The organism is Streptomyces sp. NPDC051561 (assembly GCF_044454195.1).
GTDB lineage: Bacteria > Actinomycetota > Actinomycetes > Streptomycetales > Streptomycetaceae > Streptomyces.
On sequence record NZ_JBITDM010000004.1, the window covers coordinates 1 to 56,890 of the forward strand.

A 56,890-nucleotide genomic window follows, 5' to 3' on the forward strand; every position below is an offset into this window, starting at 1 on the left:
GGCTCGCGCTGGAGGAACGCGGCTGGTCGTATGTCATGGCCGTCGACCCCAAGGAGATCGCACGGCCGGCCCACACGGTGCCGTATCAACCCGCTTATGGCGGGCTGGGGCCGCCGACGCTGCCTCGATACCGCGACCGGCCCCGCTCGCTGCCCGGCCTCCTCGACGACGCCGTGTTTGAGGAGGTCACCTGGAGACAGGGCAGCAAAGGCACAATGACCTCCTGCTTCGCTGTGGTCCAGGTGCGGCCGTCGGGCAAGGAAGCCTGCCGGGCAGCGCAGGAACACGCCGGAGGACGCAACCGGTGGAACGGCGTGCTCCCCTTGCGGACCCTGCTGGTCGAACAGCCCGAAGCAGCCGACGAGCCGACCGGCTACTGGATGACCAACCTGCCCGCCACCACCCCGACCGCCGACCTGGTGCGGTGGGCGAAGATGCGCTGGCGGATCGAGCACGACTACCGCGAACTCAAGCACGGCCTGGGCCTGGACCACTTCGAAGGCCGCACCTGGCGCGGCTGGCACCACCACGTCACCCTCGTCACCGCCGCCCAGGCCTTCCTCACCCTGCGGCGGCTCGACCCAAAAGCCCGGACGCCGGCCTGACCCTCTACCAGGTCCTCGACGCACTCCAGGACCTGCTGAGGTGCTGGACCGGCACCTGCACCACTTGCAACCGCCCCCTGCCAACCAGAAGAAGAACTTAACGAAGCACTACTAGTCGGTTGCGGTGCGCTGACGTTCGGTTCGAACTGCCATAAGGACAGCGTGCGCGGCGCGATTCAGCCCGACACTAGCGCGGTCTATGTGGTGAGTGACGACGTGGACGCGGTGCACAGGCGGGCGTGTGCACCGTGCAGGACCCGGAGGGCAACCTGCGGACCTTCGGCAGCTACCGGGGCCCCTCACTCTTGTAGAGCACCGGAAGAGGTCGAGGACCCCGGCGGCGGTGCCGGGGCCCTCGGCGGTGAGAATGCGGGCGGGTCAGTGGCTGGTGAGCTCGCCGGTGAGTTTGCCGTGCAGGAGGGCACTGGGGTCGTTCAGTCCGATGATCTCGACCTTCTTCCCGCGCTGGGCGTATTTGGTCTCGATGGCGTCCAGTGCGGCGACGGAGGAGACGTCCCAGATGTGGGCGGCGGACAGGTCGATGACGACCCTGTCGGGGTCGGTGGCGTAGTTGAACTGGCTGTAGAGGTCGTTGGAGGAGGCGAAGAACAGCTCCCCGGTCACGGTGTAGAGGACGCTCTTGCCGTCGGGCGCGACGTACGGGGTGACTTCGGCGAGGTGGGCGACGCGCTTGGCGAAGATGACCATCGCAGTGATCGAGCCGACGACGACGCCGATCGCGAGGTTGTCGGTGGCGACCACGCAGATGACGGTGATGACCATGACGGCGATCTCCCCGACGGGCATGCGCTTCAGAGTCTTGGGTGCGATGGAGTGCCAGTCGAAGGTCGCGAAGGACACCATCACCATCACCGCGACCAGGGCAGCCATCGGGATGTCGGAGACGACCGGGCCGAAGACGATGCACAGCACCATCAGGAATCCCCCGGCGAGGAAAGTGGACAGGCGGGTGCGGGCGCCGGACACCTTCACGTTGATCATGGTCTGGCCGATCATGGCGCAGCCGCCCATGCCGCCGAAGAACCCGGTAACGATGTTCGCGATGCCCTGCCCGATGGACTCGCGGGTCTTGGAGGAGTGGGTGTCGGTGATGTCGTCGACGAGCTTGGCTGTCATCAGTGATTCCATCAGTCCGACCAGTGCCATCGCGAAGGCGTAGGGGGCGATGGTGGTCAGGGTGTCCATGGTGAACGGCACGTCGGGCAGGCCGGGCACCGGCAGGGAGGAGGGGAGTTCTCCCTTGTCGCCGACGGTGGGTACGGCGATGCCGGCCGCGACCGTGATGACGGTGAGGATGACGATCGAGACGAGCGGGGCCGGGATCACCTTGGTGATCTTCGGGAAGAGCACCATTAGGGCCAGGCCGCCGATGATCAGCGGGTACACCGCCCAGGGCACGTCGTGCATTTCGGGGACCTGGGCCATGAAGATGAGGATGGCGAGGGCGTTGACGAAGCCGACCATCACCGAGCGCGGCACGAACCGCATCAGCTTGGCCACTCCCAGCGCGCCGAGCGCGATCTGGATGACGCCGGCCAGGATGACCGCAGCGATCAGGTAGCCGAGGCCGTACTCGTGGTTCAGGGGGGCGATGACGAGGGCGATGGCGCCGGTGGCGGCGGAGATCATCGCGCGGCGTCCGCCGACGATCGAGATGACCACGGCCATGGTGAAGGAGGCGAACAGGCCGATCGCGGGATCGACCCCGGCGATGATCGAGAACGAGATCGCTTCTGGGATCAGGGCGAGGGCGACGACCAGTCCGGCCAGGATTTCGGTGCGCCAGACCTTGGGGTTGTTCAGCCAGTCGGGGCGCAGGCCACGCAGCCGTGCGGCGGGGGTCACTACGGAAGAAGACACAGGAAGTTGCGTACCTGTCGTGCTCGGGCGCACCCCTTTGGCAGGCCGGGGCGTGCGGGAGAACGCGGAGGAGCCGGGTCGGCTTCCCGCGGTCGGCCCGCGAGGGCGGGCCGGAAGTCGAAGCGAGGGAGCCAGTGCCTGTACCCAGGCGGAGGCCTCACCTCGGGGGGCGAAGCGTCACGGCGGGCAGGAGGCGGCGGTCGGCGTCATGGGCTCGCGCACGCTCTCTCCTGCAAGAATCGGATCGTCACCCGGGGGCAGCATCGGCCCCGGAACGGCAGTCACGAGGGCAGCAAGGCAACCCCGTCAGAAACTCTACCCTAACGTTAGAGTAGGAACAGGTGGGGTTGCGCGGGACGCGGCCCGCCGCAACGAGAAGGGCCAGGACCACAGGCGTGGACGACAAGCACATGCAGATCGGCGAAGTCGCCGCGCGGACGGAGCTGTCCCTGCGCACCATCCGGCACTACGAGGAGACCGGCCTGGTCATTCCCTCCGCCCGTTCGCAGGGCGGTTTCCGCCTCTACACCGAGACCGACATCGCCCGGCTCATGGTCATCCGCCGTATGAAGCCGCTCGGCTTCACCCTGGACGAGATGCGCGACCTGCTGGAGGCCACCGACCGCCTCGATGCCGCACCGCCGGCCGGCGGTGACGAGAGGGAGGTACTCCAGCAGCGGGTCGCGGCCTACGAACAGGCCGCCGTCCAGAAGATCGAGGACCTGCGCGTCCAGCTGGCCCGTGCCGAAGAATTCGCCGGAGCCCTCCGGGCCCGGCTCACAGGTACTCGCAGCGAGGCGACGACTCCTCGCGGCCCGGACTCGCGCGCATGAGCGCCAGCCGCGCCAGCCTCCTCCTGCCTTTCCTCAGTCGCACGGCGGTCCGGCGTCGTGGTGCGCGGCGGCAGTGCGCGACTGGTAGCCCCGGAGGAAGGCGTGCACCCCGGCGGTGACGAGGGCGGTACGGGCCGCGGAGGACAGTGCGGTGGCGCCTCCGTGAGTGCGCTCGGACACCGCACCGGAGGTCAGCAGCAGGAAGTGGTCGGCCGCCAGCGCCGGGTCGCTCACCTCCAGGACGCCGACGCCGGCCAGGCGCTGTAGCTGGTGGGCGAGTTCACGCTGGGTGCGCCGCGGCCCCGCCTGGTCCCATGCCTGGAGCATGCCGGGCGGCAGGTTTGCGGTCTCTGCTCTCATCCGGCGCACCACCGCGAGGTGGACGGCGAACTCGGCACGCGGCCTGTTCCACGCGGTAGCCAGAGCGAGTAGGGCCGCCTCGACCCGGCGGGCGTCACTCACGGGCCCCAGGTGACGCTCGGTGAGATCGACGAGGACGTCGGCGACCCGAGTGGAGCTGTCCTCCGATGACCGCGCGGAACAGTTCTTCCTTGCCCGCGAAGTGGTGTCCCTTCCGTGATCGACGACGATCGTCTCCGGGACCAGCGTGGGCCGCCGCTGTCCTGCGCCCCTTCGCCGCGTTTACCGTCGGTACTTCGACCACCCGGAAGCGTGGAATCTCGCGCAACAACGGAAGAGACCCACAACTGGGCGGGTGGCGTCACCTGCGGGTGGCCTTCCGCTATGACCGAACCAGGCTCTTGCGGATCGTGAGTCCGCTCGTGCTGAGAGCTTCTGCCAGCCCGTCATGCAGTTTGGTGGGCAGGCTCCCCGTGCCGAGCGCACACGCAGTGATGAGGTCGCGGCAGTCTTGTTGCTGGTGATGAGTTGCGAGGCGCGAGAACAAGGGGTGGGCGAGGCTCTCGCGTGCTGCGTATCCGTCTCGGAGGGTGACCGTTCGCTGGTGCAGTTCGTCGACGATTTGGTGTGCGATGTGGACCTCGGCCGGTCCGGCGACATCGAGGATCACGAGTCCGAGGCGTGCGCCGAAGACGGTCATCCCACTTCCCGGTTGCAGGTTGGCGTGTATGCCCGCGAGGGCCTCCAAGGCCGGTCCGGTGGGCTCGCCGGCCGTACGTTGTAACAGTGCGGCGAGGCAGGCGGTGATGGCCTGTTCCCATGGGTCGCCGGGCGCTGTGCTCTCCAGAAGGTCCGCCGCACGGGATGAGTCGTTTGAGACGAGGGCCGCGATGACGGCGACCTGACGGCCGTCGAGCATGCGCTTGCCGACGCCGTGATGTGCCTCGATGTGGGCGAGGGCTTCGTTCCAGCGTCCCTCGGTGGTGAGGGTGCGGGTGCCGTCGGCGAGGAGAACGCGCCACAGCCAGGCCCGTACTTCTTGGCGGTCTTCCGGAGTCGCGGCGAGGTCGGCAGGCACGGTGATGCCGTCCAGGCACACGGACGTTCCTGTGCTGACCGCGTGGAACAGGGCCAGCAGGTGGGTTCGGCCGTCGTCGCCGTGGCCGGCGCGGATCTGGAGCCGGGCGAGGTTGACGAGGGGCTCCAGTCCGCGGATGGCGCTCATGGCGGGCAGGGGACAGGCGTGGAGGTAGACGTCCGCGTGTTGGTGACACATTTCGCGGGCGAGGTCGGAGAGGCCGAGGTCGGAGGCGATGAGGGCGGATTGGTTGAAGACGGCCGAGGCAAGCCCTTGATCGGCTTGGTGTGCTGCCGTGTCGGCGAGAGTGATCAGGGTCTGTACCCGCTCGGGCAGTGGCAGGCAGGCGGGGCGGAAGCGTGCGACGAGAGGAAAACGCTGGGCTATTGGTCCGTGCGGGTCCATGTGATCCCCCGGCGGTGGGTGGTGGGGCGAAGGCGCGGTGGGTGTCCGCCGGAGGAGGTTCCGGCGGACACCTCAGAGATCACTGCCAGTCGACGACGATGCGGTTCAGCGGGGTGTCGAGGGCGAAGAGGCCGGGACGCTCCTCGATCGCGGGGGCGTCGGTCCGCTGGATCTCGAACGTAGCTTCCCGGCCGCGGAAGTCGCGGTCCCAGGTGCGGATGAGATCGGCGACCTTCCCCGCTAGTTCGTCGCTACCGGGGCCGTGGCCGATGACGCCGAATTCCCAGAGCTTGCCGCCCTCGGGGGTCTTCTCCTTCAACAGACGGCGGGCGAGGTAGGTGACGGCACCCTTGTCGACGGCCGCGGTGGAGGAGGGGTAGGGGTCCTCAGTGAGCAGGGTCCCCTTGGCGTCCTTCGGGAACAGCATCCGGATCAGCCCGCTGGGCAGGGAGCAGGAGACAAACAGCTCCATCCAGTCCGGGGACTCCATGGCCCGGACGGTCATGCCGGTCCACTCCTCGGTCCGCGGCTGGTCCAGGACTCCTGCGAGAGCGGAGCCGTCGATGCTCTGGGACGCGGGGGCCTGGAGCCGTACGGTGCCGTCGGAGCTGAGGGGGATGACGCGGCGGTCGTCGTCCGCGATACCGCGCCTCAGCGGCATGAAGGTGTTCATCCTGCTGCTGACGCTCGTCCACCTGCCGTCGTGCTGCTCGTACGCGATGGAGCGGGACACGCTCCCCTTCAGGCGTTGGGGCACCAAGAGCCGCCCGCCCGGCGCGAGTTGTTCCGTCCAGGCGTGCGGGATGCCGTGCGCTCCCACTGTGGCGACGATCCGGTCGTACGGGGCGCCTTCGGCGTGTCCGAGGGCCCCGTCCCGGGTCAGTGCCTCGACGTTGGCGAAGCCGGTTTCGGCGAGGTGCGTACGTGCGCCCTCCACCAGGTCGTCGTCGACGTCGATGGTGGTGACGTGGCCGCCCTGGCCGACCAGGTGTGCGAGAAGTGCGGCGTTGTAGCCGGTGCCCGCGCCGAGTTCGAGGACGCGTTCCCCGGGCTGGACTTCCAGTTGGTCGAGCATGAGGGCGACAACGCCGGGCTGAGAGGCGCAGGAGATCGAGGTTCCGTCGGTGTCGTACTTGATGTTGACCGGCGCGTTGGCATACGCCGTTTCAAGGGGTGCGTCGGGCACGAACCGGTGGCGTTCCACGCTACGGAGCGCGTTCTCGACGGCGGGGGTCCGTGCGTATCCGTCCTTGCGGATCTGGTCGACCAGTTCATTCCGGAGCTGGGTCGGGTCGGCCTCTTGGGTGGAGAGCGAGGTGGTGTTCACCGCGTCGACGCTAGTGGTCTGGGCCGTGGAGTTTGTGGGCCACGCGGTGTTGTCACTCGATCCCATGACTGCCTCTCGTGCGATGTTGGAAAGGGCATGCTGGTCGTCGCGTTGGAGGGCGGCGCGGTTGGCGTGAAAGATGGTGTGATGTGCGATGACGGCACGAAGTCCGCGTTCCAGTGCGCCAGTTGAGGACAGCCGTGCGAGCGTGGTCCCGGCTCGCTCGAAGGCGGTTACCCACGCGGTGTGTCCGTCGAGCGGGCCATTCGGATGGCAGAGGCTGTGAGCGTCTGTCGTCATCAGCTTGTGCACGGCTGGGGTCAGCGCGGTGACCTTCTCTGGGGTGCGGGTGACGGCTTTGGCGGGGCGGAGGTCGGCGACCTTGGCCCAGACGTCGCCCTGTTCGAAATAGTCGAGGCCTGCCGCGCGCATCATGGCGCTCAGGAGCAGAACCGCGGTTTCTGCCCGTCCCAGTCGTCCGGGGCCCGGTTCGTACGTGAGCAGGTGGCGGCTGTCCTCGTGGAACAGATCGTGCGCGGTGTCCATTGCCTGGGCGCCGCCGAAGGCGGCGGTCTCGGGTTCGTAGATGGTCGGCGTCCAGGAGCGGACTGAACCGTCGTAGACGAGGGTGCGGAGCACGGACTCGATGTGCGGAGACGGGTGGTCGGCCTGGTAGCGCAGTGGCCAGGGGGACTTGTTCATGAACCACCAGGTGCTGATTTCCCCAGCGTCCTCGGCTTCGCGCAGAGCAGGCCCGAGCCAACCGGAGAGCAGGTGCCGGCCGGTCTCGCGGTCGGCGAAGGTGATGTTGTGCTGGTGCCAGCGGTCGGCGGTCACGGTGAACGTCCTTCGGTCGAGGGTGTTCAGGCGGTCAGCAGGCAGGAGTCCCATGCGGAGCGCGGCGCTTCGGCAGCGGACATGAGCCCCAGCGCGATACCAGCGGCACCATTGAGGAATCCGGGCCCGGATTCCTCGTCCTGGACGAGAGCACGGGCGGTTTCCGCCGGGGCGGCGTCCGGAAGGCACACCGATTCCAGGAGCGGCGGAATCGCCGCGCGAAGGCGTTCGGCGGTCGAGGGGTGGGCATCGTGTGACGTCCGGGCCGCGAGGTGGGCAAGCCCGGCGAAGCCGTGGCAGAGGCCGATGCCTGCGGTGGCCTTCATCTGCGCAGGATCTTGGAGCGCGCAGATAAAGGCCTCTTCCGCCGTGGTCTGTCTGCCGGTGTCGCCCAGGACGTGTGCGGCGAGCTGCTGGGCGCGGGCGAGCCCGGCCGTGCCGTAGCACCACGATGGCCGCCGAGGAGAGGACGGTATGAGAAGGTCGTTGCGCAGTTCGGCGCGGGTGACCCAGTACGGCCACATGGGGACCTGCCCTGCTGGCTCTTGCCAGCGGTCCAGCCACGCGAGAACAGTGCGCAAGGCATCGTGGTGGCCGTCGACGACGGTCCCGTTGCGGGCGGAGAGCGCGAGGAAGGCGAGCACGCCGCCGATGCCGTGAGCTACCCCTGTGTTGCCGTGCCCGAGGGGGAAGCCCGGGTCCGGGCGCCCGGAGGGGCCGTGTGCTGTCCACCAACCTGGCAGGGTCTCCCCTTGGTCGGTGAGCGGTTCGGTGAGGCGCACGCAGTAGTCGAGGACGGCCCGCACGGTGGCGCTGCCGGGATCGCGGCGCAGAAGGTGAGGGCCGTATCCGGCCAGTCCGCGAATGCAGTCGAACTCAGATAACGCTGGCAGGAGTTGGGCGTCGATGCGACGGTGCGCGGCATCGAGGCGGCGCGTGACATCTGCGGTCAACTGGGTGTCGAGCTTGTCGAGGGCGCGCTGGTAGGGGCCCGGTAGGTGGTTGGCCGCGCAGGCGACCGTGTGGGCGAGGGCAGGGGCTCCGTAGAAGGCGTGGCTGTCCGGCCCGCTCGTGACCGGTCGGGCCGTCGCTGTGGCCATCCAGTCGTGCACCCGTTGCCAGGAACCCCGGCCGGACGCGGCCCGCTCGATGTGCAGGAGCGCGATACCCAGCGGCCCGTACGCGAGCTGCTGCCGGTGCCCCGTCGTCGTATCCCGGGGCACCGGGGCTGTGTCCGGGGTGGCGAGGAGGTCGGCGACGGCATCGCTCACGGCAAGGTGGTCGATCACGTTGTCCTCCGGGTCCAGGCCAGCGCGGCGGCGCGGGCAAGGTAGAGGCAGATGGCTTCCTCTTCGAAGTCGATGCCGACGTGCCGTACGAAGTGCACGTGCAGCAGGGACGAGAGAACGTCGTCCAGCGCGATCCCTTGGGTGTCCGGACCCGGGAGGTGCGGCCGGTACGCCGCGAGCGCCGTGGTGCGTTGGGCCCACCCCGCTACGACTGTCTGTCCGCCGGGGGCCGTCTGTAGAGCTGTCCAGTTCTCCGATGGGTTGGCCAGCCGTACGACCTCGGTGAACTCGGTGCGTGGGACAGCAGCCGGGGCGGTGCGCGGGATGTGCTTGATCAGCCAGCGCATGCCCGCGGCGGTGCTGCCGAGGAACTCGGTTGCGATGGCGATGGTGTGGGCGACGGTCAGCGTCCGCCGCTGAGGGCGCCGGGCTTCGGAGAGCTGGGCGACGACGGCCTTGGAGTCTGCGCGGAACACGTTCTCTGCCGCGCTCCAGGCCGCACCGGAACCCCACCGGCCCATCTCCCGGTACGAGGTGGGAAACCGCAGGTCAGACAGCAACCCCGCGCCGCGCAGCTTGCCGGCCCACGCGCTCACCACCCCCGCAGTCTCCGCAAAGGCGTCCGGGCTGGGGAGCGCGATGCGCACGCGGAGGTGGTGCTCGGGATCGCGGAAGCGTACGAACCACCATGGTGGGTTGCCGAGTTGGGCCAGGAGTGCGGGAAGGTGCGTGGCCAGGAGGTCATCCTGCCGACGAGCGTCTCCGTACAGCGTCGCCAGCAGTAAAGACGCAGTCCCCGGGCTCTGGATCTGCGCCGGGGAGAAGAGCCGGGCGGGCGAGGGTGCGGGCAGCGTCGGCCAAGGGGCGGGCTGCGTCGCTTTGAGCGGAACGACCACTTCGTGCGCCCGCCCCTCGCACCACCCGTGGTCGTCTTGTGCGGGAGCTTCCACGAGCACGGCGACGGGTGAGCCGACGAGGTGCTGTCGCAACAAGGCTCGGTGAGCGGCCCGGTCAAGGTCGAGAAGAAGACGCCGGTCACCTTCCGTGAGGAAGAACTGCTGCGGCAGACGCCGCCTTGCCCGCCACTGGTCGAGCACGGCGTCCCACTCGGCCCGGGGCCGGTTGGTCCCAGGCAGCTCGCTCTCCTTCAGCCGCCATCGCGCGGGAGCGAGCACCACCCGCCCGTACCGCAACCGGGGTAGGAAGGGCATCGCGTTCGCGGCCCCCCAGTCGAACAGGGTGACCTGCGCGCACTGGGCACGGGAAAGCTCAGTGAGGAAGCGGACCAACGGCGGGGTGTGCTTCCTAAGGTTCAACGCGTGCATCCCCACGGCCTCGACCCGGTGGCCCCGGCCAGGCGCCGCCAGGTACATGCGCCGGCCGTCGCACGCCACTGCGAGATCGTTGGGCGTCAGTACCTCGCTTCCGGGGGCGCGGTGTTCCTGCACGCTGACCACCAGGGGGAGAACCTGCGGTGCACGGGTGACGTGTCCGCTCGACGGCAGGAGCGGCGGGAACGAAAGCTGCGCTGCCACCGTTCCGGAGTCGGCTGTGGGCAACTCGGCTATCTGACCGGTGAGGGCCTCGCGCTCGGGGTTGCCCAGCACGCTCAGAAATCGGCCGGTGGAGACCCCGATGCCCCGGGACACGCTCACTACTTCCAGCCGGAAGCGACCTCGATGGAGTTCCTCCGTACTGGCGGCGAGCACTCGGACCCCGACCTCCAGGTGCGGCGGCACCCGGGGATGCTCGGGACCGATGTCCAGCGAAGCGATCAACTCGTCCGTCAGGACTACTTCGTCGCAGCCATCGAGTGCGGCAGCCTGCGCAAGGCCCACCAAGACGTCGTCCCGCTCGGAAAGACGGCGCCGACGCCTGTCCGGCGGGGTGCCGGGATAGCCGTCGGGGAAGCCGGTTCCGCTGTCCGCGACGACCTCCTTGAGCGGCACCATCGTGCCGATGCCGTACCGCTCGTAGAACCTCCGCTGGTAGGCCTTCCACGCCTCCGTTCCGTATGGCATCGCGCTGAGACGGGTCAGGGCCTGGGCGGCCCGCTCGACGTCGCGGGCGACGGCTTCGGGCAGTTCGATATCAGCGTCAAGGCGGAGGTCCAGGGCTAGGGGATGGCGGCGGAGCCCCGGGACGAGAGCGCACATTCGCCCGGCGACACGGTCCCGGCTCTCCCGGTCGCTACACGTGCGGAGCCCGGTTCGCACCGCGTCCAGCTCCCGCACCAGCAGCGCGGCCGGTGCCGGGATGCTGGAGCCCATGGCGTCGAGCTGTCGCATCACGTGCGCGAACGCGTCCGTCTCCGTACTCGGCGCCCGAAGATTCGTCAGCAGCACCCGGTGGTGGATCAAGCCCAGCACCAGGCGCCGCACCGCCTCCGGGGCGGCGTGGGGGAACTCTGCTGCGGTCTTGTCGAGGAGCGTTCCGACTTGAATCGGCGTGTGCGCTGCGTGCATCACCGTACGTACGGGCTTGGTCAGGCCGATGGAGGCTTCGACCGCACGCTCGTCGTCACCGTGACAGTCAGACTGGTACGGCACGATGAGGCGGCCATCACGAGGTGCGACGACGGTGTTGACGACGACCGCCAGGAGGTCCAGGACTTCGGGAATCGACTCCAGCCGGTCCGCCACAGCCGCCGTCCATTCCGCCCCCGCGCGGCTGACGACGGTGTGCTCCGTGCCGCATTGCACGCGGGTATGCCGACCGAAGGATGCCGTGGCCACGCCGGCGAAGAAACCGAAGGGCGTCGGCCTGTGTTCGGCACGGATGACGTACCGGGCGACGGTGGACACCGCACGTCGTACGTCACGTATCGATGGGGCGTCGGCGGCACACAGGGCCCTGACTTGGGAGGCGAGCCCGGAGCTAGCGTGTTCGAGTGCCTCGGCCACGCGCTTCTCTGCCCAGACCTGCCGCAGCCAGGCGAGCCGTTCCTCGTGCCCGAGCACAGAGCAGTCATCGAGGTCTGGGAAGGAAGGCAGAGAAAGCGTCGGCCGGGAGACCGCACGGAAGAGCGCAGTCGCACAGGCGCGGTAGGTGGTGCTCGGGGCCATCACAACCTCCAGGCCGGTCGGGGAGCCGGTGCCTCTCAGGCGCAGAGGCACCGGCTGATATGACATGTGGCTGTGGATCAGGCCACGTTGGTGGTGCAGGCGCCACAGGTCTCGCCGCAGCCGTCGTCGGTGAGGTTCGTCAGGCTGGCGACGTCACCCACCTCCAGCAGCGCCACGTCCAGCTCGAAGCCGTCCGGGCTCGAAGCCTGCTGTGCCTGCGTGGTTCCCGGTTCAGAACGACCGTTCATGTCGATCTCCTGTCTTTTGGGGGATGTAGTGAGGGCCCGGGGCCCCCGCACCCGGCTGCCATGCGTGCTCGTGCAGTCGGATGCCGGGGTACCGGGCCTGCCTCTGGCCGGAGGTCCCCGATCCTGCGTAGGCAGGGGCACCGTCGGTCGCAGGCTGCTGCGTATCTCAGAGTCAACGGCTGCGCCCCCGTTCACCATGAAGCGGCAAAGCAACTAGCCTGCAGTCAGGGCGCGTTGACCTTGCGCACCCCCAACCGAAGACGTGGAGGCCGCGATGGACGTCGTCGATGTCTGGACCGCCCGGCTCGCCTGCACACTCCAGGCCGCACTCCGCGCCACCAACGAACACTTCGCCGATCGGTTGGGCATCTCCCCGCGCACCGTCGCCACCTGGCACGCCGACCCGGAGGTCGTACCCCGTACCGAAATGCAGCAACTCCTGGATGCCCTCTACGAATCCGCCCCGGAAGCAACCCGTAAACGCTTCGTCCTGATGGCAGCGCCGACCGAGACGTCGCACGCCCAGACACCCGACCCGCAGGCCCAGGCCCTGCGCGTGGCCATCGCCATCGTCGTACGCGACCACGATGTGCTGCTGGTGTGCCGCCGCGACAACGACACCTCCGGCATCGCCTGGCAGTTCCCCGCGGGCGTCATCAAGCCCGGCGCACGGCCCGAGACCGCGAGCATCCGCGAGACTCTGGACGAGACCGGCGTGCACTGCGCGGTCCGCCGCAAACTCGGCGAACGACTCCACCCGGTGACTGGCGTGCACTGCCTCTACTTTCTGTGCGAGTACCTCGCGGGCGACGCCAAGAACAGCGACGCTGTGGAGAACGTGGACGTGGCATGGGTACCGAAGAGCGAAGTCACCCGCTTCATCCCGACCGAGACGATCTATCCGCCGATCCTGCAAGCACTGGAGGCAGACGCATGACGGAGCAGACGGACACCGAACGGCCCGGCATCGCGGCGGCGATCGTCGTACAGGACCAGCGGGTCCTGATGGTGCGGCGGCGGGTATCCGAGGGCCAGCTCTCCTGGCAGTTCCCCGCCGGCGCCGTCGAGCCCGGGGAATCCCCGGAAGAAGCGGCCGTCCGCGAAACCCTCGAAGAGACCGGCCTGACCGTGACCGCCCTCAAGCCCCTCGGTGCCCGTGCGCACCCCAAGACCGGAAGGAACATGTCGTACACCGCCTGCACCGCAGCAGCAGGAACCGCCCACGTCGCCGATGCCGAAGAACTCGCCGAGGTGCGCTGGGTGACCCTCGCCGAGATCCCCACGCTCGTCCCGTACGGCCTCTTCGAGCCGGTGCAGGCGTATCTGAACGAGGCCCTCAGCCAGTAAGTAGTGCATCAAACCCCAGCCGACAGGCTCGCAGGTTCGGCGGAAGGCCGTCATGCCGAGGCACCCGTCTCCGGGCAAGCGGTGCACTCATCGGCCATAGGGGTCGGGCTGCCGACGCAGCCGACGTCGCTGGGCGGGGAGTCGATGGGGAGAAGACGCCACGCATAGAGCAGATGCACCCCGTGCGCCCGGTCGGTCGCGCCCAAATCCTGGAGCGTCCCCCATACGTATCCGGAGGCGGTCGAGGAGGTGATCCCCAGTGCGCTGGCCGCGTCCCGGATCTTTCGGCCTTCGGCCCGGACGCTCATGGCGAATAGCGTCCGGGCGGGCACTGCCGGCCGCTGCCCGTCCGGCAATGATGGCAGCGGAAGTAGTCCTCGCCGGTACGAGACGCCGACCATCGCCTCGCGGGGACTGACACCGATGCGGGACCGGATACGGCGCAGGTGAGTTTTCACCGTGTGGATGCTCAGGACGAGCTCCCGGCCGACCCTGTGGTCGGTATGGCCCAGAGCAACCAGGCTCAGGATTTCCGCCTGCCGAGAGGTCAGTACAGGGGCGGCGGCGGGAGCCCCGTCGCCGAAAAGCTGACTCATGCCGCGCTCCCGACCAATTGCCCTGGGAACAACGGCTTTGCGCTATCCGGCGGACCGTTCTCGTCCGAGGCGCCATCCGGAGCGGACGCGTACCGGCGGCGCAGTGCGTCGTACGCGACGGCAGCGGGCGGAAGCCCGACGCTGGCCCGGCGCGCGTCCAGGTGCGCAGGCTCGCTCACCGGCATCCGCACAACCCGCCCGTGGGCGTCGAGCCGATGCTGCGTCCCGTACTCCTGCTGGTGACCGGCACCCACAGCGCACCGGTCGTGGAGGTGTGCCCAGTGCCGGATCGGAGCATCGCCGCGCTGGACGGCCTCGGTCAGCATCCGTAAGCAGAGCCGTTGGAGACCTGGATCATGGTCGGCGTGCAGGGCAAGGTGCAAGGCGGCTTCCGCTGCCTCTTCGCCGACCAGTGAGCGTCCGGGCCACCCGTGCTTGCTCAGCAGGCGTTTCAGCATTCCGCTGTCCGCGCGCTCCTGGTGAATGCCCCACTGCTGTGCCGTCGCGGAGAGAACACCGCGGGCAAGCTGTCGGCGGGCCTCGCGGGACGCGGTGGCGCTCTCCAGGAGATCGCGGGCGATGTCCGGGCGTCGCGGTTCCTGAGTCATCGCCGGCCTGCCACGGTGAGGGCCTTCGCGAGCTTGCCCGCTACCGGAGCAGGAGCTGAGCTCCAGCACTCAGCACTGTTACCGGGGGGCCCGGCCTCGGCCGGGGGCTGGAGTTCGTGGAGCGCAGTCATGTGGGAGTCTCCGGAAGATCGTGGGCAGGAGAAGAGCGAGGAAGTCACCGTCGTCGCGTGAGGGCGTCCTTGCCCGGCAGAGCCGGCTCGGCCGGGAGTTCGAGGCACGTTGCGGTATGGGGAGCATGGAAACCAGGTGCGCGGTCCAGGCGTACGTACCGGCAGGGGCGTGGAGGGCGTACGAGTACGGGCGTCCTTGCCGTAGTTCCCTTACCGCGTCGGCAGCCCCGTGGTGGTCACCGAGCCAGGCCCAGGCGCGGCCGAATGCGTCGCGGTCGAGGATCGGGAAGGTCTCGCGTGCCGAGTCCCGCATCCATTCGAGGACCTGCCCCGGGGCTTCGGTGATTCCGTCTTGGGGTCGTGCAGCGAAGGGTGTGCCAGCTGGGTGGGCTACGTGACACCAGTAGGCGCGCGGAAGGTTCATCGGCCGGCCCCCTTGTGGATCGGCACCACTGGGCAGGGCGCACGGTCCTGATAGGGCTGAGGAAAGAAGATCGGGCGGACAGAGAACTCGTAGTAGGCGTCTCCGTCGCTGACGAGGTGCACGTACATCTGCTGGGCGGCAAGGGAGGCGATGATCTGCCGCATCTCCCAGCCGTTGCGGAGCCACGTGAAGGCGGAGGACTGTGCGGCAAGACCCTCCATCCGCCAAGCCACCCGGCGCGCTCGCAGCCGGAGTTGGGCGACCGCGCGCGCCGCCGTGGGACTTGCGTACGTACCGAGCTGGTAGCCCCTCAACCCGGCGCCCGTCTCCGCGCGATATCCGTTGACCTCCACCCAATACCCGGCCAGCGAGTGGGGGACCAGGCGGGGCAACTCCATGGTGTCGTTCACGTGGCACCCCGCCCTTCGGATGCATGGAACTCGATCCATACGTCCTTGCCTGAGTCCTTGGGGTCGGCGCCCCAGGCGTCGGCTGTCTTGCTGAGCAAGAACATCCCGCGCCCGCTCTCGCTGTCCCAGTCCGGGTCGCTGACCACGGGCAGCTCCGGGCTGCTGTCGCTGAGCACGATCCGGATGGACGACGACGTGGACTGGAGCGTGAGTACGCAATCCCCGGACTCCACGTGCTGGTGCACGTTCGACAGCATTTCCGCGACGCACATCGTGGCCTTGTCCGCCACCTCGCCCCATCCCCAGTTCCGTACGAGGCCGGCCACAGTTCGGCGCATCAGGGAGAGGCTCCGCGGTCCGACTACGAGCGGTTCTCGGTGCTCGTGGATCACTTCACTGATCGATGTTCTTGAGATGGACACTCTCGGCTCCTTAGCGGGCGAGCTGGTCCAACTAGCGTGTTGCATGGGAGAGTTGATCTGCAAGGCGTCATGCAATTTTCACGCAGAATGACATATGCAGTCGCTCCGGCTCTCGCCTGTGCAAGGGAGACTCGGGGTGGCAAACTCGGAACCTGGGCTTCGTTGAACCTGACTTGGGGCTTGCCCGGCCAAGCTCAGGGACTCGTACGCCGAACCCCAGGAGGGATGGAGAGGACTCGGACTGTGGCAGCACCCAAGGGACCGACGAGCCGGCGCGTGCACCTCGGCAAGGTGCTGGAGAAGATGCGCGTCGACAAAGGGATGGCCAGGGAGGAGGTGGCGACAGCGCTCGGATTCTCCACGGAGAAGCTCTGGCGTCTGGAGAAGGGCCGAACCAGCCTGCCGAACCACAGCGACCTCAAGGCCCTCCTGGACCACTACAACGTCACCGACGATGAGACCGTCGAGGAACTCCTGAAGATTCACCGTGAATCACTCACTCAAGGGTGGTGGGTCCCCTACAACCCGCACCTTCAGAAGGGGATGCGCGACTACGTAGGTCTGGAGGCCGACGCGCTCTCCATCAGCTCCTGGCAGCCCAACCTCATCTTCGGCTTGCTCCAGACACCGAACTACGCTCGGGCACTGCTCGAAAGCGCCAAGGCAGTGGACGAGATCACCACCGAGTTCATCGACGCCAACGTCGAGCTGCGGATGAGCCGCAAGAAGCTCATCACGGAAGACGAACCGCGGCCGCTCTGGGTCATCCTGTCCGAGGACGCGATCCGCAGCACGATCGGCGGGCCGGACGTCATGATTGAGCAATACGACGAGATCGGCAGGCTCGCCTCCCTCGACCACATCACGCTTCAGATACTCCCGGCCGCGAGCGCTGGCTACCGTGCCAGCCTGAACTTCGCCCTGCTCGAACTGCCCGAGCCTCTCCCGAAGATGGTCCAGGCCGACCATGTCAACGGTCAGGCGTGGGTCACGGACAAGAAGCCCGAAGTCGGCAAGTTCTCCCGCAGGTTCGAAGCGCTGCGGGCGGCAGCTCTGGCGCCTCATGAGACGCCAAGAGTTCTCAAGGACGTCAGCAAGGAACAGGAAGAACGGAAGTCATAGCCATTAACACCAACCCGAATACTACTGAGATGGCTCCTGAAGCTGCCTGGTTCAAGTCCTCGTACAGCAGCGGAGCCGAAGGGAACTGCGTCGAAGTCGCATTCCTGAGGGGACAGGTCGGCGTCCGAGACACGAAGAGTGTGGAGGGGCCGACGCTCATCTTTCGTGGGAGCGCGTTTTCCAACTTCGTGGCATCGCTCAGTGTCAGGTCCTTGACCGACTGACCCAGGTTTACGTCACGGCCCGCCGACGATTTCGGCGGGCCGGCCGGGGTTAATATTCCAGCCCTACTTCTCCATTAGTGCTGTTCAGCGGCTTGAGTGTGGGGAGTGTAGCGGGATGGGTTGGGGTGCGGGGCGGTCTGGGCGGACCGTCCCGCGAAGTTGTGACCACGCCGCATGTGGTGAGAGCACCGGGCGCGTGCTTGGTGGCGGCGTAGTCAGCGTGATCACCTCACTGTGGAATCGCGCGGCCGGTATGGCGGGGTTCAACTGCCAGCAGGCGGCGGATTTCGGCCGGTACCAGGTCCACGAGGTCGGGAGTGTCGGCCGGGTCACCCCCTTTCGCGTTCCTGGACGACCCGCACGATTCCTTCCCACGTACCGTCCGCCGACCACCTGCGATGAAGGTCGTGAACCGTCTTCCAGCTACCGAAGCAGGGAGGTAGGTCCCGCCAGGGGAGATCCAGTCCGCTGCCGGAACAAGATCCCGTGGATTACACAGCGGTGGGATTACCAGCTCCCACCACGCCCGCGATTCGCCGGCAAGTGCGGATCCAGACGAGCCCACTCTTCATCCGAGAGATCTCCCCGCCCCATGTCCCACGGAACGACTTCCCAACGGGAGCGTTCACGCGCCCCATCGGATACGACCTAAGCAAATCGCCAATCTCGATAATCGGACTCCGCAGTAGGTCGCAGATAGCGACCAAGCGGATCTCCACTTTCTAGGGCTTCGGCCGTGAAGTGGAGCAGGGCAGACAGTGATCCCCACATCGGATGAGCAGTGATGCCCGGAGATCCGCCTTCCTTGTCGCGCTGGTGAATCCTATGACCCGCGCGCTCTTGTGCATCCAGGTAAAGAACTGACCCCATCCCATCTGCGGCAAACGGCAGATAGTGCGGCAAGAAAGGAGCGTGGTCACTTGGCGAAGAGGTCCTAGACACCCAGTTTAGCCGGATCTCCTCCAAAGCGAGCACTCGGAACATCGGGGGGAGCTCGAATATGTCACTGCCATTGTGGCACAGGAGCGATTCAACCAGTTCTGCCGGAAAATCAGCGCCTATGAACTCTTCAGTGAGCGCGATCTCCTGGCGCGAGGCAGGTGGCGGAAGTTCTTGAACCACCTCATGGTCCAATAGCCATGCATTGATGCGCCACCAAGACTGACTAATGGGGGGTATCGACATTGCAATTCACCTCCATGTTGCTGAGTTCAACAGGGCGGGGCCTCTCATTCAGGCAAAGCCATTTGAAATTGTGGGCTGGAACGAGTAGTGCCGCTAGGAACTAGACGGAAAGAAACAAATCGAGGTCTGTAAATGCTTGGATCACGGAAGTTCGCCCCTGCATCAGACCAGCGATTATCGAACGTGTTGACGTTGTACGAAAGAGTCCAATGGTCACCAGCTTGCAGAACTGGGTGGGCGTGGGCGTTGTAAGTGAATATGTTTTCATCGCCGTAGCTCCCGAATATTCCGGTCTCTGGCGTTCTGTATATAACATCATGGCCCACCCAGGACCCGAAGGTGCCGAAGGGATCACACCCCGATCATATGCGAATCTTGTTACTGAAAGCTTCCGTACTGTCCTGGCTTATTACTACAAATTGTTTGTTCCATGGCGTAACACTGTACTCATTTGATATGCCGGAAAGATATGTAGTCCCTTGTTTCTCATTCTTCATCCAGTTGTTCGCCCCGGTAGGTTGAAGATTCAGGAACTGCCAATCCTGGACTGCCGTGAGGTCTTGGCCCTTGACCCGCGCGATGTGCATCTTTTTGTTTACTTTGTCATTGCTGACCCCATAGATGTATGTGTGACCGTCGGGGCTGCGGTAGGAGGGGAGGAGGGCTGATCCCCACGCGACCCCGGTTTCGGAAGGCAAGGGATCGATCCAGATGGGCTTCCTGAGGTCACTCAACTCGAAGGTCGCCACCGCGCTTCGTACGTATGCGAATGGCATTGCGGTGCCATCATTTGTTCCTCGATATTCCTGGACAACTATCTGCAGATGGTCGACTCCGTCGATCTTTGACACCATGCCGTCACCGAGCCAATACCAACGGTTATCCATGGTCGGCGGCAACATCCCTTTCGGATTTGCCTTCGTCCCTGCATGAATCGTACTCAGACTGCCGCCAGCATCCACAAGGAAGGAGTTATTGATAAACTTCGAAGTAGTTGGACGTGTGCCATTCGCGTTCAGCGGCCCCAGGAAGGTATCCGAAAAAAGATACAGTGTACGGCCATCAGGCAGCTTGAATGAGTACGTGGAGTCGCCTCCAGTCCAACCATCTGGTGTGGTATTGGCGTAGTTGTTAAAACGTCCTTCTGGCGCAGCCTTGGCTGCGACCTCCTTTACCTCGGGCAGCGATTTTGTTTGGCACTGCCCGTATACCACTGGTTCCGCAACTCCACTGGGCTCAATCGGACCTCGGTAATTACTCCCATCAGGGTTCACAACCTTGACGTAGAAGTGGTCTCTCTCTCGTAGAATCCTTTGCTTTTCAAAAAATTGCCCCAAGTCATTTCCGGCGTTTCTGTTATGTTGGCCATTGATTGGCTTAACGGCAAAATGAGCAAAACCCTCCCCGCCGTCCTTGGCACCTTTACTGGTGGAGGCTTGTGGATACTCATCGCATTCCCGCGCGCCGCGGGTATATCTCTCACCGAAGAAGAGTCGGCATTGGCTCCTTGACTTGCTTCTGTTCGGTTCTATATTTTCGGCGTTCGTTCGCGTCAAGGTGCGGCCGCTCCCCACGGCGCCCGGAATACTCTTTTGGTTTTCGGTCAGGGGGAATGTTTTGTTCGGTTGATTCTGTGCGGCCCAGATCAAATCTGCGGATTCCTTCGTACGATCATCCGCAGTGAGGTTGAATACCTCTTCAACTAGAGGAAATACGCATCCGTAATTATTGCTCATATAGGAAGCCGAGTCGCAGCGGAATGTGTCACCGGCATAGGTGGCGGAGCCGGCGTTTCCTCCGATCTTGAAGCCAAAAGTGTAGGTCCCTATTTTATCGTTCCCTTTTCCTCCATCAGGGGAAAGGAAGTTGAAGAAGGCAATGCCGTTTGCCTGCCATTCCGCTAGTGTTCGGCGAGCGCCGCCGAGGGTTTCACAGTCAGGAGATTCTTCTGAGGCTACGTCGCAGCTTGCGGTGAGTTCGAAAACATCTGTCATCCGAGGGGCCGCTCGCACTTGAGGCTGATCCAGTCGTACAGTTGTTACTATATTTCGATTATCGGTCCCATTGCCTTGGTCGGCTTCACCGAGGATGGTCATGCGAAAGTCGACCCTGCCCGTCTCTACGCAGGTGGGGTTGCAAAGTCTAGAAATAAGCGACACGTTGGGAATGATTTTGCACCAGGTGAGATGGTCTATCGCTTTAGCGACTCCTGTGTTGCCGAGGAAGTCCTCGCAAGTTTGGAGCGTCGCGTTTATTCCATTCTCTCCCTCTTGGGCGCGCAGCTTCGAGAGATAGTCTGTGCGGAACTTCGCCTCCTCCTTGGTCTCTTTGGAAATAGGTCCTCAGGGGCTAAGCCCCTGAGGCTCATTAATGGCGGGCTGACGTTGAGGTTGACGCTTCTCCATTCCCTTTCCTCCAACTGGCTTTCTGTCTTTCTTGTTTGCATCCAATGCACCTTTTGTTCTGTCGATTGAGTGATGGGCGGATACTTGGGCGCTACTTGCTACGGATGGAAGAAGTAATAGGGAGAGTGCAGTCACGAGTGTCCAAATTATCCTAAACTTCCTCATATTTTTCCTTAGATGCTTGGTGGAGATAAGGTTCGTGAGGGTGGTGTGCTCTAAATGAAAATACATGCCCATGTCATGTGTGTATCGTGAATCCGTCATTTAACGTAAGGGTGGGAATGTCGGAAGTTTCTTAGCTTGAACCGTTGGGGCGGACTTGCCCGGTGTACTCGCGTCTCAGTGGCTGGCGGCGCTGCGGGCAGCTGGCGCCCGCAGCGAGGCCGTCAACTGACGGTGTCGTTCGCGGCCGGTGCAGGGCGCTGGTGGTGGTAGATGAGAGCCGTCCTCACCCTGGAGCAGCACCGCTGGCAATGCTCACGACGGCGGCGCCTGGGCCTTCCCTCCAGCCGTTTGCGGCACTGAAGGAAGCCCGCGGTTCAGTGCGGCTGCGTGTCCACAGCACGCACCCGAACCGGTCCTCTGGCGAGATCGGGCTGCGGGTTCACGGGTTGCCCGCGTCACCGTTGGAGCGCGACCCCTGTGCGGCAGCACACCGTTACCAGGCGTTGAGCTGGAACCGGGAGGGGCGCGGTTCGTGCCGCCCCGTTCTGCACTGTTCAGCACTCTTGCCGAGTGACTTGTCCATCCTCGCGGCGAAACGCTCGTACTGCTCGTGCCAGAGCACGGCCGTGCCCGCGTTCAGGTACGCATCACCGCGCGCGAAGGTCAACGCCGCTATCTCGTAACCGAGTTGTTGGTGTTCGCGCCAGCACGGCGGGATCACGTGGTTCGGCTGCCAGGCGTACGTCCAGTTCAGCCAGCGACAGACGTCGTCGAGCCACTGCAATACGGTGCCCGCGAGCGCATCCGGGAGCGTCCCGATGTCCCACGGGGGCGGAGCACCTTCAAGTTCCTCGTCCGTGGCCCTTTCGGCGAGGTAGGTGGCGATCGTTGCCGGGACTTCGGGGAATGGGCCGAAGGCGGTACGGAGCTGGGTGGTCATGCAGCAGCTCCTTGTTGTGTGCTCCACTGGGCCGCGTAATCCGCCGCTCGCTTCTTCTGTGCGGCAGCGGTGCGTACGCGTTCCGCTTCGTTTGCCTGTCGCAGTGCCGTGATCTCTTCCTCGATCTTCGGCCAGGAGTCCCACGTCCACATACCGTCGAGCTGAGTGATTACGGGGGGAAGGTTGTCCGCGAGGACGAGCGCCTGGCCCTCCTTCAGCCCCTTGACCTGATCGGGCCGGAGTACGGATTCGAGCGCCATGTGTGTGGCAGTCGAAGTGCCGCCGCGCTCACCGCTGTTGGTTGTCCTGGTCGCACGACGGCGTTCAACCTGGCCGCAGAGTTCGGCCATGTCGCGGAGGAAGGCAGGGTCCTTCGAACCGCCGAAGACGACGAGGTTGTTGGTGAAGCTCGCCAGTTCCTTCGCGGTATCCGGGCCGAACCGCGCTTCGGCGGACGCCCATCCCTGCAAGCCGTAGACGACGGTGATGCCGCGTCCGCGACCGTCGGCGACGCGTTGGCGTAGGCTCGGGATGGGGGCGATGTTCGGGGCCTCGTCCAAGGCGCCCAACATGGCGGGGTCGAGGCGGCCGGCCCGGGACTCGATCGCCACTTCTTCCGCGATGTCGAACAGGTCTTCCGTGACTGCCGTGGTCAGCGGGGCGACGGAGTTGACCGCGGAGTCCTTCCCCAGCAGGTAGACCGTCCCACCGGCGGCCAGCACCGAGCGGAAGTCGGTGCTCTCGCCGCCTTTGCCCACCAGAGCGTTCACGACAGCTTCGTGCGCCAGCGGCTCCAGCGCGGCATCCAACGTGATCGCAGTGTTCCCCACCGTGCGGTCGTCACCGCTTGTCGAGGTGAGGAGCATGTCCGCCCACCCGGGACCGGCGCCGGGGTGGGCGTTGAGGATGCTGACCGGGGTCGGGTCGGTGATCTTGCGCGCCCACCTGAGTAGTTGTGGGAGGTCGGCACCGTCAAGAGCGGCGGCGTGCAGCAGACAGGCCAGGACTTTGCTCGCCTGTCCCTTGTAGAACGCCGAACCCTCGGAGGACTGGGACACCGCCCCGGGCGTACGGGAACCGGCGACGAACGCCTTGGCCCGCGACATCGCGGACAGTGTCGACTCAGCGCCCGCCATGGGCGACCAGCGGAACCGAGGAACGGACGGAACTAGGTTCTGTGGGTCGAAGGCCAGAGTTGGACGGTCCCCGGCCTGCCGCGCGTCGAGTGTCAGCTCCACCAGGTCCGGCTTCGTGGATGTGGCGATGACCGGGCCTTGCCATTCACGGATCAGCGGGGCGAAGAAGCGCAGGGTCTTCCCGGACCCCATGGGCCCGATCACGCGGCACGCCTTGTCGGCGCGCGACCACAGATCCAGGCCCTTCGGCCTGATGGACGTGCCGAGCGAGTATCCGAAGTCGTATGGAGAGTGGTACATGGGAGGTACTCCGGGGAGGTCAAAAGAGGTGAATTACTTACGGCCCGCACGGCGTCGGCGCAGCGGCCGGGGCGCCTTGGAGAGGCTGACGCGGGGCGCGGGCGGGGCGAGCAGTCCTGGGCGTATTTCTGTCGCCCGGAGAACGGCCTTGGCCGACAGGTGTCGCCGGAGCGCTGCCTTGGAGGCGAATCCCGCATTGCGGCGGGCGCGAGCCGAGGCCCCCCAGGCGGTGATGAGCCCGACCCCGCCCAGCGCCACGACGCCGTACAGCAGGAGTGCGAACCCCTGTGGCATCAGCTCCATCAGATGCTCTTGCGCGCGGCCCGCGCAGCGAGGTAGCGCATCCGACGGGTACAGAGCCGGGCGAGCGGAGCGGCCGGACCGGCCTGGCGGGGTGGTGCGGAGTGGTACGCGTGGTGGAGCTCCTCCGCTGCCCGCCAGAGGTGTCCCACCGCCGCTCGCGCGTGCCCGCCGGCCGCGAACGAGTCGTCGCCTTCGAGATCGACCGCGAGCTGTGACGTGCGGTGCGCGGCTCGGAGGAACTCGGCGTGCAGCGCGTCGACGTCACCTCGTACGGTCCGGGGCGGGACGTCCGGCGGAGCGGCAGATTCAGTCGGTCCGAGACTGCGGACGAGGGACAGGGCGGGCATGCGAAACCTCCGAGGTGATGCGGGAAGGGCGGGCCGGGTGTTCCTGCCGATCAGGCCGTGTCCGGGTCGGTGGCCGTGAGGTCGGTCATGGAGCCGGAGGAGAAGCAGAGGTGCTGTTCGGCTTCGGTCAGCAGGTGCTGCACGCCGGGGTAGATCACCTCGCCCACTTTCCAGAGCGCGACTCCGCGCCTCAGCCGCATGATGTGCTCGGGCGTCCACCCCGGCAGACCGAGGCGTTTCGCTGTGTCCTCCGCTTCGGCCATCTTCATGCTGTAGACGACGATGGTGTCCGCCATCTTCAGCGCGGCCTGCGTCTCCGGGCTGTCGTCGACATCGCTCAGGTGGTGGACGATGAAGATGCAGGAGAGCCCGTAACCACGCGCGAACTTGAGGAACTTCTCCAGCAGGCTGGCGAGTTGAGGCGTTCCGAGGATGTGCCAAGCCTCCTCGCAGACCAGGATGCGCTTGCGTTGGGTGTAACGGCGGCAACCTGTATCGGAGTTGGCGCCAAGCTCCCACGCGCCGGACGCCGCGTCGATGACCGTCCGGTTGTGGTGCTCGGGCCCCTGTCCGCACTCGCAGACGGCGCGCAGCCACACCTCCTCCAGGAAGACGCTGACGACCGCGACGAGGATCGTCATCGCGATGCCGCCGGACGGAACCTTGGTGAGGTCGAAGACGACCATGTCCGCATCGAGGTCAATGTCCAGACTGGTCGGACCGTCGAGCATCCCCGTCAGGTCGCCCGTCGTGTCGCCGTCACTGCCGCACAGCCGGTCCAGGACGTACGACGCTTCGAGACCGTCGCCCAGCAGCTCGTCTCGGGTGCGCTGCTTGGCCAGCGCGTCCGCCTCCTCCGGGGCCCGCAGTGCTGCCGCAACATCGGTCAGCACGGGAGTGCGGCCCGCTTCGGCCGCCAGGCGGTGCGCGTGCCGGATCGCGATGCGCAGAGCGGAACCCGCGAACTCGTTCAGCTTCTTGCCCAGACCGAGTTCCACGATCGTGCGGACGAGTTCGACCTGACGCTTGCCCGCGATGGCCGGGTCCATCGGGTTCACGCAGGAGGCACCGCCGCCCGGCGCGAACTTCACCGGGGCACGGCCGGTGAGCGACCGGCCGAGGGCCGCCCACTCACCTTCCTGCCGTTCCTTCTGCTCTTTCGTGTCGAGGACGACGATCTGTCGGCCCAGGCGGATCTGCCGCGCCGCGTACGTCTTGACGAGGGCACTCTTCCCGCGGCCGGTGTCCCCCATCACGATCATGTTGCCGCCCGGCAGGCCGTCGCCGAAGGCGCAGAACGGGCAGTAGACGAACGCCTTCCCGGAGTACAGCTCACGGCCGATCACCGCACCCGCCGAGCCCAGCGACGGCGGGGCGATGGGCAGGTAGAGGGCCTGGCTGCTGGTGGTCGCTGTGTAGAGCGGGCGCCGTACGGTCGCGTGCTGCGGCTTGAGCGGGACGAGGTCGAGAAGGTCAGTCACTGGATGCCTCCGGCGAAGGGCAGGGTCGTGGCGAAGGCACGAGCGTGTTCGAGGTCGAGCCACTCGATGCGCAGGTTGGCATTGCGGGCGCGTGAGGCGGTGGTGCGCTTCGTACGCTCCAGCTCCTGGGCACTGCGCGCGGAGACGGTCACGTACCCGACGACGGCCGCGCCGGCCGCGCCGGACTGGGCGAGGTCCATTCCGCGCGAGCCGGTCGCCGCTGCGGCGATCAGGTCGCGGGGGTCGATGTTCTTGCCGCGCTGGGAGTTGCGGAGCATCTCGCCCTGGTTGTTGGTGTCCTCGTCGAGCATCCGTTCCACGGCCTTGCCGTTGGGCTCCAGGTCCTGCGTGATGGCGATGGAGCGGATCACGTCGGGCATACCGATGAGCAGTGGCGAGAGGAAGTCGGGGCCCACAGGGGTCACCGGCCAGTCCGTCACGGCGGCGGTCGCGTGGTACCAGCAGTCCGTCGAACCGGCGGCGCGGGTGGCGACGTACGCCCCGTTCCGCACGTCGACGTTGCGCGGGAAAGCATGCGTCTGCGGGAGGTCGGTGTCCCAGATCGCGTGATCGGGGTCGTACGAGTTGCGGATGAGCGCGGCGAGACCACGTTCGTCCAGCGGCGCGACCACCGAGAGATCGGCATCCTCGCAGCGTGACCACAGCTCTTCCACGTACGAGGCCATGGCCTCGGCGATGCCGTCGTCTCCCGTGCCGCGGGCCGAGGCGTCGGCCGCGAAGTCGCGGTTGAAGCGGGCGCGCGCGATCACGTAGTAGCGGTGCTCTTCAGCGGACGTCGAGACCGCCTCAGACAGGGCGTCGTACGAGTCCTTGAGCCACTGCGGGGAGTTGGCGGTTGCCGACGACTGATCCCGCTGCGCAATGAACCGCTGGTGGGCGTGCGGGTCGCTCTTGAGCTGGCGGGCGATGACCTGGATGCGCTTGACAGGGTGTTCCTCGGTGTTGCCGAAGGCGTCGAGGAGTTCGCCCCACCGTTCGAGGGCTACGACCTGCTCGCTGGACTCCTTGCCGCCCAGGCCGGGCGAGGTGACTTCGAGGGTCGCGGTGACGCAGCGGGATTCCGGCTGAAGGACGACGACGGCCTGCTGCCCGCGTACGGTCACCGGCAGCCAGGTCATTCCGGCGATGCCTTCCGGCTCGGCGAGCGCGGCGTCGGGCGGGGTGCCGTCCTTGCGGACGCCCGCTTCCACAGCAGGGGACACCCAGACGCCGCCGGTACGGCCCAGGGCCTTGCGGTGGTAGCGGGAGATCCGCCACCACTTGTAGATCGTCCGCCGCTGGGTGGTGCCCTTGGGCCGGTACGGGGCGTAGACGACGACCAGCGCGGACACGATCGGCGCGACGGCACCGATCGCCGCGAGCAGGGTTACGCCGGAGAAGACGGAGCCGAACAGGAGGCCCAGCCCGCAGCCGCCGCCGAGCACCATCTGTTCGCCGAGGTCACTGCGGCCGAACAGGCCGGTGGGGCGGTGCTTGCCGAATTGATACGTACGAGACATCTGAGATCACGAGTCCTTGCCGGTGGCGGGCTTGTGCGGCGCCGTCGACCCGCCGGGCGGTCGCACCGGGGGCATGGGGAGGGTGGAAGGGCCGGAGCCGGGTGTGGAGCGCGGAGCGGGGCCAGGCGCTGCGGGCCTGGCGGGCGGCGCGGCGTACGGGGCCGAGCGCCGGGGGTGCGGGGAGGGCGCAGGCACGGGGCCAGTAGGTCCTGCCGGGGTCGAGGGGCCGGACGGGGCGCCCGTCGGCCTGTTACCGGGAGGCTGCCGGGGTGAGCGCGGAGCGTCCTTGACCGGCACGGCGCTGGGACCGCCGCCGCTGCCGCCGGGCCGTGTCGTCGCGGGAGCACTCGAACCGCCGTTGCCGCCCTGCGGAGGCGTACCGGCGTTCTCGGAACCGGCGTCGGCGCCCTGAATACCGGGCGAGGCTTCCGCCTTGGCCTTGACCATGCCCGCGCCCACCTTCGCCGCCCCGAGGGCCAGAGCAGCAGGAGCCGCAGCGGTACCGAGCGCACCCTTGCCGCCCGCCTTCGCGGCGGTCGACGCCCCGGCCTTCGCGGCTCCGCTCTTCTTGCCGCCGCCGACCAGTGCGTCCTGTATCCGCGAGCCCATCGCCCGGTTGGCGTGCGACATGGGCCCGTCCACGGCCGCCGCCGGTCCGGCGGACGCCGCCGTCTTGCGGTCCTGGCTGAGTTGGGCCATTTCGTCGCCGAAGGCTGGCACCCACTTGTATAGCGTCGCCGAGGCGAAGACGGCGAGCAGGAGGATCAGCCCGCCGATCAGGATGCGGGACGTGGTGTCCGTCATGCTGCCGGTGGAGTCGCTCATGATCGCGCCGCCCAGTCCGAGGAGCGCGAACAGCACCGGTTTGCTCAGGCCCAGCGCGACTAGCGCGCCGACCCACTTCTTGCTCTTGCCCCACAGGTCGCGGTCGACCAGGCCGCTGTTGACGAGCGGACCCAGCGCCACCCCGACGTACACGGCCGCACCGCGGATCAGCAGCTCGATCCACATGAGGAGGGCGCCGCACATCATCAGCAGGTTCACGACCAAGAGCTGAAATACGGCCTGGTTCGGCTGCGCTGCCATGACCTTCAGCATGTTCTCCAGGAACGGCTTGAAGTTCTCCGTGGCGTACGGCGCGAAGATCGCGGTGACCTCGTCCACCGCCTTGAGGAACAGGCCGATCACCGCCGGGGTCAGGGCGTTCACCACGAACTGGAGGACCAGGAACCCGACCGCTTCCGACGCGGCCTTCATCAGTGGGACCCCCCGCACTGCCCGCTTCGCCACGGCGATGAGCCACAGGGCCGCCGTGATCAGCGAGGACGCCGCGAAAATCAGGGCGTACTGCTTCAGGAACCCAGCGCTGGTCAGGTCGATCTTGCTGGTGTTCTCCATCAGCTCCAGCATCTTGCGCAGGAACCAGATGTTCGCTTCGGCGATCTGCTGGAGCATGAAGCCGAGCGGGTCTTGGACGAAGTCGATGGCCTTCTTGGCTTCGCAGACCAGCGGGATGTAGCAGAACGGGTTGGCCGTCGCCGCCGGTACGAAGATGAAGCCGAGTACGACGTTCACCCAGGCCACGGCATACAGCCGACGCCTGAACGAAGACCGTGGGCGTGAGCGCTCGATGGTCAGCAGACCGGGAACGTCCTCACGAAAGCGCAGCCGCATCAGCCACACCTCCCACGTCCGCGAACTGCGGTGCCGCAGTTGCCTGCTCGGTCGGAAGCTGAGAGGGAACGAGCGGCTCGGAGGGGGAGACCGACGTTGCCTTCCAGGTTCCGCCGTCCCAGACGAGATTCACGTTCATCCGCAGGTACGCCACCTGCGGGCGCTGTGTCTCGTCGTCACCGGCGACTCCGCCCACCGACGCCGTCCACAGTTCGACGCTCGCCGCCTTCGGTGAGAAGGACAGCATCCGCGTGGCCAGAACACCGGTCCGCGTGACCAGCGTCCCGCCATCGGCTGTCCTGCCGTCGTGCCCCACCTGTCGGTTCTCCACGACGAGGTCCGCCGACGCGTCCGCCTCGCGCTTCACGCCCGGCAGCGCGCTGGGCGCCGTTGTCGCGCGCAGCACGTCGTGACGCCACGCCTTGTCCGCGAAGAATCGCGGGTCACCGTGCAGCGACACGGAATTGACCGCCGCCGAGCGTGCACCCTGTTCGTCGTGCTTGTACGGGAGGGGCAGCCCGGACTCGGTCAGAGCGCCGCTGAGGACCGGGTCGTCCGCTTCAGACGCGGCGTACGCGGAGAAGTCAGACGCGGGGTTGGTGGCCTGGTCAGAGGAGATCGGCGCGACGTGGCCCTTACCTGTGGAGAACGCCGAGACCTTCCAGTCCCCGCCCTCCCAGGCGAGATTTACCGTGGCGGAGCTGAAGCCCGCCTCGGGAGACTGCCCTCCGGCAGATGCCCCCCGCACCGAGGTTGTCCACAGACGAATCACTGCGCTGTGGATATCGAACGACATTACTTTCTCCGTCAGGACCGCCGTCCGAGCAACGGTGGCCTTGGTGTTCAGCCGTGCGGAATCGCCACGAAGCTGTGCGGACGCCGCTGCCGCTGCGTCGTTTGCGACCCCGAGCAGGCCGGGGGCCGCCGGGGTGGACGCCATCGCTTCGATGGCACGCTTCCGAGCCGAAGCATCGGTCAGCAGGCGAGAGCTTCCCTGCGCCACGGCGAAGTTGGCCGCTGCCGCCTTCGCGCCGGCCTGCGTTCGCGGGTACCGGGTCGCGACCCCGTCAGCCACCGTGAGGCGCGGGGCAGCGCCGGGAACGGAACCGGCGCTGGCGTGAGGAGAGGCCGCAGTGCGGGTCTCCGGCGGGCCGGAGGCCAGGCTCACGACCACTCCGGCCGCGGAGATCACGGCGACGGCTCCGGCCGCGATTCCCCAGCCGCGTGCCCGTGTGGGGTGTCGAGTCGGTGTGCTGGTCACGTCACACACCCATGCCGTACGTGATCGTGAAGAGAGTGCCGAACGACGCGACGAGGAAGACGACGAGCAGGCCGCCGACCATCATTCCCTTGCCGCGTGAGGAGTCCATGGTCGAGTGCCCGTCGCCCACCCACCCCTTGCTCTTAGCGAGGCCGGAGAAGAAGGCACCCGCACCGGCCACGAGCACGAGTGCGGCGAGCACGCCCAGGAGCACCTTCGCCGTGCCGCCTAGTTCACCGAACGGGCCCCAGTCGGGCTTGACGCCCGAGACGACGTCAATGCCCGCCGCCAGGGTGGAGAACTGGTTGTGAACGGACGGGTCGGAGGCGACGGAGAGGAGGTTGTGCATAGTGGATTCCCTTGTTGGTGAGGGTTGTTGCGAGTGGAGAAGGAACGTTTCCGCTAAGCGATATGGCGCATAGCGAGGACCTGGTCGGCCCAGTACGAAAGAGGCTTGATGCGGACCTGAGCGCCCGTGTGCGGGGCGTCGATCACCTGGGAGTTGCCGATGTACATCCCGACGTGTTCGGGGTGATCGGCGGAGCCGACGGAGAAGAGGAGGTCTCCGGGCTTGAGCTGGACGAGGCTCTTGACGGCCGTGCCCATGTTGACCTGGTCGTACGTCACCCTCGGGAGGTTCACGCCGCCTGCGGCCCACGCCATCTTGGTGAGCGAGGAGCAGTCGCAGCCGCCGGCCCCGGTGTACGGCGCGACGCAGTCGCCGCCCCACTGGTACCAGGTGCCCAAGGCCCGCTTGGACGCCGCGATCGCGCGTGCCGCTCCCTTCCCCGCAGGCAACGGCGCCGGGCCCGCGGTCGCCGCCCACTTCTCGGCGTACGCCCGGATCTTCTTCACGTAGTCGCGGGTCTCCGGGAACGGCGGGACACCGCCGAACTTCTTCACGGCCCCGCCGCCCGCGTTGTACGCGGCGAGCATGTTGTCCGTGCTGTCGCCGGGGACGCCCTTGACCTCGTCCGCCAGGACACAGTCATAGGCGGCTTGCGCCGCGATGGCGTCCGCAGGCTCGAAGACGTCCTTCTTACCGTCCCCGTTGCCGTCCACGCCGTAGGCCGCCCAGGTTCCGGGCATGAACTGGGCGATGCCCAGCGCGCCGACGTTGGACTTGGCGGCCTTGTCGAAGTTCGACTCGCTGAAGAGCTGGGCGGCCAGCAAGGATTCGGTGACCTGGGGGCACTTGCCCGCGTTCTTCTTGATCAGCGGGCGGACCCAGGCGGGAACCGGCGAGCCTGCCGTCAGCCCCGCGCCTGCTCCGGCCTCGGTCGCCTTCGCGCTGTCGGCCCCTCCGAGGAGCATCAGGAACCCGATGACCGTGCTGCCGCCGGCCAGGACGAGGGCGGCCGGAGCCGCCAGTGCCTTGTTCATCCCGTGGCCCGTCAGGCCCACGGCAGGTCGGAGACCTGCCAGCCGTTCGCCGTACGGGCCAGCCGAACAGCGAACTGACCGCCAGCACGCTGTGCTTCGCCTGACCGGGGTGTGGTGGTCAGGACGTACGAGACGCGAGCGAGCGCCGAGGAGGCGTCTGGTGCGGGTGCGCCGTCCGGCACGGACACGGAGGGCACCTTGGTTGTCACCAGGGCCTGTTCACGACGCAGCGCTGACCAAGGGGCTTCCTGCCCAGGGCGCTTCTGGGAGAGCACTGCCCCGAGGTCCGCCGTGGCGTACCGCGCGGCGCGTTCTCCGGCCGAGGAGTACGAGGTGTCGTGACCGTCCCGTGCGTCGTGCTGGAGATAGGCGACTGCGAACGCCTGGGCCGTCTCCTGGGCGTCCCTCGGCAACATCGGAGTGGGCTTTCCGGCGCTGGGGTTGGGGGTACTCAGTGAGCTGGAATCCGTCGAGCGAGGAGCGTGAACAGGTCCGCCTGGTGCGGCGCTCGACGAAGAGTCGGAGGAGCTGATAGCGAAAGCAAGAGCCGCCGATGCAATGCCGACACCCACGGCACCGGCCACGGCTATGGAACGGTTGGAAAAGGGCATAGGAAGGCCACAACCTCGTGCTAAATGGAGGAGAGGCTGAGGATTGGGGATTCGACCATAGGTGGTGCAGGGAAACCCCGTATCTCAGCGACCCCTTGCGCGGTGCGCTCTGGGGCAACTCGATTGTGGCGCGGGAGGTGGGGACGTTTCTTCGGAAGAAACTTCACTGAATCTGGGCGCCTGAGCAGCGAGGGAACGGGAAGAGGCGGCCCGCCACGTGGAGTGGCAGACCGCCTCTTTATTTCCCCAATAGAATCGGGTCGTACTTATCTGTGGAGGCTAGATTTCTGTCCGTCGGCACAACTGAGTAGTGCAACTGCCAGCCAAGGAATCGCCTGTCCTGTGAGGAGGACCGGTTCACAGGTTTGGTAGGTGAGCATCATATGGTCACTTCCCGGCAGGAATTCGACGCCAGTCAGAAGTGCATGGTCGAACGGAAGCCACTCGGCATTGCTGCGTTCCCATATACGAAGTCCGACAGAGGTCAGCGCTACGCGTGCCTCGGAGTGGCCTCGCCACCGTTCCTGAGCCGCTATCTCGGCCTCGTAGTCGCGACGGGCAGCCAGCCGCGGATTGTCGACCCAGCGGCGGCCGAAGGTGGGGTGGTCCTCGTAGTAGCCCGCCCGTCCGCGCGGATAGTCCACCTCTGTGGCGTACCACCGGGCCACCCCGCATCTCACGTCTGCGTACGGCATCTCGCCGTTCTTCAGAGGCAGCCCCGGCACCGGAGCCGGCTGGAGGTTGCCGCCGGCCTCTAGGTACTGGGCGAGCGAGGCCGCCGCTTCCTGCCCCTGGCCGAGCGTGAGTTCGCGTGAGCGGCGGCGCTTCCGCTTCATCGAGGGAACTCTCCTTCTGCTGTGCCGTTGGCCGTGGCGCCGTTGTGCGACACCACGGCCACGGTTGAACGGTATGCGCGAGACCAGGTCCGCTGGCTGTTATCAGAGCGCCCGTGAGCTGGAGGCCGGTTCTTGCGCCTGGAACTCTGCTTCCTCGCGCAGGATCGCGAGGAGATCACTGACTCGGTCGTTGCTGATGCGGTACTGAGCTCGGACCGCCGCCGCCACCTCGTCTCGTGTGATGCGGCCGTGCGCCGTTACTGCCGCACGGGCCAGGGGAAGCATCCGACGAAGTTCGTCGCTAGCGATGTGAGGGGCCTTACGTCCGGCGGCTGACACGGGAGTTACATCAGCTTCTGGGGTCTGCTGCTGCGTCGCATCGTCAGGGTTGGTGCCGCTGTCTTCGCGGACGGACGAAGGCTCCTTGATGCCGTCCGGGACGGACTGGTCCTCCTCCGTCCCGTTGCCATTCCCGTCATTCGAGGTGGGGACGAATTCGTGACCGGCGCCGCCGGGCAGGCCGGATTCGCGGTCGGCGGGGTGCTCGGCGACAGCCTCCGAGGAAGACTCGGAACCGCGTCCCGGACCGGCAAAGGAGTCCCCGACAGCGCTCCCCGGACCGGTAACAGCTCCTTGAATCAGTCCGTCTTCGGTCCCCTGCCGTCCGCTGGGAGGGGAGAGCCGGACGGCCTTCTCCAGCGACACAGCCGAGGCTTTTTCGCCGTCCGGGACGAGTCCCGGACGGGCGGACGGCGGGATGGGGAGCACCGTTCTGCGCGTCCGCGTCATGAGGATGTACAGGTGCACAGCACCCGCCAGGGCGAGGGGCGCGAGCATCGAGAGGATGCCCACGACCGAGTCATCGAGCCGCAGTGCGGACCGTCCGGAGGGCACGCTCCGGTTGAGCGTGATGGCGTGCAGCGAGTTCGCCCAGAGGCTCGCGCCAGTTGCCAGGAGGAAGAGCGTCCAGGCGTAGAGGCGAGCACCGAAGGGGCGGTTAAGGAGGACGACGATCGCCCTCACGCCATACGCGATGAAGCCGTCCACGAAGACCGGGAACAGGTAGGAGAGCGACTCGCGGGCGTGGATTGCGACGGCTATCTGACGCAGCGCGTCGTACGAGAAGACGAAGCCTGCCGCCCCGAGCAAGACGATCGCGGTGACGTCCCAGCCGGTCATCACCTGGTCGTCGCGGACAGGCAGATGCCCCGTCGTCGTGCTGCTGGCGTAACTCATCGCTTGCTCTCTTTCGGGGCGGGGGAATGCTGGTCGAAGGCGAGCGACGGGTTGGCCAGCCGGAGGAGTACGTCCCCGTGGCAGGGGATGCCGAGCGGACACGGGCAGAGCAGGTCTTTGCCGTGGAGGAGGCGGGCGAACATCGCGGCGTACCGCCGGCCGACCGGACCGCGCAGCGTCGCCGCGTACAGCTCGACGGCTTCACTCGGTGACATCGGCCCCCGAGCGGTCGGGCTCGGGTCGCCGGGGCGGAACGGGTTGCCGAACTGTCCCGCGCCGATGAATACAGCGTTGTGCGATGCGCCCGAGTCGGAGGACGAGAAACCCTGAAATCGGTGGGGCATCACGCCGCCTTCCGGCGGCGGTCCGCGCCGATCATGGGAACGACTGTCGCCATCTGCGCTAGACGGCTGGTGATCCGTTCGCCGAGGTACGTCGTGAGGTCCGGGACGGCCGGATCATCGCTGCGGACGGGGAGGTTCGAGGTGAACACGGTCGGAAGGCAGTGGTTGTAGCGGTGGTTGATCAACCGGTAGGTGATCTCCTCCTTCCACTCGGAGCCCTTCGCCGTGCCGAAGTCGTCCACCAGGAGCAGGGGCACGGTCAACAGCCGCTGAAGCTCCCGCTCGGACTGCCCGAGATTCTGGGAGGGAAGCAGCGCGCCGTACAGGTCGGCGCTGCTCGTCCCGATGACCCCGTAGTGGGCAGGACCGGCCTCCGCGATCCGTCGCAGAGCGCCATACGCCTGGTACGTCTTCCCAGTCCCGGTTGGGCCAACGATCAGTAGAGATCCGGCGGTGGCCGAGTCGGCGATTACCCGGTCCGCCCAGGCGTTCACGTAGGGGAGGGTCGAGCACGCGGCGCGGTAGCGCGGCGGGGCCGCGGTCTCCCAGCGATTGAGTGCCATCCGGGCTCGCTGCTGGCGGTGCCACGCCGGGCTGCCCGGTCCGAAGCCGCTCGGTTCTTCGGGCTCAGGAACCAGCCGTGCACCGTGGGCTTCCATCGCACGGCGAAGTGCTTCCACTGCCCTGTGCGGGGTCTCGGGCTCAGACATGATCAGAATCCGTTCTGGTACGCGGTGGCGACGGGATTGCGGTAAGGAGCCCACCCGGACGCGGCGGAGCGGAGCGGTACGGCACCAGGTGATGTGGGCGCAGGCCCAGAGGGGCCGCACGAGGGGAGGTCCGCCCAGATCCGGAGAAGGTAACGGGCGGTCTTGGGAGGTCGGGCGGCGCTCCAGCGGCGGCTGACGAACTCCACGAGCGCGGCCACACCCCAGCGGGCCGAAAGAGCTGTTACCTCCTCCCACTCCTGTGCTGAGAGCCCCCAGCCGACGAGCATTCCGGCGTTGGTCAGCGAGGACACGAGGTCGCCAGCGGCTTCCGGTACCGGAACCGGTCCTGCGGAAAGAGCTGAAGGCGAAGCACTTCGGCGTGGCAAGCTTGCTTGCTTTTCTTGAGTGTTAATACTCCCGTAGGGAGTATTAACACTCCCACGGGTGTCCGTGTAAATTTCACCCTTTGAGGGCGAGGGCTTCAGGGTTTCAGCAGAAGACTTCACTGTTTCCTGCGGTGCTTCAGTGAATTTTTTTCCACGCGTGACTGTCCCTCCTGATTCCGATTCGTTCAGGTCTGCGGAATCCTTCAATAGGAGGGTGTATCGGTTACGGCATCCGCTCCCACCGCCCTTGGCTACTCGTATCTCTTTGAGATCCTCCAGTTCGCCAAGGCATTTCCAGATGGTGCGACTGGTGAGATGCGTCAGATTCGCAATCTCCTCAACTGAAATCTCGACACTGTCGTCGGACCCGCACATGGAGTGGGCCAATGCGAGGAGAACGAGGCGAGTCCCGTTGCGTGAGCGAGATGCGGACCAAATGCAGGTTTCCGCACTCTTCTCTTCGCGATGAATAGCGGAGGCGTGAGTTCCACCTATTTTGGGCATGACGGATCTCCGGTGGCTTACGAAAGAGTGGAAGGGGTGAACGAAGTGCCTAGGCCGCGACGAAATGCTCGATTGTCGTCGCTACCGATCTCCGTTCATTTCGCGCGAGCTTCAACAGGTACTTGCGCGAGAGTCCCAAGCCGCGAGCCGCTTGGTCTTTGTCGTATGCGCTCTGGTCGTTCGCAAAGCGGGAGATGGCTTCCTTGAACTCGGCCGCAGAGAGGCCGGAGGGAACTCCGCTAAGGGCGTTCGAAACGCTCTCCTCCCGGATACGCTGATCCCACCCCTTGTGCAGGTCCTCGCGTTCCGATGCCAGCAGGCCAGCCCGGATTCCATACTCCGTGCCAAGTTCCAGCGCCTCGATCAGGCATCGAGCCTGAGTCGCGAGGGGGCAGCGTGCGCACGCGTTCAGGCTGCGTTGCAGAGGGGTCCCTTCATCTGCGGCACGAGACTTAACGGCAGCCGGACTTCTATCGAATCCGTCTCCGGCAGGGAAGAAGTCCTCGGTCTTGCTGCCCGTGCAAGCGGCATCTTCCGCCCAATTCCTACTGTCGGCGTCAAGCGCAGTCAGGATCAAGGGAGCCCACTCCCCTGATCGAGCTGAGTGGATGAGGGGTGCCATCTTCTCAGTCATTCCGAAACCTCAGCAGCTTGGGCTTCATAATCTACGAAACGTGCGAACACCAAGTACTCACCCTTGACTGTTCGAGAAGCTGCTTCGAAACGTCCGGCAGGCCGAAACGCGGCCAAGAGGCCATGATTGATTTTGTACGCAGCGGTGGCCGCCTGCGTCGACTTGTCATGCCGTTGAATCCTTGCCCATCGTCCCGGATGCTCCATGAGGGTATTGGCTATGCAGGTGAATCGGATACCGCTCTTCCGCTCCTTCTTCTCGGGCGAAGGGAGCATCTGAAACTGCACGATTGACATCGAATATCTCCGCGATGAGGCAGCACTCTTCGCACGGTGGGCAGAAGAATGCGCAGGGCTTAGTTCAGGAACGCGCGCGGGACCGCGAAGACGGCTTGAGCGCAGAGAGCGGCGTGGAACTGTTGCCGTATCGAGGAGTAATCGCTTCTTCGGGGCTAACGAAGAACATCTCTGAAATCGCTTTGAGGTCCGACTCGGCGAAGAGCACGAATTTGCCCATCTTGCGGTGCGGGAGCTTCCCGATGCGCTCTCGGAGCCACTTCTCCGGAATGCCCAACCGCTGGGCCGCTTCGTCGTAGCTGACGTGCAGCCGGGTGTCCTCGGACGCCGGAAGTCGGCGGAGTGCCGCTTCCAGGTGCTCCGCGCCGGCCAGCAGGCGCAGGATCGGTTCCAAGCCCCTCAGATCAAGGGCGGAGGCACCCACGGGTGCCTCTGCGGGGAGGCTCATGAGAGACTCACTCCTTCAGCGGGCAGTCTCGTACCTGCCTGCGATCGGTAACGACAGGGCTCCGCCCCGTTGTTGCTGCTCTGTGCTGACCGCGAGGATTCCAACGCCCGTGCGGTCTGCACTGCTTCTTCGGGAGGCTCACGCCTCCCCGCGACTCGGCCCGCCGACATGGAGTTACAGCTCCTGTCGGTGGGCCGAAGTCGTCTCCGGCTCGCGCCGAGGGCGAGGTGGTGCGCCCATAGAAATGGGCAAGTAGCGCTACGGGGTGTACGTTAGGCACCCTGTTTCGCTAAAATGACTCTATCGCATTTTGGGGAACGGATCAATAGATTGAAGTTTCCCTAGTTTCGACAACCAGAGTTCGGGAGCAGGATCTCGGATGGCCCCTCGCCGGTTCGACCCGGAGCGCGTACGCGCGCTGCGTCGGGCTGCCGACGCCACGCAGAGCGACATGGCCGAAGGGCTCGGCGTGTCCCCTGCCGCTGTTGCTTCGTGGGAGAGCGGCCGTTCGGTCCCCGACGGCGAGGCGCTGCCCGCTGTCGCCCGCTTCCTTAAGCAGGACCTGGACGACCTCTTTCCGCGCGACGGCCTGCCGGATCTGACAGACCTCCGGTGCGACGCAGGGTTCTCCCAGTACGAGACCAAGGATCTGCTGGGCACCAAGAGTGCGGGACCGGTCGCGAACGCCGAGCGAGGGAAAAGGCGTCTGGGGGACAAGTTCGTCGCCCCGCTGGCCAAGGGATACCGGGTCACGGTTGACGACCTTCTTGCTGCGCAAGAGCGGTCCTTCGGCAATGACGCACGCGAACCCGACAGTAAGTCAGTCGACTTGCCCCAGGCCCCGCAGACCCTGGCGGATAAGTTCGCTCATCAGCTCAGCCTCTCGTACCCCGGTGAGCAGGAGGTGCCTTCGGACTCCGAGATCGCGCGCCGTGTCAACGAGTACGCGGGTGGGCCCATCGTCACCGCGAACGACATCACGAATCTGCGCACCGGCGTTGCGCAGGAGACGACGCCGTTGGTGTGTGAAGGGCTGGGCGCGTTCTTCGGTGTCTCGCCGGCCTACTTCAAGACAGGTGACGCCGTCGCGCGGCAGATTGTCGACGGGCTGAGGCTCCTGGGGGACGCCCCGGAGGGTGGTATTGGCCGCGTGCAAGCACGTGGCATGGGGCCGGAGGGCCTATCGGATGACGTGCTCGCCTTCATCCAAGAGGTAGCCGCGGAACTGAAAGAGCGGGGCCTGCCTGCCCCCAAGGGAGACAAGCAGTAGCCCCGCTAGTAGAGCGTGTACCTACATCTTCGGCTGGTAGTGCCTTCCTGCGGTGATCACCGTACGGACGGAAGAGAGCGCGCCGAGGTCCTTCAGTGGGTCACCATCAACGATCAGCAGGTCCGCCTTGTAGCCGGGTACGAGGCGCCCGGTCTGGTCGCCGAGCCCGAGTGCGCGGGCGGCTTCGGCGGTGGCCATGTCGATGATCCGGCTGTTCGGTAGTCCGAGGTGGGCGTAGAAGCCCAGGCTGGAGATCAGCCCTCCGAAGCCCGCCCGCTGAACACCGGCATCGGTGCCGGCCACGAGCTTCACTCCGGCGTCAGCCATCTCGCGGATGAGTCCGAACATCGCGTCGGCCCGCTCCTGCCCGAAGATCCGGGGGAGCATCTGCCAGTGCTGGCTGACGGCCGGGCAGACGTGGATGCCGTTGGCGAGAATCTCGTCCAGGACCTCCTTGCGCAGCTCGAACCCGTCCTCCGTCATCCAAGTGCAGTGCTCGATCGAGTCCACACCGGCGGCCACGGCTGCGGCGATGCCGTCGGTGCCGTGCGCGTGAGCCGCAACGGGCAGACCGGCCTTGTGCGCTTCGTCGACGAGCGCGGCCAGTTCCTCGGTGCTGAACTGGTTCTCCCAGCTCGCGGCACCGCCCTTGGTGAGCCCGCCGCCAGTGACCATGGCCTTGATGACGGCCGCACCGCTGGCTGCGTTGCGCTGGACGATGGTACGGACTTCGGCTTCGCCGTCGACCTCTCCGCCGAGGAACCAGCAGTGCCCGCCCTGGGGCGTGACCGGCGTGCCGGCCGAGACGATCCGCGGGCCGTGCGCCGCGCCTTCCGCGATGGCGGCGCCCAGCCGGATGGCAAGGCCGTTGCGGTCGCCGAGGTCACGGGCCGTGGTGACGCCGGTGCCCAGAAGTTGTTCGGCCCGTACCTCCATGTCCGCGAAGAGGGCTTCGTCCTGTGCCTGCTGTAGGGCGGCGGTCGGGTCGGCGCTGCCGTCGAAGACGAGGTGTACGTGGCAGTCGATGAGCCCTGGCAACAGGGTCGATTCGGGGAAGTCGAGGCGAGGCGTCCCTTCGGGGGCCAGCTCCTCCAGCTCAGTGCGAGGGCCGACCGCCACGATGGCGTCCCCTTGGACGAGGACCGCACCGTCGGTCAGGTACTCGCTCGTGGCCTCGGTGAGGACGCGTCCGGCAGTGATCAGCATGCTTGGCTCTCTTTCGCTTTCGGGGTGGAGCGGTCCGGCACGTCCGCAGGGGCGGGGACCTTCAGGGCGGCGGCCAGGCGCAGAAGTTGTTCCACGTCGGCCGCCCGGTCCTTCTGGGCAGGGATGGTGAGAGAAACGGGGCGTACAGGGCTGCCGTTGGAAGACGTGGCGAGCTGGACGGCTTCGCGGAGGCGTGTAGCTACGTCCGACGGCCCGGCGTCGACTGTTTCTTCCATGTCCACGTAGGGACTGAGCCGGACCAGGCCGTCTCGGCATTCCACGATGCGCCGGTGGTAGCGCCGGTGGACGTTCCGGGCCCGCCAGCGGTCACGGGCCGAGGTGCTGGCCGGGCGCAGAACGAGATCCGGGTACACCTTGGTGAGGAGCTGCCACAGAGGGGCGAGTTGACGGTGCACCCGCTTATGACGGCGCCGAGTTGCCATCGCGGCGATTCGGGCACGGAACATCGGATAGCTGAGGCCGACCACGAAGAAGATGCTTGCCAGCACCAACAACAAGGCCACACTCGCCGTCAGGGGCTTCGGCACTTCGCCGCCCTGATTCCGGATCACGACGAACGCCGCGCGGATGGCACAGGAGACGGCCATGAAGGCAAGCCCCACCGCCGCCAGCCACAGCCCGGTGGACAGCGGGCGTTCCGTCATCCGCGCGTACCGACGTGTCCACCAGAAGGCCGCCCCCGCCGCGTACGCCATGTACCCGCCGGCGAGGAGGAAGAAGACGGCCGTCTGCGGAATGGCCATGTCCGCTGTGGAGTAGCTGCCCGCGAGCGCCGACTGTGAGGTCGAGAGCGCATCCACCGTCAGCACGGCAGCCACCACCAGGAGGGCCACGCCCTCCCGACGAGCACGCCGCCGTCCGGCCACGTCGTCCGCAGCCGAGTACAGGTAGAAGCACATCAGGAAGTAGCAGCAGCCCATCAGCAGAAGGTTCTGCACGAGCTTCGCCAGGCCGTGCCCGGTGAAAGTGTCGAACTCGGCGACGCCGCTGGGCATTGCGACGGTGTACGAGAGCCCGCCGCACAACAGGCACAGCGCCACGGAGCGAAGCGGGGCGTTGCCGGGATCGCGAGCAAGCTGGGAGAACTTCCAGACCACCGCGATGAAGAGCACGGTCAGGAACGGGATGATCACCATTACATCCACCCGAGGTGATCACCGAGCGCTGCTTGAACTCGGCGTGCGGCGGGATCTTCCACGCTCACGGGCATGACGGCATCCAGCACCGAGGCCCACTCCAGAATGATGGTCGCTACCATCTCGGCTTCGAGTTCCTGCGCCGTGTCGTACATGTCGCGGTGAAGCGTGGGCTGAGCGGAGTCCAGCCTGCCGTCCGGGGCCATGACGCCCTTCAGCTTCGCGGGGTCAATGCCAGGATGGTCGGCCAGGATGTGGCCCACCTCGTGCAGGATGATGTGGTCCTGATGCAGCTTGGTCGTCTCGCTCTGAAAGACGATCAAGTCTGCGGTCTCCAGCTCGGCCCGCAACCCTTGGGGGCCGGGAGTTCGCAGAGGGAACTCCCGCAGCTCGATGTGCCGCTCCCGGTGAGTCGACAACGCCTTGCACAGCACTGCGACGTCGAGGGGCGGGTGCACATCGAGTACTTGGAGCTGCTGGCGGACGTAACGCTGTAGTCCGCGTTCATCGGCGCAGCCCTCTCGCCCGGGGGGGAAGTCCATCCCCGCCCTCCCCCGGATCGTGCCGCTCATCCTTCCCCGACGTCCCGGGGAATTGGAGCGACCGTGATGCCACCACATGGCCGGTCCTCCATCAGCAGAAGAAGCCCCGCCCTTCGGTTCAGGAGCGGTCGAAAGCCATCTTGCACGGTGGTGATCATCGCTCTGCGTAGTCATCTGGGTGACCGATGGGAACCCTCCGGGCGTTCCCGAAACGCAAGATCTGACTGCGATTTCTTCTGCAGACTGTGGAAGTACGGCTGTTGGGTGGCTGTGAACCGCGAAGGAGCTGAGTTGATCTTCCGGTGAGGATGTAGCCAGCAAGGGTCGAGAGTCCCGAAACCGGCGACGAAGGTCACATCCGCGACGGGCCCTATGAGAACTTAATGACCACTTAAGTGCTTAGCGGATTAAGTAGCTTGTGCCCCTTTAGGTATATTTTGTGAGGGTGAGTATTATTGAAATCCGGACCAATGCGCTTAGTTGTTCCGGCGTCGCTGCTGGGTCTGCGTCCTGGCGTGCGGTCGGACGTGGGGGTATGTCGCATGGGAGATTCCCAGGTGTGCGGAGGTGAATGCCCCTTCATGTGGCACTTCAGAATGAGCACGCTAGGTAACTGAGCTTCTTTCATCCTGAATAGTCGCAGTTCAGTAGAGTGTGGACGGCTTGGACGATGGTGCCGATGCGGCGGGTGGAGCATCTGGCTCGCCGGAGCAGTCGCCAGGACTCAGTTGCGCGAAGGCGCCTTCGCCGGGAGTACTGAGTCGGCGTGTGCACGGTTGAACTGCTGGTAGTGCTCGGGCTGTTCACGGAGGTGGTAGTACGGCGTGCGGGAGGTGGCGCCGGCTCCCTGGTAGGCGCGGTCCGCGAGCACGATAATCTGCCTGGTCTGGCACGCTTGGACTATGCCGTGCGCGCGGGCTGACGTCAGGTCGTGAGAGCGGTCGGGTGTCGCGCGGGAGAGCCAAAGCGGTGTCCCGTCGGGACGGGCGATGACCTGCACGTTCATGCCGTGGTTGCGGTGTTTCTGCGAGTAGTACGGCTGGTCTGCGCGGATTCGGTCGGTGGGGATGAGGGTGCCGTCGACAATGACGTGGTCGCCCTCGCCGAGGCCGGTAAGGGCTTCGTGCAGGCCGGGCGGAGTAATCGTGAAGACCTGTGGGTCGGTTGAGCTCAGTTTCGTTCGGGTTACTTGATCGCGACGAGCTCGACCTCGAAGCCGTCGTCGTTCTCCAGGTAGGCGGCGTAGTGCTGTCCGCCGCCGGCGTATGGATGCCGCTCGGGAAACAACAGGTGCCAGCCGTGCTGAGCGGCTTTGGCAGACAGCTTCTCGACGGTAGCGGCATCTTCGACGTGGAAGGCCAGGTGGTTCAGTCCTGGGCGGCAGCGGTCGTGCTGTTCGGCGGTCAGGGCCGGGGACTGCTCGATGACCAGGTAGGTCGGCCCGAGCCGCCAGCTGCGGCCGGCGTTCCAACTCTGGAAGAGGGCATAACCCAGCGACTCCAACAGCCAGCCGAGCGAGGCCAGCGCGCGCTGGAGGTCCGGCACCCAGACTTCGACGTGATGCAACGTGCCGTGTGTTGGCCGACTCATGCGGCCACCGCCTCGGCACGCTCGACGAGGTGGCCGCGTTCGAAGCGGGCTCCGGCGCGAACACGCGCGACGAGGTGGGGTGCGTTGACCGCCCGCCACCGGGCCTGGGCGGACTCGACGAGCTTGAAGACCATGGCAAGCGCGGCGGCCGCACTGCCGGCACCCTTGGTGACCTTGGTCCGCAGCCGTACCGTCGCGAAGGTCGATTCGATGGGATTCGTCGTGCGCAGGTGGACCCAGTGCTCAGCCGGGAAATCGTAGAACGCCAGCAGTTCGTCAACGTCGTCGGTGATCTTCTTGACGGCCTTGGGCCACTTCACGCCGTACATCTTGTCGAACGCGGCGACGGCCGTGACCGCGTGCTCGCGGTCCTCGGCGTTGTACATGTCCTGCAATGCCTTGCGCGCGCCAGGCTGGGCCGACTTCGGCAGGGCGTTGAGCACATTGGCCGTTTTGTGAACCCAGCACCGTTGATGGCGGGTGTCGGGGAACACCTCCATCAGGGCCTTCCAGAAGCCGAGTGCGCCGTCGCCGACCGCGAGGACGGGGGCGTTCATCCCGCGCCGGGCGGCATCGCGCAGCAGATCGGCCCAGGATTCGGCGGACTCGCGGTAGCCGTCGGCCATCGCGATCAGCTCCTTGGTGCCGTCCGCTCGCACTCCCATGACGACCAGGACGCAGGACTTGGCCTCGGCCAGGCGGATGCGCAGATGGATGCCGTCGGACCAGACATAGACGTAGTCGGACCCGATCAGGTCGCGCTCGCCGAAGGCTTTGTGGTCGGCCTGCCACTGTGCGGTCAGACGCGTGACCGTGGCAGGTGAGAGGCCGGCTGAGGAACCGAGGAACTGCTCAAGCGCGGGCACAAAGTCCCCGGAGGACAGACCGTGCAGGTAGAGCAGCGGCAGCACCTCGCTGATCTTCGGGGACTTGCGGCACCAGGGCGGCAGGATCGCCGAGGAGTACCGCTTGCGCTCCCCGGTCGTTTCGTCGACGCGCCTGTCGTTCACACGCGGCGCCTTGACCTCGACTGTCCCGGCGGCGGTGGTGACCTTCCGTGGCTGGTGGTAGCCGTTGCGGACCACCAGCCGCCGACCGCCCTCGTCCCGCTGGTCGGCCAACTCGTCTATATAGGCGTTGACTTCGGCCTCAAGTGCGGCGGCCAGCATCCGCCGTGCGCCCTCGCGGACGATCTCGATCTCATCGATCAGAGAGCCGTTCGGGGTGGTGCCATCGGCATTGACTACGCTGAGCACGGGCGTGCCTTCCCGGCCGACGTTCGCAGCGTCGGCCTACTCGGTGACCTTCAATCGATCACTCGGGAAGGTACGCCCTTCGCGCGCTCCCCGAGCCCCGATCCACAGGTCCTGAGCATTGCTCGGCCGGGCGCCCAGGAGGCCAGGACATCGAAGGTCTCGTTGACGTATCGCCAGGCGGTGGCTTGAGATTTCCCGAAACCGGCCCCGAGCTGGGCGGACGTCTCGTTCTGACGCAGGTGGACCAGCGAGAGCAGCACCTGCTTGAAGCAACCGAGCTTGTGCCAGCGGGTGTTGCGGACCCGACGGTGCTCGTACAGCAGCCAGGAGACATGCTCGACGAGCTCGTGCGGGACATCGAGCATGGCAGAATACGGAACCACAAGGCCCCTCAAGTCGCCGGTGTGATGAGTGAGATCACCACGCCAACGACGAGGGGCCCTGCCTCGTCACCACACCCACTGACCAGCCCGTTTCACCCGCCAGCACAGGATGAAAGAGGCTCAGTGGCGGAGCGTTTCGGCAGGCTGGACCCGCGCTGCGCGCCAGGCTGGGTAGAGGCCCGCCAGAAGCCCAGTTGCGAGCCCGATGATGGGTGCGCCGACAACGACCATCGGATGGATCACCGGTGTCCATTCACGTGCGATGGACACTGCAAGTACAGAGAGAACTCCCAGGCTCGTACCTACAACCCCGCCTAGCGCACCCAAGGCACCCGACTCTGAGAGGAACTGAGCTGTGACGTGGCGGCCTCGGGCACCGAGCGCTCTCCGCAGCCCAATTTCGCTGCGCCTTTCGAGTACAGCAACCAGCGTGGTGTTGGCGATACCAACTGCGCCTATCACGAGACAGAGCGTTGCAAGCAGCAGAAAGAGTTGGTTCAGATCGGAGGAGACGCTAGTACGCAGCGACTTCGGGTCGGGTGGCGGGATCGCCGTGAAGCGTTCGGGGTGAGCGGGGTCCAAGGCAAGTGGAGCCTCTGAGGCGATCTGAACGGCGGCTCCGGGACGGGTGGAAATAAGCATCTTGGCGCGTTCACCAGAAGGATTGCCCCACAGTTGAAGTGCCGTGCTCCGCGGCACCAGCACCGAAGCCAACAACTCCGCCTTACGTTCCACTTCTCCGACGATTCCTATGACTAGGAAGGGATGTTCACCGATGAAGACGGCGGGTGCAGTTTCCAACGTGGTGATACCCAGTGCCTCGGCGGTGCTTGCTCCTAGAACAGCGACACGTTGCGACGTCCGCTCGTGCCATGCGTCGTAACTGCGCCCAGTAGCGAACCGGGGCCGGGCGGCTGCCAGAACACCTGGAGAAGAAGCAAAGACCTGGCTCTGAACCGCACTCACGCTCTTGAGAGGAGCGGCCCGTACAGCAAGCCCTCCATCAAGATTCACAGGCCAGTAAACTCCAGCAGCCTCCACTCCGTTCAAACGGCCCACTAGGGTGTCGGCTCCGGAGGGAAAGGACAACGGTACGAACTCTGCTCGCGGACCTCCGGTATCCTCTATTGTCACTTCCGTGGCTGTGAGGGAATTGAACCGAGTGTCGATTTGCGAAGACGTGGTGGTGGTCAGGCCGAGGACCGCGACGAAGGTACCCACGCCCAGAACAGTCCCCAGGGCGGTCAAGGCGGACCGAGCGGGACGTTGAAGGATCCCAGCAACGGCTTCGAGCCCCAAGTCTCGAGCGGACAACCGTGACGGCTCGATGTCCCCAATCCCGCAGTTCGTGTACCTCCTGGATCGCAGCCTGTGCAGGAACTCAGGCCGTTTCATGCGACTGCTTTCCGACACTCGGTGAGTCGGCCGTCTCTGATGTCCACCATGCGCGAGCCGCGGGAGGCGACACCAGCATCGTGGGTAATCAGCAGTACGGTCATTCCCTCGCGATGCAGAACGTCGAAGAGGCTCAGAACGGACTCCGCAGTGGCGCTGTCGAGGTTCCCTGTCGGCTCATCGCACAGCAGCAAAGCCGGACGGGAGACCAGGGCACGGGCGATGGCGACGCGCTGTCGTTCGCCGCCCGAGAGCCGACTGGGCAACGCTTCGATTCGGTGGGCTAGCCCGACCTTCGTCAGTGCGCTTACAGCGAGTGCGCGCCGCTCGGCGCGCGGCGTCCCGTTGTAGAGAGAAGCGAGCATGACATTGGCGAGAGCCGAGCGGTGAGCCAGCAAATGGAATGCCTGGAAGACGAAGCCGATGCGGCGCCCTCGCAGTGCCGAACGCTCGACGTCACTGAGTGCGCTCGTGTCGATGCCGTCCAGGAGATAGCTCCCGTCGGTGGGGCCGTCCAGCAGGCCGGCGACATTCAAGAAGGTGGACTTGCCCGATCCGGAGGGGCCAACGATCGTGACGTAGTCGCCGGGCAGAATCAACAGGTTGACCGCACTGAGTGCTGTGACGGGTGGCGGTCCAGGGTATGTGAGAGAGACATTTCGGAACTCGATGACGGGCCGGGCTCGGGGAGAGGCGTCCTGACCCATGACGTCTGAGGGGTCATTACGCTCGGGTGAGCACGTATGGTCTTGCAAACGGTCTGCGGATTCTTCACGAACCACTGGTGGCACCCCGCCCCTGCTCCCGTACGCCCACGACGGCTAGGCTGCCCGGTTTAACGGCCTTCTTGTCCAACGGGCGAATTTCCACGTACCCGTCTCCTTCAGTGCCGGTCACGACTTCAACCGGGACGCGTACGCCCTTGTCGTAGAGCGTTACCAACGTCTTACCGTTGGCCCCTGCCGAGACTGCTGTGATAGGCACCACCAAGACCTTCTGGCGAGAGGAGGCCGACTCCACTGTGACGCGTACATCCTGCGCCACGAAGCGGGGTGGTAGGGGCTTGTCGGGGCTTATCACGAAGGGGAATCCGGCAGCCTGCCCGGGCCTCGTTTCAGTCGTGCCCTCGCTCTGCTCTTCTTCTCTGACGGCTTCGTCGGCAACCGACAGGACGACACCGTGTGCGGAAGTTCCGTCGGTCTCCGAGAGGACCTGGACCCGCTGCCCTGCCCGTACGAGGCCTTTCTCGTGAGCACCGAGTGCTCCCTTGATTACGAGGGCGCCCGCAGAAACCGTCATGGCCTTGCCTGAGATCACGGAGCCGACGGACACCGGCACGCTTTCCACCCGGGCGGGAAAGCCCTGCAGGAAAGTGACTTCGGAAGCCGGAAGCATAGGGCCGTTCTCACTGATGGCTTTGGAGAGGTCGCTGCGGGCCGACTTCAAGTCCTCAGTTGCGCGTTCCACTTCGCGACCAACTGAGGCACCGTTCCCCGAGCTGGGATTCGGGCCAACACTAGACGCCGGACTTGGTGTCTTTCCCGGTTTACTCTGCGCGCCTTGCCCGTCTCGCACGTCTTGGAGGCGTCGCTCCGCACTCTTCACGCTTGCTCTCGCGGCCTTGACCTGCTCTTGGCCATCCTCCTGTGCAGGCAATGGGGCGTAGCCCAGAACTCGGTAGTACGAAGAGAGGGCTCGTTTGGTCGCTTCACCGAAGTATCCGTTGTGGTCCCCGCTGCTGTCGTGGCCGAGGCGGGACAGGGCTTTGCGCAATTGCGTGACGTCGCGGCCTTGTGACCCTGGTTTCAGGTCGCGATAGGCCGGAAGATCACCCTGCAGTGCGGTCAACGGACGGCCTGATATTTCTATGAGCGACTGGCCATGCTTGACCTGACTGCCTGCCTTCACCGGAAGTCGGGTGACGACTGCTTTGCCACCACCTTCAGCCCCGGCCGCGGAGGGTGCGATCTCTACGGATTGTCCCGCCGTCACTCTGCCCCGAGTCACAACTGAACTGGACAACACGCGGAATTCCACCGGCGCAGTCAGCACGTCCGCTGTTGGCGGACCAGTCTCAGCGGTCCGCTGCGCCGGCGACTTGATGACCAGCGTCGCTGCTAGACCGGCGCCAGTAATCACGACCGAGCCGAGCACCAAACTCGCAGCTACACGGTGGGTGCGCGACAACTGACCCCATTTTCCGCGTTTCGTAGAGTGCTCTTGCAACTGAGTGACAGGGTCCTCTGCCGATCTCACGTGCTCCTCGCTCTTCACTAGCGTTCGCCTGCTTCTTCTTCATCTCGTTCTACAGACAAGTCGCGAATGACGGGCACACGCTGACCCATTCCGTTGTCAGTGGATACAGGAAAGTCGGAGTCGCTCTTAGTTCGCTGGCCCGATGATCGCGCCTAAGATAGAACTACAACTCTGCTGATCTCGTATACCAATCTAGAGAGGCACAGTTACCTACTTCGCGTTCATGTTAGCCTTTAGGCACTTCCGGATTGCAGGTACACGCGCATCTGTGCCGTCATCCAGCAACACCGGATCTTCCCGTTCCGCATTCCAGGTCCCAGCCTTACTTACGATGAGGCAGGATGTGACTCGCTGCTGGAAGGAGGTACGCGGATTCTCCTTCCGATCCGTAGAGGCCACGATCTGTGCGAAATCGTCGCGCTCAGCGGTACATTTTCCCTTCGCCGGTTGTAGACCACCAGATCCGGCTTTTGGCTTCGCAAAGATAATGTCCGAGCTCACTTCTGCCTTTACGTCATTACTTTCCAGGCATGCCGCGTAAGCCTTAATCTCGGAACTTGACTCGGGGATAAAATCGTTTGTCCCCGAGGAACTTGCAGACGGCTCTGGAATAGAAGAAGCCTCTTGTGTGCACCCTGTGAGTGCGAGAGAAATTACTGCGAGTAGCGGGAAGAGTTTCTTGGCTTTCATTAATCTGCCCTTAATCCTGGGTGATACTTCCGGGAAGCTAAACTTTCGAATTTCGCAAGATGACCTGAATTGCTTTTTGAACTTCTTTGAGTTCTTCGGCGTGCTGTTCGATGGCGATCTTTTGATAAGCTGTATCTACAGCTGTCCATACACCCAAAAGATTTACGGACTTCTTGCATTCTACGTCGGAAACTGCTGTTCTGATCTCTTTAGGGGATGCACTCTTTCCGACACTGAAAGCCGGGTCGTCGTTCGCATCCATCGGTTCGTTATAGCTATATCCCTTCTTGCGCATGCATTCGGACCAGGCGCCGAATGCTTCCTTGAGGCGCGGATCTCCCTTTGCCTTCTGCGACTCCTCAGCCGCTATCATGCCCGCTCGATCCAAATCTTCGACCATTGGCCCTCCTCGAGAAAGAGACCGCTTGGATTCTGCATCACATCCTCCTCGTGGTATAGCTGTGCCATTCGCTTGAGTCTGCCCTTGGCCTTTAATGATGGTCTGCACTTCAGGGCTCAACTTGGGCGAAGCCGGCCTCTCTCGAGTTTTATGCGAAGGAATTCTGTATCCACTTACGCGAACTTCACTGAGGTCAGTCACGCCATATATGCGTTCATTCGAGGACATCGAGTTCTGTGAGCTAGGGGCGCGAAGATCAAGATCGTATCCGAATCGCTTAAGGCACTTGTTCAGCTCTGCCACTTGAGCGCGGAGGGCGAGATTCCTTTCGTCTCTCGTCATTCGGTAGGCATCCAGAGGGAGCCGCAAGTCTTTCGTACTTGTAACAACTTCCGGAGTGCCTATCTCCGGCAGACCTTTCTCGCCGCCTGCTCCACAACCGGCCAATCCCGTCAGGGCGATGCCAAAAACTAGGAGAGAATGATTCCGTTGAATATTCATCGGTTTTCCTCGAATCTAAAAATTCCCCCGAATCTTAATTAGATTCGGGGGAATCGAGTTCTGCCAGCTGATGACTAGAAGTAGTGCGAGCTGACAGTGTTGTCCCAAGTGGAGGTGAAACTGGCGCGCTTTCCGTTGGTTCCAGTCGTGAAGTAGCCACCACCGGCATTTTTATGCTGGTAGCTCTCGAGAATGTTAAGGTCTGCATTGTTCTTCAGGGAGCTAGTGCTGTCGTTGATATTGCCGCCGTAGTTGAACCAGGCGTACCCGTCGTAATCAGGTATGTTAGTGTAGAAGTCGGCTATTCCTCCCGAATAGTTCGCGAGTCTGTAATTGCAGACCTCGTGGTCATCGCAAACTCCGTTGTACGACTGAGCTGCCTGCGCAGCAGGGGCGACAGAAACCGCAAGTGCGACCCCGGCGAGTAGTGCTGCGGCTATCTTCCTTTGCATGAAAACTCTCCCTCTCTTTGGATACCTGAAGGCACCCCTCCGCGAAAACTTTGCCAGAAACTTACATCCGGCACAATAGATTTTCTATACGTTGCCAAATCCTCCATTTAGCTCCCTCTTGTCGCTTTTACCTGAGGGCGGAACCAGGCATTCCGTGGCTGAAGAACGTTTACGTCAGTGAGCCTCTGTCATCCTGTGCTGGCGGGTGAAATGGGCTGGTCGGCAGTCTGGTGACAAGACAGGGCCCCTCGTCGTTGGCGTGGTGATTCCACTCATCACACCGGCGACCGAGGGGCCCTGTTGGTTCCGTATCCTTCCATGCGCGACGTCCCGCACGAGCTCGTCGAGCATGTCTCCTGGCTCATCTACGCCCGAAGGAGTGAACTGCGTTCGCCCTGGCGGAAGTTGATCTGCTTCAAGCAGGCCCTGCTCGCTCTGGCGCATCTACGCAAGAACGAGACGTATCGGCAGTTCGGCGTTGGGGTGTCCGAGGCAACCGCCTGGCGTTACGTCGACGAGACGATCGAGATACTGGCCTCCTGGGCACCCGGCCTGCACGAAGCCTTGACCGGACTCGGTGAAGGCGACTTCGTGATCGCCGACGGCACCCTCATCCCCACCGACCGCATCAGGGCGGACGAGCCGTACTATTCCCAGAAACACAAGGAGCACGGCATGAACGTGCAGGTCATCGCACGTTCGGACGGAACCCCGCTCTGGTTTCTCGCGTGCGACACCGGGGCGTACCCACGACCTGACCGCAGCACGAGCCCATGGCATCGTCTAGGCCTGCCCCACCAGGCAGATTCTCGTGCTCGCGGACCGCGCCTACCAGGGAGCCGGCGCCACCTCCCGCACGCCGTACTACCACCTCCGTGAACAGCCCGAGCACTACCAGCAGTTCAACCGTGCACACGCCGACTCAGTACTCCCGGCGAAGGCGCCTTCGCGCAACTGAGTCCTGGCGACTGCTCCGGCGAGCCAGATGCTCCACCCGCCGCATCGGCACCATCGTCCAAGCCGTCCACACTCTACTGAACTGCGACTATTCAGGATGAAAGAAGCTCAGTGAGCAGGCCGTTGCTGGCCATCACGTCTGGGATGGAGTAACTCGGGACTCCGAGAAGAGCGGCGGCGCGGCTCTCCTGCGCTGCTCGTTGCTTGTCCCGACGCAGGGCAGATTCCTGGGCTTCGGGGGCTACGGCTTTGCCGAAGGTGATTGCCGCTGAGGAAGCAACGGGTGGCATTGAGTACCGGACGGGAGCACGCTTGGAGCGTGCTGGCAGGTGCAGACGGGCGATGCCATCCGGAAGACTGGCACGCACCGCTCCGTGCCAGCGAATCCACAATGCTGGGTGCCCGCGGAGAGCCTCGTCACGGAGTTTGCCAACGGCGGTACTGACGTCCTCTCGGTCGATCTCGATGGCGATCGGAGGGCCGTTCTCACGAACCACGCGGAGATCCAGATAGGCCATCCAGGGCGGTGACCAGTACCAGACGCAGCCCCCATGCACCCTGCGAGGCGGGTCGATGTAGCGCACGAGTGCCTCCGCGTAGCACCTCCAGCCCGACGCATGAGCCCACCCGACTACCGCCAGGGTGATACATCGGGTTGCCTCCGATCCGGTGAGCCCAGTGAAGGTGAGTCCGGCTTCCGAGAGATGCGTGCGTAAGGCACTGGCGAGGATCACAGACTCGTCATCCGCCATAGTTTCGCTGGCCATCCGCGGATTCTCTCCCCCAGCACTGACAACGGCCGGGCCATCGCCCCTGAGCAGCGGAAACGTGCAAGACGGAGGGGTGATCGTGCAGGCTGGATGTCATGACGACACCCGCAGAGCTTCTTCGTTCCTTCGCTCGCACCCGGGCCTCACTCGATGGTGAGGAAGTCACGTACTGGTGGTCCGGTGACGTGTACTCCTGGGCTCCCGACGAGCCCTATCAGCGCCTCTTCGGGTTCGAGGGGCTCAACGTCTCGCGCCTGGTCGAGGACCCCGAGAACGGTCCGGACGCCTACCAGCTCCTCACCCGCGAGGCCGCCTTCTACCTGGACCCGATGACCCGGGAAATCCTGGAGACCTGGCAGGACCTGCCAGTGGTGCACATCTGGAACGACCCCGCAAATCAGAAGTGGCGCCCCTTCCCGATCCCGACGACCGACCTTGGCGATCAGGTCTGCTTCAGCCTGGAAATCCCGCTCGCCTACCCCTCGCCGCTGCCGGTGGCCGATTACCCGCTCGCCTCCGCCGACGACACGTACAAGGCCCTCGAACTCTTCCAGTTCTTCGCGGACCGCGCCGACCTGGCCGGGGACGCGCCCAGCGTCCCGGCATCGATGTCGTGGAGCCGGATGTCCCCGTGGCTTCCGTGGATGGGCCGCGGGCAGCAGCCGGGCGGCCTCACCTACCACTGTCGGGGCCGCAAGCTCGGTTCGTACGAAGAGGTACCCGAGCGCACCCGCGCCTACATCGCCGACCACCACCCGGAGTTCGCCCACGCCCCGGAGAACTGGAGCGCTCCGAACGAGACCAGTTGGACGTACTTCCGCAAGCTCCACCCGCCGAAGTAGCTGCCCCGAGGTACGGGCCAGACTCGGGCCTGAGGCGTATCAGCGCCTCTTGGCCCGAGTTCCGGCTCGCTCGAAGACAGGCCTGGCGAGACCCAAGGTGTTGCCGAGGACCGTTACGAAGCCGTTGGCCTGTTGGCGAGCCGCCTGTTCTTGGTCTGCGGGTAGCTCGAAGATGTCGGCCAGTCCGCCGGCCTGGGTCATCAGTTGTGGGCGATGCTGCTGGTACTGCTCCCACTGCCGACGGTGTTCCTCGCGCGCACGCAGCAACGCCGCCTCGGTGACGCTCTCGAAAGCCAACTCGCTGTTCGTCTGATGCCGTAATTCCCACATGGCGACAGCCGTGTCTGTGGTCAGAGGGGCTTGCGGAGGTCCGAGGCCACGCACGATCTCGGGAAGGCCGAGGCGGCGCCACGGACTGGCCACGGCACTGAGGGTGTCCGCGACAGCGTCCCAGTTCGGCTTGCCGGACTCTTCTCCTTGGAGAATCCAGGCTTTGGCCGTGGCGAGCTGACTTCTCGTCGCCGAAGGGTGCGCGAACTGGTCGATCACCCTCTGGGCGCTCTCCTTACGACGCACAGCCGACTTGATGCCCGCTGATAGGGCGTGGGTCCGAAGTGCTCGGCGTGCTTGCGCGGTGGGGATCACCGCGTCATCGAGGTACCACATGTGCAACACGATCGGGATCATCGTCCTGTAGGGCGTGCGCGGCAGTGTGGTCCGAAGGCGCGCGGCGTGCAGCTCGTAGGAGAGGCGACGCTGCCCGCTGGGGAAGATGGCCGGGTCGCTACCTCGCTGTGTGCTCTTCCGACGTACAGGGGGCGCCAGCAGCCCGTATTCCACGTGGTTCTTCACCGTGCGCTGGGTGACCTCAACACCGAGCGCACGGGCGTCGGCTACGAGATCTTCCGCAGTTCCGGGTTCCCATCCGCCGTCCCAATTCGCCACCTCTGGAACGTACATCGAGATTCGAGGTCCGGGACGGGACATCAGCGATGTTGCTGCCGCAGTGTGAAGCCGTGACAGAGAGCCTTGCACCACACCTTCTGGCGGAGTCGGTGGCGCAGGGCCCGACAACCCATGAGGAGGCTGTATGCACAACCGTACGCGTCGCCCAGCGCGGCGCCGCCGCTACGCTCAGACGGGTCAGAACCCACGAACCAGTGAGGTCCTGCACCGTTGTGTTCAGACGAGCGCGGCGGCTGTTGCCGCCGCGGTAACCACCAAACTCGTCGACTTCCTGTTGTCTCTCACCGGCCTCAAGTGAGGGTGCTCCTCAGCGGTTCGGGCAGCTGTTTCACGCGAGAGCCGAGTTTTCGGTGATTTGCTTGAGCGCAGGTGCTGAAATGGAGGTTCTTCCCATGCTGGTGGGGAAGCGGCGAACCGGTCTTGTTGCAGGTGCAATGCACTGAGAGAGCGTGTTGACGTGTCAGCACGGGGGGCAGATCGAGGTGGATGGAGCCAGACAGAGGAGGGTCGAAACAGGGTCTAATGTCCGACTCTTCGGCAAAACCCCAGGTCGGAAAGGTAACGATCTCGGGTTCGAATCTCCTAGGCTCCACAATCGGAACACAAAGAGACCCCCTGACCTGCTGAGATGCAGGTCAGGGGGTCTCTTTTTTCGGTACAGGGTGGAACAGGCGGGTCAGCGGTCCTTGGGGTCCGCGGCCTCTGCCTCGGCCTGCTTGGCCTGGACCTCGGGGTCGAGGACGGCCTGGCCGCTGCCGTCGACCGAGGTCAGCGGGGCGCGGTCACGGACCTCGGTGGCGGCCGGGGGCTCCACCAGCCAGTCCGGGTTGGCCTGCTTGTCCCACCACTTCCATGCGGCGAACGCGCCGCCCGCCAGCAGACCCACCACGGCCAGACGCTTGGCGAGGCGTCCCGAACGGGCCCGGCGCTCGTGCTTGCGCACCAGCTTCTGGACCTCCTTCGCGGACACCTGACCACGCAGTGCGGCCAGCGCGGCCGTGCTGCGGGCCGCCGCTTCCTCGCGTACCGGCTGGGCCGCCGCGACCGCGTGCTCGACGCGCGGGCCCGCATAGTCCGCTGCCTGCCGGGCGGCCTTCCTCGTCACCTTGGCCGCCTTGTGCGCGGCCTCGTCGACACGGGCCGGTACATGAGTGAGGGCCTGCTCGACATGGGGGGCCAGACGTGCTTCGTACTGGGCGCGGGCCTGGTCCGCCGCTTGATGGGTGGCGTGGGAAACCCGGGGGGCGATACGAGTCCGGGCTTCGTGCGCGTAGTGCACGGCCGTGTCCTTGGCCGTGCCGGCGTAGGGCGCCACCACTTCGGCGGCGTGTCGCACGCTGTCCCTCGCCGTACTGGTCGCGTGGCGCACGCTGTCCTTACGGGTCACGGAAATCCTCCTCCTCGGTGGCGCTTCGTGTATGCGCCTTTCCACCCAAATCGAAATCATGCCCGCCAAGAGCATTCCTGGCATGTGCGGGCGGGCATCCGGGTCATCAGCGGCCCGGAATCGAACGTCGGTAAGCCAACGGCCGGAGCTCGAACGCTCGGACTCGACCGGCCAGGAATGTCGACCATGGGGCAAATACGGTGCAAGGGGAACTCCGGACGACAATGCCACGCTTCGCGCCCGTGCGCGCCGGTTCCGTACGGACTCGTCCGAAGAAAGCCGGTCGGCCCCGGGCCCGGGCCGGGCTGCCCGGGAGAGGGCCGTGCGAGGATCGACGCGCGCCTGCACCAGCCCGGCAGGCGCGAAGACTTCAGCGGAAGGCAGACCCGTGGCCGAGCAGCTTTACGCCACCCTCAGGACCAGCCTGGGCGACATCGAGATCCGGCTGCTGCCGTTCCACGCCCCCAAGACCGTGCGGAACTTCGTCGAGCTGGCCAAGGGTGAGCGCGAGTGGACCAACCCCAGCACCGGTGAGCGGACCACGGACAAGCTGTACGACGGCACGATCTTCCACCGGGTGCTCAGCGGCTTCATGATCCAGGGCGGCGACCCGCTCGGGAACGGTCTGGGCGGCCCCGGCTACGAGTTCGCGGACGAACTCCACCCCGAACTCAGCTTCAACAAGCCCTATCTGCTGGCGATGGCCAACGCGGGGCCCGGCGGGACGAACGGCTCGCAGTTCTTCATCACTGTCCAGCCGACGATGTGGCTCAACCGCAAGCACACCATTTTCGGCGAGGTTGTGGGCGAGGCGGGCCGCAAGGTCGTGGACGCCATCGTCCGCGCCGAGGTCAACTCGCGCACCGAGCGCCCGGTTCAGGACATCGTGCTGGAGACGGTCGTCGTCGAGACGCGCTGATGTTGCCGGGGCGCGTTGATGCCGTCGAGACGCGTTGATGTCGTCGGGACGCACTTATTCCGTGACACCACACGTGCGAAGGCCGTGACAATGGACGGCATGGAGCAGCCGCCGAAGAGCCCGGACCAGCCGCCCGCCGACGCAGCGGACGCGGTGCCGCACTGTTACCGGCACCCGGACCGGGAGACCGGCATCCGGTGCACCCGCTGCGAGAAGCCGATCTGCCCCGACTGCATGGTCGACGCCTCGGTGGGCTTCCAGTGCCCGGACTGCGTGAGCAACGGCTCCGGCACCGGCCACGCGCCGGGCGCCAACCAGCCGCGGAACGTGGTCGGCAGTGCGCTGCGCGGGGGCGATCCGCGGCTGGTCACCAAGATTCTGGTGGGGCTGAATGTGGCGGTGTTCGCCGCCGTCCACCTGCTTCCGTCGGGCGGTGCGCTCGTGCGGGACTTCTACCTGATCGGCGGCTACAACGCGGCCCCGGTCTTCAGCGTGGGCGTGGCCGGCGGCGAGTGGTACCGGCTCTTCACCTCGATGTTCCTGCACGAGGAGATCTGGCACATCGCGTTCAACATGCTGGGCCTGTGGTGGCTGGGCGGCCCGCTGGAGGCTGCGCTGGGGCGGGGCAGGTTCA

At 65.5% G+C, this 56,890-nt stretch carries 53 protein-coding genes and 4 pseudogenes (1 of these 57 cut by a window edge); 11 read left to right on the forward strand and 46 right to left on the reverse strand.

Features of this window, described 5'->3' with window-relative positions; all coding sequences use genetic code 11:
* A partial coding sequence (locus ACIA73_RS10870; RefSeq protein ID WP_399438067.1) for a transposase occupies window positions 1-605 on the forward strand: 605 nt, incomplete at its 5' end.
* Window positions 606-983: 378 nt separating this feature from the next.
* On the opposite strand, the gene ACIA73_RS10875 is transcribed toward ACIA73_RS10870, so the two are convergent.
* A complete protein-coding gene (locus ACIA73_RS10875; protein WP_399438068.1) occupies window positions 984-2,486 on the reverse strand; it encodes a SulP family inorganic anion transporter in 1,503 nt (500 codons plus the stop codon).
* Between the two features lie 395 nt (window positions 2,487-2,881).
* On the opposite strand from ACIA73_RS10875, the gene ACIA73_RS10880 reads away from it, so the two are divergent.
* Window positions 2,882-3,319: a MerR family transcriptional regulator gene (locus ACIA73_RS10880; RefSeq protein ID WP_399438069.1), complete on the forward strand. Its 438-nt coding sequence runs from the start codon at window positions 2,882-2,884 to the stop codon at window positions 3,317-3,319.
* A 33-nt stretch (window positions 3,320-3,352) separates the two neighbouring features.
* Here ACIA73_RS10880 and ACIA73_RS10885 read toward each other — a convergent pair whose 3' ends face one another.
* The 6 genes from ACIA73_RS10885 to ACIA73_RS10910 form a co-directional block, all read right to left on the reverse strand.
* Window positions 3,353-3,781 carry a TetR/AcrR family transcriptional regulator C-terminal domain-containing protein gene (locus ACIA73_RS10885; protein WP_399438070.1) on the reverse strand — a complete coding sequence of 143 codons (429 nt, stop codon included), beginning with the start codon at window positions 3,779-3,781 and terminating at the stop codon, window positions 3,353-3,355.
* Window positions 3,782-4,061: 280 nt separating this feature from the next.
* The gene (locus ACIA73_RS10890; RefSeq protein WP_399438071.1) at window positions 4,062-5,162 is read right to left on the reverse strand and encodes a hypothetical protein; all 1,101 of its coding nucleotides are present in this window, start codon (window positions 5,160-5,162) and stop codon (window positions 4,062-4,064) included.
* A gap of 79 nt (window positions 5,163-5,241) precedes the next feature.
* The gene (gene fxlM, locus ACIA73_RS10895; RefSeq protein ID WP_399438072.1) at window positions 5,242-7,326 is read right to left on the reverse strand and encodes a methyltransferase, FxLD system; all 2,085 of its coding nucleotides are present in this window, start codon (window positions 7,324-7,326) and stop codon (window positions 5,242-5,244) included.
* 26 nt (window positions 7,327-7,352) lie between these two features.
* The gene (locus ACIA73_RS10900; protein WP_399438073.1) at window positions 7,353-8,615 is read right to left on the reverse strand and encodes a lanthionine synthetase C family protein; all 1,263 of its coding nucleotides are present in this window, start codon (window positions 8,613-8,615) and stop codon (window positions 7,353-7,355) included.
* Complete coding sequence (locus tag ACIA73_RS10905) at window positions 8,612-11,680, reverse strand: lantibiotic dehydratase (protein WP_399438074.1); 3,069 nt, start codon at window positions 11,678-11,680, stop codon at window positions 8,612-8,614. Before ACIA73_RS10905 ends, ACIA73_RS10900 begins: the two co-directional genes overlap by 4 nt.
* Before the next feature lie 77 nt (window positions 11,681-11,757).
* A complete protein-coding gene (locus ACIA73_RS10910; RefSeq protein WP_399438075.1) occupies window positions 11,758-11,928 on the reverse strand; it encodes an FxLD family lanthipeptide in 171 nt (56 codons plus the stop codon).
* Between the two features lie 274 nt (window positions 11,929-12,202).
* On the opposite strand from ACIA73_RS10910, the gene ACIA73_RS10915 reads away from it, so the two are divergent.
* Complete coding sequence (locus ACIA73_RS10915) at window positions 12,203-12,865, forward strand: NUDIX hydrolase (protein WP_399438076.1); 663 nt, start codon at window positions 12,203-12,205, stop codon at window positions 12,863-12,865.
* On the forward strand, window positions 12,862-13,275 hold the full coding sequence (locus ACIA73_RS10920; RefSeq protein ID WP_399438077.1) for an NUDIX hydrolase: 414 nt from the start codon (window positions 12,862-12,864) through the stop codon (window positions 13,273-13,275). Before ACIA73_RS10915 ends, ACIA73_RS10920 begins: the two co-directional genes overlap by 4 nt.
* 50 nt (window positions 13,276-13,325) lie before the next feature.
* Here ACIA73_RS10920 and ACIA73_RS10925 read toward each other — a convergent pair whose 3' ends face one another.
* The 4 genes from ACIA73_RS10925 to ACIA73_RS10940 form a co-directional block, all read right to left on the reverse strand.
* Window positions 13,326-13,871, reverse strand: coding sequence for a response regulator transcription factor (locus ACIA73_RS10925; RefSeq protein WP_399438078.1), 546 nt, complete (start codon window positions 13,869-13,871; stop codon window positions 13,326-13,328).
* Window positions 13,868-14,479 (reverse strand): DUF6624 domain-containing protein, encoded by a 612-nt coding sequence (locus ACIA73_RS10930; RefSeq protein ID WP_399438079.1) that lies wholly within the window; start codon window positions 14,477-14,479, stop codon window positions 13,868-13,870. The genes ACIA73_RS10925 and ACIA73_RS10930 overlap by 4 nt, the downstream gene beginning before the upstream one ends.
* Before the next feature lie 551 nt (window positions 14,480-15,030).
* Entirely contained in the window at window positions 15,031-15,444 is a 414-nt protein-coding gene (locus ACIA73_RS10935; protein WP_399438080.1) for a hypothetical protein, read from the reverse strand.
* The gene (locus ACIA73_RS10940) at window positions 15,441-15,866 is read right to left on the reverse strand and encodes an ATP-binding protein (protein ID WP_399438081.1); all 426 of its coding nucleotides are present in this window, start codon (window positions 15,864-15,866) and stop codon (window positions 15,441-15,443) included. Before ACIA73_RS10940 ends, ACIA73_RS10935 begins: the two co-directional genes overlap by 4 nt.
* A gap of 243 nt (window positions 15,867-16,109) precedes the next feature.
* Here ACIA73_RS10940 and ACIA73_RS10945 point away from each other — a divergent pair, with 243 nt between their 5' ends.
* Both ACIA73_RS10945 and ACIA73_RS10950 read left to right on the forward strand, forming a co-directional pair.
* Window positions 16,110-16,988 (forward strand): helix-turn-helix domain-containing protein, encoded by an 879-nt coding sequence (locus ACIA73_RS10945; protein ID WP_399438082.1) that lies wholly within the window; start codon window positions 16,110-16,112, stop codon window positions 16,986-16,988.
* 29 nt (window positions 16,989-17,017) lie between these two features.
* Window positions 17,018-17,212, forward strand: a complete 195-nt coding sequence (locus ACIA73_RS10950) for a DUF397 domain-containing protein (RefSeq protein ID WP_399438083.1) — start codon at window positions 17,018-17,020, stop codon at window positions 17,210-17,212.
* Between the two features lie 347 nt (window positions 17,213-17,559).
* On the opposite strand, the pseudogene ACIA73_RS10955 reads toward ACIA73_RS10950, so the two are convergent.
* The 21 genes and pseudogenes from ACIA73_RS10955 to ACIA73_RS11055 all read right to left on the reverse strand — a co-directional run.
* Window positions 17,560-17,806, reverse strand: a pseudogene (locus ACIA73_RS10955) (transposase); the annotation flags it as partial.
* Between the two features lie 54 nt (window positions 17,807-17,860).
* Window positions 17,861-18,397, reverse strand: coding sequence for an SMI1/KNR4 family protein (locus tag ACIA73_RS10960; RefSeq protein ID WP_399438084.1), 537 nt, complete (start codon window positions 18,395-18,397; stop codon window positions 17,861-17,863).
* A 362-nt stretch (window positions 18,398-18,759) separates the two neighbouring features.
* A complete protein-coding gene (locus ACIA73_RS10965) occupies window positions 18,760-20,493 on the reverse strand; it encodes a hypothetical protein (RefSeq protein WP_399438085.1) in 1,734 nt (577 codons plus the stop codon).
* Between the two features lie 967 nt (window positions 20,494-21,460).
* Window positions 21,461-21,907 carry a hypothetical protein gene (locus tag ACIA73_RS10970; RefSeq protein ID WP_399438086.1) on the reverse strand — a complete coding sequence of 149 codons (447 nt, stop codon included), beginning with the start codon at window positions 21,905-21,907 and terminating at the stop codon, window positions 21,461-21,463.
* Window positions 21,904-23,343 carry a type IV secretory system conjugative DNA transfer family protein gene (locus ACIA73_RS10975; RefSeq protein ID WP_399438087.1) on the reverse strand — a complete coding sequence of 480 codons (1,440 nt, stop codon included), beginning with the start codon at window positions 23,341-23,343 and terminating at the stop codon, window positions 21,904-21,906. The genes ACIA73_RS10970 and ACIA73_RS10975 overlap by 4 nt, the downstream gene beginning before the upstream one ends.
* Before the next feature lie 33 nt (window positions 23,344-23,376).
* Complete coding sequence (locus ACIA73_RS10980; protein ID WP_399438088.1) at window positions 23,377-23,646, reverse strand: hypothetical protein; 270 nt, start codon at window positions 23,644-23,646, stop codon at window positions 23,377-23,379.
* Entirely contained in the window at window positions 23,646-23,993 is a 348-nt protein-coding gene (locus ACIA73_RS10985; protein ID WP_399438089.1) for a DUF6238 family protein, read from the reverse strand. Before ACIA73_RS10985 ends, ACIA73_RS10980 begins: the two co-directional genes overlap by 1 nt.
* 50 nt (window positions 23,994-24,043) lie before the next feature.
* Window positions 24,044-25,474 (reverse strand): ATP/GTP-binding protein, encoded by a 1,431-nt coding sequence (locus ACIA73_RS10990; protein WP_399438090.1) that lies wholly within the window; start codon window positions 25,472-25,474, stop codon window positions 24,044-24,046.
* On the reverse strand, window positions 25,471-26,994 hold the full coding sequence (locus tag ACIA73_RS10995; protein ID WP_399438091.1) for an SCO6880 family protein: 1,524 nt from the start codon (window positions 26,992-26,994) through the stop codon (window positions 25,471-25,473). The genes ACIA73_RS10990 and ACIA73_RS10995 overlap by 4 nt, the downstream gene beginning before the upstream one ends.
* Window positions 26,995-27,000: 6 nt before the next feature.
* A complete protein-coding gene (locus ACIA73_RS11000) occupies window positions 27,001-28,668 on the reverse strand; it encodes a hypothetical protein (RefSeq protein WP_399438092.1) in 1,668 nt (555 codons plus the stop codon).
* Window positions 28,649-29,836: a hypothetical protein gene (locus ACIA73_RS11005; protein WP_399438093.1), complete on the reverse strand. Its 1,188-nt coding sequence runs from the start codon at window positions 29,834-29,836 to the stop codon at window positions 28,649-28,651. Before ACIA73_RS11005 ends, ACIA73_RS11000 begins: the two co-directional genes overlap by 20 nt.
* 94 nt (window positions 29,837-29,930) lie before the next feature.
* Window positions 29,931-30,278, reverse strand: coding sequence for a hypothetical protein (locus ACIA73_RS11010; RefSeq protein ID WP_399438094.1), 348 nt, complete (start codon window positions 30,276-30,278; stop codon window positions 29,931-29,933).
* Window positions 30,279-30,331: 53 nt separating this feature from the next.
* Complete coding sequence (locus tag ACIA73_RS11015; RefSeq protein ID WP_399438095.1) at window positions 30,332-31,312, reverse strand: NlpC/P60 family protein; 981 nt, start codon at window positions 31,310-31,312, stop codon at window positions 30,332-30,334.
* A gap of 11 nt (window positions 31,313-31,323) precedes the next feature.
* Window positions 31,324-31,728, reverse strand: a complete 405-nt coding sequence (locus ACIA73_RS11020; RefSeq protein ID WP_399438096.1) for a hypothetical protein — start codon at window positions 31,726-31,728, stop codon at window positions 31,324-31,326.
* Between the two features lie 461 nt (window positions 31,729-32,189).
* On the reverse strand, window positions 32,190-32,759 hold the full coding sequence (locus ACIA73_RS11025) for a hypothetical protein (RefSeq protein ID WP_399438097.1): 570 nt from the start codon (window positions 32,757-32,759) through the stop codon (window positions 32,190-32,192).
* Window positions 32,760-32,861: 102 nt separating this feature from the next.
* Window positions 32,862-33,995 carry a DUF2637 domain-containing protein gene (locus tag ACIA73_RS11030; RefSeq protein WP_399438099.1) on the reverse strand — a complete coding sequence of 378 codons (1,134 nt, stop codon included), beginning with the start codon at window positions 33,993-33,995 and terminating at the stop codon, window positions 32,862-32,864.
* Entirely contained in the window at window positions 33,992-34,339 is a 348-nt protein-coding gene (locus ACIA73_RS11035; RefSeq protein ID WP_399438100.1) for a DUF4326 domain-containing protein, read from the reverse strand. Before ACIA73_RS11035 ends, ACIA73_RS11030 begins: the two co-directional genes overlap by 4 nt.
* A complete protein-coding gene (locus tag ACIA73_RS11040; RefSeq protein WP_399438102.1) occupies window positions 34,339-34,902 on the reverse strand; it encodes an ATP-binding protein in 564 nt (187 codons plus the stop codon). Before ACIA73_RS11040 ends, ACIA73_RS11035 begins: the two co-directional genes overlap by 1 nt.
* Window positions 34,903-35,988: 1,086 nt before the next feature.
* The gene (locus tag ACIA73_RS11045) at window positions 35,989-36,516 is read right to left on the reverse strand and encodes a WhiB family transcriptional regulator (protein ID WP_399438103.1); all 528 of its coding nucleotides are present in this window, start codon (window positions 36,514-36,516) and stop codon (window positions 35,989-35,991) included.
* A gap of 53 nt (window positions 36,517-36,569) precedes the next feature.
* Window positions 36,570-36,869: a hypothetical protein gene (locus tag ACIA73_RS11050; RefSeq protein WP_399438104.1), complete on the reverse strand. Its 300-nt coding sequence runs from the start codon at window positions 36,867-36,869 to the stop codon at window positions 36,570-36,572.
* A gap of 64 nt (window positions 36,870-36,933) precedes the next feature.
* Window positions 36,934-37,317: a helix-turn-helix domain-containing protein gene (locus tag ACIA73_RS11055; RefSeq protein WP_399438105.1), complete on the reverse strand. Its 384-nt coding sequence runs from the start codon at window positions 37,315-37,317 to the stop codon at window positions 36,934-36,936.
* Between the two features lie 379 nt (window positions 37,318-37,696).
* Here ACIA73_RS11055 and ACIA73_RS11060 point away from each other — a divergent pair, with 379 nt between their 5' ends.
* A complete protein-coding gene (locus tag ACIA73_RS11060; protein WP_399438106.1) occupies window positions 37,697-38,587 on the forward strand; it encodes a helix-turn-helix transcriptional regulator in 891 nt (296 codons plus the stop codon).
* Window positions 38,588-38,608: 21 nt separating this feature from the next.
* Here ACIA73_RS11060 and ACIA73_RS11065 read toward each other — a convergent pair whose 3' ends face one another.
* From ACIA73_RS11065 to ACIA73_RS11120, 12 genes and pseudogenes are all read right to left on the reverse strand, one after another.
* The gene (locus ACIA73_RS11065) at window positions 38,609-39,793 is read right to left on the reverse strand and encodes an amidohydrolase family protein (RefSeq protein ID WP_399438107.1); all 1,185 of its coding nucleotides are present in this window, start codon (window positions 39,791-39,793) and stop codon (window positions 38,609-38,611) included.
* Window positions 39,787-40,950: an MAB_1171c family putative transporter gene (locus tag ACIA73_RS11070; protein ID WP_399438108.1), complete on the reverse strand. Its 1,164-nt coding sequence runs from the start codon at window positions 40,948-40,950 to the stop codon at window positions 39,787-39,789. Before ACIA73_RS11070 ends, ACIA73_RS11065 begins: the two co-directional genes overlap by 7 nt.
* Window positions 40,950-41,492: a hypothetical protein gene (locus ACIA73_RS11075; protein WP_399438109.1), complete on the reverse strand. Its 543-nt coding sequence runs from the start codon at window positions 41,490-41,492 to the stop codon at window positions 40,950-40,952. The genes ACIA73_RS11070 and ACIA73_RS11075 overlap by 1 nt, the downstream gene beginning before the upstream one ends.
* 624 nt (window positions 41,493-42,116) lie before the next feature.
* Window positions 42,117-42,639 (reverse strand): annotated as a pseudogene (locus tag ACIA73_RS11080) (transposase family protein); the annotation flags it as partial.
* 38 nt (window positions 42,640-42,677) lie between these two features.
* Complete coding sequence (locus ACIA73_RS11085; RefSeq protein ID WP_399438110.1) at window positions 42,678-43,082, reverse strand: VOC family protein; 405 nt, start codon at window positions 43,080-43,082, stop codon at window positions 42,678-42,680.
* Complete coding sequence (locus ACIA73_RS11090; protein WP_399438111.1) at window positions 43,079-44,338, reverse strand: IS256 family transposase; 1,260 nt, start codon at window positions 44,336-44,338, stop codon at window positions 43,079-43,081. The genes ACIA73_RS11085 and ACIA73_RS11090 overlap by 4 nt, the downstream gene beginning before the upstream one ends.
* Window positions 44,339-44,424: 86 nt before the next feature.
* Window positions 44,425-44,762, reverse strand: a pseudogene (locus tag ACIA73_RS11095) (transposase family protein); the annotation flags it as partial.
* 79 nt (window positions 44,763-44,841) lie between these two features.
* On the reverse strand, window positions 44,842-46,116 hold the full coding sequence (locus tag ACIA73_RS11100; protein ID WP_399438112.1) for an ABC transporter permease: 1,275 nt from the start codon (window positions 46,114-46,116) through the stop codon (window positions 44,842-44,844).
* Window positions 46,113-46,823 carry an ABC transporter ATP-binding protein gene (locus ACIA73_RS11105; RefSeq protein ID WP_399438113.1) on the reverse strand — a complete coding sequence of 237 codons (711 nt, stop codon included), beginning with the start codon at window positions 46,821-46,823 and terminating at the stop codon, window positions 46,113-46,115. The genes ACIA73_RS11100 and ACIA73_RS11105 overlap by 4 nt, the downstream gene beginning before the upstream one ends.
* 64 nt (window positions 46,824-46,887) lie before the next feature.
* Window positions 46,888-48,303 (reverse strand): peptidoglycan-binding protein, encoded by a 1,416-nt coding sequence (locus ACIA73_RS11110; RefSeq protein WP_399438114.1) that lies wholly within the window; start codon window positions 48,301-48,303, stop codon window positions 46,888-46,890.
* Window positions 48,304-49,099: 796 nt separating this feature from the next.
* On the reverse strand, window positions 49,100-49,963 hold the full coding sequence (locus ACIA73_RS11115) for a hypothetical protein (protein WP_399438115.1): 864 nt from the start codon (window positions 49,961-49,963) through the stop codon (window positions 49,100-49,102).
* Window positions 49,964-50,037: 74 nt separating this feature from the next.
* Window positions 50,038-50,415: a peptidase inhibitor family I36 protein gene (locus ACIA73_RS11120; RefSeq protein ID WP_399438116.1), complete on the reverse strand. Its 378-nt coding sequence runs from the start codon at window positions 50,413-50,415 to the stop codon at window positions 50,038-50,040.
* A 259-nt stretch (window positions 50,416-50,674) separates the two neighbouring features.
* Between ACIA73_RS11120 and ACIA73_RS11125 the strand changes: the two are divergent.
* Together ACIA73_RS11125 and ACIA73_RS11130 are read left to right on the forward strand one after the other, a co-directional pair.
* Window positions 50,675-51,473: pseudogene (locus tag ACIA73_RS11125) on the forward strand (transposase family protein).
* A 764-nt stretch (window positions 51,474-52,237) separates the two neighbouring features.
* Window positions 52,238-52,984, forward strand: coding sequence for a DUF1838 family protein (locus ACIA73_RS11130; RefSeq protein ID WP_399438117.1), 747 nt, complete (start codon window positions 52,238-52,240; stop codon window positions 52,982-52,984).
* A gap of 39 nt (window positions 52,985-53,023) precedes the next feature.
* Here the strand turns inward: ACIA73_RS11130 and ACIA73_RS11135 are convergent, their stop codons facing one another.
* Together ACIA73_RS11135 and ACIA73_RS11140 are read right to left on the reverse strand one after the other, a co-directional pair.
* Window positions 53,024-53,929, reverse strand: a complete 906-nt coding sequence (locus ACIA73_RS11135; RefSeq protein WP_399438118.1) for a hypothetical protein — start codon at window positions 53,927-53,929, stop codon at window positions 53,024-53,026.
* Window positions 53,930-54,626: 697 nt separating this feature from the next.
* Window positions 54,627-55,337: a DUF5324 family protein gene (locus ACIA73_RS11140; protein ID WP_399438119.1), complete on the reverse strand. Its 711-nt coding sequence runs from the start codon at window positions 55,335-55,337 to the stop codon at window positions 54,627-54,629.
* 388 nt (window positions 55,338-55,725) lie between these two features.
* Here ACIA73_RS11140 and ACIA73_RS11145 point away from each other — a divergent pair, with 388 nt between their 5' ends.
* Window positions 55,726-56,256, forward strand: a complete 531-nt coding sequence (locus ACIA73_RS11145; RefSeq protein ID WP_399438120.1) for a peptidylprolyl isomerase — start codon at window positions 55,726-55,728, stop codon at window positions 56,254-56,256.
* Window positions 56,257-56,355: 99 nt separating this feature from the next.
* Window positions 56,356-56,890, forward strand: partial view of a rhomboid family intramembrane serine protease gene (locus ACIA73_RS11150; protein WP_399438121.1) — the 5' portion only. Its footprint extends 377 nt past the window's final position; only the first 535 of its 912 coding nucleotides appear in the window; its start codon is at window positions 56,356-56,358; its stop codon lies off the right edge, out of view.

Coding starts and splice junctions, on each gene's coding strand:
- ACIA73_RS10985 (WP_399438089.1), bottom strand. CDS start 23,993: ATGCCCGCCCTGTCCCTCGTCCGCAGTCTCGGACCGACTGAATCTGCC.
- ACIA73_RS10890 (WP_399438071.1), bottom strand. CDS start 5,162: ATGGACCCGCACGGACCAATAGCCCAGCGTTTTCCTCTCGTCGCACGC.
- ACIA73_RS11060 (WP_399438106.1), top strand. CDS start 37,697: ATGGCCCCTCGCCGGTTCGACCCGGAGCGCGTACGCGCGCTGCGTCGG.
- ACIA73_RS11035 (WP_399438100.1), bottom strand. CDS start 34,339: ATGCCCCACCGATTTCAGGGTTTCTCGTCCTCCGACTCGGGCGCATCG.
- ACIA73_RS10925 (WP_399438078.1), bottom strand. CDS start 13,871: ATGAGTCAGCTTTTCGGCGACGGGGCTCCCGCCGCCGCCCCTGTACTG.
- ACIA73_RS10960 (WP_399438084.1), bottom strand. CDS start 18,397: ATGTCGATACCCCCCATTAGTCAGTCTTGGTGGCGCATCAATGCATGG.
- ACIA73_RS11020 (WP_399438096.1), bottom strand. CDS start 31,728: ATGTTGCCGAGGGACGCCCAGGAGACGGCCCAGGCGTTCGCAGTCGCC.
- ACIA73_RS11030 (WP_399438099.1), bottom strand. CDS start 33,995: ATGAGTTACGCCAGCAGCACGACGACGGGGCATCTGCCTGTCCGCGAC.
- ACIA73_RS11070 (WP_399438108.1), bottom strand. CDS start 40,950: ATGGTGATCATCCCGTTCCTGACCGTGCTCTTCATCGCGGTGGTCTGG.
- ACIA73_RS11130 (WP_399438117.1), top strand. CDS start 52,238: ATGACGACACCCGCAGAGCTTCTTCGTTCCTTCGCTCGCACCCGGGCC.
- ACIA73_RS11055 (WP_399438105.1), bottom strand. CDS start 37,317: ATGAGCCTCCCCGCAGAGGCACCCGTGGGTGCCTCCGCCCTTGATCTG.
- ACIA73_RS11010 (WP_399438094.1), bottom strand. CDS start 30,278: ATGCACAACCTCCTCTCCGTCGCCTCCGACCCGTCCGTTCACAACCAG.
- ACIA73_RS11115 (WP_399438115.1), bottom strand. CDS start 49,963: ATGAATATTCAACGGAATCATTCTCTCCTAGTTTTTGGCATCGCCCTG.
- ACIA73_RS11120 (WP_399438116.1), bottom strand. CDS start 50,415: ATGCAAAGGAAGATAGCCGCAGCACTACTCGCCGGGGTCGCACTTGCG.
- ACIA73_RS10970 (WP_399438086.1), bottom strand. CDS start 21,907: ATGACCACCCAGCTCCGTACCGCCTTCGGCCCATTCCCCGAAGTCCCG.
- ACIA73_RS10980 (WP_399438088.1), bottom strand. CDS start 23,646: ATGGAGCTGATGCCACAGGGGTTCGCACTCCTGCTGTACGGCGTCGTG.
- ACIA73_RS11105 (WP_399438113.1), bottom strand. CDS start 46,823: ATGGGTCAGGACGCCTCTCCCCGAGCCCGGCCCGTCATCGAGTTCCGA.
- ACIA73_RS10965 (WP_399438085.1), bottom strand. CDS start 20,493: ATGACCATCCTCGGTGAAGCCGACCAAGGCAATGGGACCGATAATCGA.
- ACIA73_RS10950 (WP_399438083.1), top strand. CDS start 17,018: ATGGCTCCTGAAGCTGCCTGGTTCAAGTCCTCGTACAGCAGCGGAGCC.
- ACIA73_RS11050 (WP_399438104.1), bottom strand. CDS start 36,869: ATGTCAATCGTGCAGTTTCAGATGCTCCCTTCGCCCGAGAAGAAGGAG.
- ACIA73_RS11075 (WP_399438109.1), bottom strand. CDS start 41,492: ATGGACTTCCCCCCCGGGCGAGAGGGCTGCGCCGATGAACGCGGACTA.
- ACIA73_RS10920 (WP_399438077.1), top strand. CDS start 12,862: ATGACGGAGCAGACGGACACCGAACGGCCCGGCATCGCGGCGGCGATC.
- ACIA73_RS10995 (WP_399438091.1), bottom strand. CDS start 26,994: ATGTCTCGTACGTATCAATTCGGCAAGCACCGCCCCACCGGCCTGTTC.
- ACIA73_RS10905 (WP_399438074.1), bottom strand. CDS start 11,680: ATGGCCCCGAGCACCACCTACCGCGCCTGTGCGACTGCGCTCTTCCGT.
- ACIA73_RS11025 (WP_399438097.1), bottom strand. CDS start 32,759: ATGAAGCGGAAGCGCCGCCGCTCACGCGAACTCACGCTCGGCCAGGGG.
- ACIA73_RS11015 (WP_399438095.1), bottom strand. CDS start 31,312: ATGAACAAGGCACTGGCGGCTCCGGCCGCCCTCGTCCTGGCCGGCGGC.
- ACIA73_RS11065 (WP_399438107.1), bottom strand. CDS start 39,793: ATGCTGATCACTGCCGGACGCGTCCTCACCGAGGCCACGAGCGAGTAC.
- ACIA73_RS10910 (WP_399438075.1), bottom strand. CDS start 11,928: ATGAACGGTCGTTCTGAACCGGGAACCACGCAGGCACAGCAGGCTTCG.
- ACIA73_RS11085 (WP_399438110.1), bottom strand. CDS start 43,082: ATGAGTCGGCCAACACACGGCACGTTGCATCACGTCGAAGTCTGGGTG.
- ACIA73_RS11000 (WP_399438092.1), bottom strand. CDS start 28,668: ATGCGGCTGCGCTTTCGTGAGGACGTTCCCGGTCTGCTGACCATCGAG.
- ACIA73_RS10930 (WP_399438079.1), bottom strand. CDS start 14,479: ATGACTCAGGAACCGCGACGCCCGGACATCGCCCGCGATCTCCTGGAG.
- ACIA73_RS10915 (WP_399438076.1), top strand. CDS start 12,203: ATGGACGTCGTCGATGTCTGGACCGCCCGGCTCGCCTGCACACTCCAG.
- ACIA73_RS11040 (WP_399438102.1), bottom strand. CDS start 34,902: ATGGCACTCAATCGCTGGGAGACCGCGGCCCCGCCGCGCTACCGCGCC.
- ACIA73_RS11100 (WP_399438112.1), bottom strand. CDS start 46,116: ATGAAACGGCCTGAGTTCCTGCACAGGCTGCGATCCAGGAGGTACACG.
- ACIA73_RS10975 (WP_399438087.1), bottom strand. CDS start 23,343: ATGTACCACTCTCCATACGACTTCGGATACTCGCTCGGCACGTCCATC.